Raw genomic sequence first — 56,973 nt, forward strand, 5'->3', positions numbered from 1 at the left:
TCGCCGATTGAAGGCAGCGGCGCGCCGAGCCGCATCACCTGAATGGTGCCGGCAAAGCCGGCGAGCACCGAACAGATCATGAAGCAGGCGACCTTCACCCGGGCCGTCGGGATGCCCATCGATTGCGCGGCGGGCAGAAAGCCGCCGGTGGCGCGCACCCAGTTGCCGAAATTCGTGCGCGACAGAAGCACCGTCACCAGGATTGCCACGGCGAGAAACCAGAAGAACGACATGCGAAAGAGGTCGCCCGGCCCCACATAGATCGTAAACAGCCATTTGGGCAGAGCGTTGGCTGGGATAACAGGAGGGAAGCCACCGGAGATTACCACCGTCAGCGAACGCGCGATGAACAGCATGCCAAGCGTGGTGATGAAGCTTGGTATCGCGAAACGAATCGTTATGAACCCGTTGAAGAAGCCAATCAGGGCGGCGATCGCGAGCCCAGCGGCAAAGGCCGGCGCGAACGGCACACCTGCCGCCAGCATCACCGCCATGGTCATCGGGGTCAGCGCAAATACCGAGCCTACGGAAAGATCAAACTCGCCGCATATCATCAGCAGGGTCACGCCGATCGCGACCAGCCCCATTTCAGGCAGCAGCCCAAGCATTCCGCGCACGTTCTGTGTGTTCAAAAATACGCCGTTCGAGCGAATCTGAAAGACGAGGAGGAGGAGGAGCAGGAACACGACCGCCGCAAGCTCCGGTTTCTCCAGATAAATCTTCATCAAGCGCTTCATCATTCGCTCCGGCTTGGGATTGTTGGCGCTGGCTTGCCGCATCGGCAAGGGGATGGCGGCAGTCTGTCTTCTACCGCCCTTGACAAGGGAGATGCCGCTGGAGGATGGGACGGAGCCGACGCCCAAGGCCTTGCTCCCTGGCCCTCGCCCTTGCCCTCTCCGCGTAAAGAACGAGGAGAGGACGCCGGCTTCGCGCCTACCGCACGCCTTGTGCGGCCAGTTCCTTGAGCTTCGGCACGTCTTCCTTGACGATGATGCCCTTGCCGGTGTCGATGTCTGCCGGCAGCAGACCGATGTTCTTGGAAAGATAGGCTTCCATCACCGGCATGAAGCCCTGCATGTAGGGCTGCTGGTCGACCTGGACCTGGATATAACCCGCTTCCATCTGTTGCAGGACCTCCGAGACGATATCGAAGCCGCCCATCAGCACCTTGCCCGGCTCGATGCCGCGATCGATCAGGACCTGGGCCACGTAGGCATGCCAAAGGCCGGTGTCGAAATACACCGTGGTGTCCGGGTGGGCAGACAGATAGGCGCCAACACGATCGGCGACGACGGCGCCATCTGTGCCGGTGTCGAGCCGTTCAATGACCACTTCGCGTCCGGCATTCGCGGCCTTGTATTCCTCAAGGAACTTCATGACGCCGGCAGCGCGCTGTTCCGACCAGTTCTGACCGGGCGCGGAGACGCCGACGAGCGCCCTGATCTTGCCTTCCTTGGGGAAGAACTCGGACATCTTCTTGCCGAGTTCGTAGCCGGCGGGAATGAAGCCCTGGCCGATGAAAGCCTGGCGGGCATTGCCGGCTGCACCCTCGGTGTCGTCGACGTTGGACGCGATGACCGTGACGCCGGCAGCGCGGGCGTCGGCGATGATCTGGTCGAAGGCATTGTTGTCGACGATCGAGGTGATCAGCGCGTCCGGTTTTGCCGCGAGTGCCGCCTGCATGTTGGCCGATTGTTGCTCGATCGAGCCTTCGGTCTGCGTGAAGACCATCTGGCAATTGGCCTGGATCTTGGCGCAGGCGTCGTCAAACCCCTTCTTCACCGCCTGCCAGAACGGGTTCGACGCCGACGAATGGTGCGTGAAGACGATGTTCATCGGCTCCTGCGCGCGTGAGCCGATTGCCGAGCCTCCAGCCAGTACTGCTCCCAAGGCTGCCGAGATAAGTAGCTTCTTCATGGTTCTCCTCCTCCGTAGAAAGCTGCTTCAGGTTTATTTTCAGAGAGTAGATGCGTCACTCACCCGTCGAAGCGCCGTGAAGGCGCGATCGATCTCCGGGTTCAGTTCCATGCCGAGGCCCGGTCCGGGAGGCACGGTGATCATGCCGTTCTTCACCTGCGGCAAAGCGGTCACAAGGTCGCGGTACCAGGTCCTGTAAAAGGCCCTGACACTCTCCTGGACAAGCGCGTTCGGCGCATTCAGCGACAGGTGGGTCGATGCGCCGAGCACCACTGGACCGGTGCAGTCGTGTGGCGCGACCGGCAGATGCCATGCTTCAGCCATGGCAGCGATCTTGCGCGCCTCCGAGAGCCCGCCGCACCAGCTGATATCAAGCATGATGACACCGGCCGCTCCGGTTTCGAGAAGGTCGCGGAAGGCCCACCGGGAACCGAGCGTTTCAGAAGCCGATATCGGCGCCAGCGAAGCCTCGGCATAGCGTTTCAGGCAGGACAGGCTATCCATCCTGATCGGATCTTCGTGCCAGAAGGTCTTGTAGGGGGCAAGCTCGCGAGCGATCTGCATGGCCGGCAGCAGCTGCCACATTGAATGGAATTCAACCATGATGTCCATCTTGTCGCCGACCGCATTGCGGATTTTCTCGAATGGCGCCAGCGCGGAATTCAAGTCGGGCTGCGATATATACTGGCCGCGCGTTTTCTCGGCGGCCATGTCGAAGGGCCAGATCTTCATGGCCGTGATGCCTTCCTCCAACAACGAATGCGCTAGTTCGTCGGCGCGGTGAAGGAAGCCGTTCAGATCATCATAGGCGTCGCCGGGCTTGTCGAGCCCGTAGTTGGCCGTCGTCTGCCCGGTGGCCTTCTTGATGTATTCGGTTCCGGCACAGGTGTTGTAGGTCCTGATCTCGTGCCTGGTGAACCCGCCGAGGAGTTGTGCGATCGGCTGACCCGTCGCCTTTCCGAACAGATCCCAAAGCGCGATATCGAAAGCGGAGTTGCCCCTGACTTCCGCGCCCGTCGATCGGAAACCGAGATAGCCGACGAGGTCGGCGGCAAGCAGGTCGATCTGCAAGGGGTCGCGCCCGATCACGCACGGCGCGACGTATTCGTGCAGATAGGTCTCGACGGTTTCAGCCATGAAGAACGTCTCGCCGAGTCCGACGAGGCCTTCGTCCGTGTGAACCAGGACCCAGAGAAGGTTCGGCCGCTCCTTGAGCCGCAGCGTTTCCAGTTTCGTGATCTTCATTGCGCCCCTGCTCCTCAGGCGATGCCGGCCGCCAGCAGGGCCTTGACGCTCTCGTCAAAATGCCTCGCCATCAGGTCACGCGCCGACTGGGGATCACCGGTCTCGATTGCTTCGGCGAGGTCGATATGGATCTGGATCATCTCCAACTGCTCGGCATCCGAAGGGCGGGTCCGCCAGCCAATCGGCCAGGTCTGGCGCGATACGCGCTCGAACGCGCCGACGATGAGGCTGAAAACCGGATTCTTCGCAGCCTTGGCGATTTCGAGGTGAAAGGCGAGATCGTGCTCCATGACCTGTTCCGGCCGCTGGAAATTCTCGCGCATGGCGAGCGCGTGCGTCCTGATCCTTTCCACTTCGTCGGCTGTTCTGCGCAAGGCCGCCAGCATGGCGGTGCGGGTCTCAATCGTGCGGCGCACGTCGTAGATTTGCTGCACCGTGATCTGCTCGGTGTGGACGCCATGCTCGATCACCAGTGACATGGCGCCATAATCCAGCTCGGCGACGGTAGCCCGTCTGCCCGCCCTCAGGTCGATAAGCCGCATGGCGGCGAGCGAGCTGAAGGCCTCGCGAACCACGGTACGCGAGACGCTCAATTGTCTCGAAAGCGCGGCCTCGCTGGGCAGCCGGTCGCCGGGCCCGAGCTCATGTGCGCGGATATGGCGCGTGATCTCGCCGATCGTATTGCTGACCAGGCTCGCTGCGTCGGAATGTTTTGCGGATACGGCCGTGCTCACGCAATTTCCAGTTCAGGAGTGGGCAAACCTGTATGGCAGGTTTTCCAGATATGTTGATAGTGCATAGGAAAGCTGTATGTCAATCGAGTCTTCGCCGGGAGATCCTCGGCATCATCGCCGGGGAGATCGATGACCAGAGGCTTGCATGACCGATGCTGTTGACGCGACCGATGCCGGTCGGCCGGGTGCGGGAGCCTGCGTGATCGAACAGCGATCATCGCGCTTGGGTAGGGCAGACATTCTCGTCGTGAACACCGGCGGGCGGCCGACCATGCCGCCCGAAAATATCTCGGCGGACGATTCACTGATATCTCGATCGACGCACCCCATATGAGCGTAAAGAGTGTCACTTGAGGACTTGCCTATGCTGATTTCGCGTTGGGGATGGTTTGCAGTTTTGTTTGCGGGGTTGTTCCTGGCATTTTCCATGGTCGCTGTGGATCACGCCGATGCGCGCCGTGGCGGCAGCTTCGGCAGTCGCGGCATGCGCACTTTCCAGCCGGTCCCGCCGACCAGAGTTGCGCCGCAACCGGCCGCACCGGTCGAGCGCTCGATGACGCCCAATGCGGCAACGAACAATGCGGCCCGTCAGCCGCAGGCATTCCAGCGCCCGGGCTTCTTCAACGGCCTCGGCGGATCGATGATGCGTGGGCTGCTTCTCGGCGGTTTGATCGGCGTTCTACTGGGCCATGGGTTCGGCGGCTTGGCCGGCATGTTGGGTCTTTTGCTTCAAGTACTGGTGATCGGCGGCGCAATCATGCTGGCGATCCGCTTTTTCCGCTCGCAGGCGGCGCAAAACCCGGCACCCGCTATGGCCGGTGCCTCGCGAGGCACCGGGACCTTTGGGCGAAGCGCTGCAGCCCGGCCTGACCCGAGCAACACCACAGCGTTCCCCATTCCAGGCATTGGGTCAGGATATGGCGGAACGAACCAAGACAATGCTTCCGATGAGATCACTCTCACCCAAACCGATCTGGAAACGTTCCAGCACCGGCTGACGGAAGTTCAGGAAGCATTCGGGCGCGAGGACCATGCTGCATTGCGCCGGTTGGTGACACCCGAGATGGTGTCCTATCTGTCCGAGGAACTTGCCGACAATGCCAAAAAGGGCGTCAGGAACGACGTATCGGACGTCAGCCTGCTGGAGGCCGATATTGCGGAAAGTTGGCGGGAGGGTGATCGCGACTACGCGACGGCTGCTTTGCGCTATGAGTCTCGCGACGTGACCCGCGACCGCATCAGCGGCAAGATCGTTCAGGGCCAAGCCGATCGGCCGACGGAGACAACCGAACTGTGGACCTTTACGCGGCAGAACGGCGGTGACTGGAAGCTTGCCGCAACACAGCAGCCTGGCTGATGTGCTTGCCTTCATTGAAATGTCTGCCCAGAGGTTGTTCAGGTTTCGCGCTACCACTCGAAGGCCAGCGCCCTTTTCGCGCCCTTGATCAATCCGTCACGGACTGATGCGGTAGCTCACCAGGGCGCGTCGGCGCTGACTCGGGCTGATCAGTCAATCGGTTCTTCAGCACATCGATGAGGCTGATTGTGATGGCGATCACCGCGGGGCCGAGGACAAGGCCGGATGCTCCGAACAAGACAATGCCGCCGACCGAGCCGATAAAGGCCACCACCGTGTGGAGGCGCAACCGATTCCGGACAAGCATCGGATAGAGCAGATTGTCGATGCTGCCGACAACGACGCCGCCGCAGACCGTCAATATCGCCGCGCTGGCCCAAGCCCCCTGCAGCGCGAGATAGACCGCTGCCGGCACCCAGATCACAAATGCCCCGAGCACAGGCACGATGGCAAGAAGTCCCATGACAAGGCCCCAAAAGACCGGGGTGGGCACGCCGAGCCACCAGAACATCAGGCCGGCCAATGTTCCCTGGACGGCGGCGACAAACACGGTTCCGAGCAGTGTTGCATGGGCGGTCTCAGCCACTCGTGGCCGGAACAGCTACGAAAACAGTTTGAAACGCGCCGGCATCACTGAAGGCGCCGTGTTTCGCGGCCTCGACCGCTGGGGCAATCTCGAAGCGCGCGCCCTGACGCCGCAGGCCGTCAATCTGATCCTGAAGCGGCGCATCGCCGAGGCCGGGCTCGATCCGCAAGCCTTCTCCGCCCACAGCCTGCGCTCCGGCTATCTCACCGAAACCGCACGCCGCAGCAGGCCTCGAAGTACTACAATGACGCGGAACGCACGCTCGGGCGGGTCTGAGTCGCAATTCGATCCGACCCTTGCGGCGTCAGTTCCAGGATAATTGGTTCCGAGGCAGCCGGCGTCCCGGATCGATCACCTTGACCTGGTGCGGGAGCACCTCGCCCCAACTCCATAGCACGAGGTTCTGATCGGATGTGTCGGCACCTGGCGCGAAGCTGGGCACGAGAATGCCGAACTTGCCTTCAGCAACGAGGCGGTCATGGATGCTCCATGAGGGCGGCCGTTTGCCATCGGCGAGAAAATCCATCCAGGCACAAGCCATATCTTCGAACCGGATCCCGGCGTCGGCCTGGCCTTGCGCCATCCTCAGATCGACAATGTCATCGCAATCGATCTCGTATGAGCAGAGCACGCAGGGATCAATGCGATGTGCAAAACCCTGATTGGCCTCCTTCACGGCCGTCATGATGTCGAGCGCCAGATAGAGCGTAGGCACACCTTTCGGGTTGAACCTGGCACCCCGAATAGCCGCTCCGTCGCCTGAGATAGGTTGGAAGGACCACCGCGGATCATGGGCGCGGTAGCAAATTCCGGCAAACCTCAAGCAAAGCCACCAACGGCGACATGATCCAGGTAGTCGCGAACCGCGCTGGCCTTGCCTTCCTTAACCAGAGCTTCCGCCGTCCGCCCGCCGAATGCCGGTATCGGCTGGGCCCGGTACCAGGCCATCGCCTGCTCCTTGCCTCCAGCCCAGTCGATCACCCTGCTGATGATCTCAAGCATTTCACGAAGGCGACCTTGCGTCTTTGCAGCACGGCTACGCTCAGCCCTATAGAGGGTTTCCCGCGCAAGACCCGCCGTTTCGGCAAGCTGACCTTTGGACATACCGAATCCATCCGCAACCTGGGCGACAGCGATCTTCCCAGCCCGATCCATATAGGACAGCACCAACGGTTCGTTCTGAACTGGAACTTTCGACGCTTGGATCATCCCTGTCCCCCTTGCCATATCCAGAAACACATTTCTTGTGCATAAGATATGGCATTAGCGACGGATTACAAGCCTCGGTTGGCTGACGAGGCGTCGTTGAGGCCTCACCAGACGCATTCACACGTTCGTGTTCTGGCACATTCCTTGTGTGTACAAAAGCCCCAAAAAACGGCCCAAAAACCGGCCAAATGCACGCGCAACGTCCAGTTCTCCCGATCGGCCGCCCATTGGCGATCCCCGCGTCTCGACCGAGGATCGGGCGACCGACGCCCAGGTCGACGAGGTCAAGGCGGCTGGCTGCCGCCTCGTCCACCAGGAGCACGGCTCCGGCGCCTCGCCGTCCCGGCCGGTGGTGGCGAAGCTGATGCGCGAGATAGCCGTATGTGGGACACACCGCTATGGCGATATAGCGCCCAGAATCTCCAGGGTCGTCGCCGGCGATAGCCTGCCAAGACGGTCACCCACGCTTGCCCTGGGCACCCGTAATGGAAACGATGGCGGGCGCTACCGTGACGAACAGGATATAATGCTCACCGGCAGCAAGCTGGTTGAGGAAAGCCCCACCGTCATGAAGCCAATGAACGAAGAGCACCTCGCGGTCCTACGCAGGCACATGGTCGAGATGATTGCAATCCATACCGACCTTGCAAGCGAAGAACTCGGCAAGGCGGCGCTCGATGAGCGGGTGATGGCAGCGATGCGGCGAGTGCCGCGGCATCTCTTCGTGCCAGCCTCGGTTGCACCTTATGCCTACCAGGACATGCCGCTGCCGATCGGCTTCGATAAAACCGTCTCGCAGCCATTCATCGTCGCTCTCATGACCGATCTCCTTGCTCCCCAACCGCACGAGGCGGTGCTCGAGATCGGCACTGGCCTGGGCTATCAAACCGCAATCCTCGCGGAACTCGCCGGGCAGGTTTGGAGCGTAGAAATCATCGAGGAATTCGTAAGCCGTGCGGAGGCTCTCCTGCAGGAGCTAGGCCTATCCAATGTCGGCATTCGTGTCGGAGACGGGTCTCGCGGCTGGCCCGAGCATGCCCCATTCGACAAGATCCTGGTCACGGCGGCGGCTGAGCAGACACCGCCGGCTTTTCTGAAGCAACTCAAGCCGGGGGGACGGCTGGTTCTGCCTTTGGGATCTAAAGAAGCACAGTTTCTGACTGTCATCGACAAGGATGCGGAAGGGCAGCTCGAGACCCGGAAACTTATCCCGGTTCGGTTCAGCTGGCTCGAAACCGCCTAGTGAGGTGCGACAACTGGCGCGACCGCGCTTTCGGACCGTCAATCAGATGCCAGCCTTCCGCGTTTCTTCGCCCTTGCAACCTCGGCCGTGGCTTCGGCGCCGATCTGGGGTTCGTAGCGCAGCCGGTTGACTTCACCGGACCTCAGGCTCGAGTCGGGCGGCAGGATTCGATCGGGCAGCGAGAGCGTTCCCGTGCCCGATAACCCGAAACGTTCAGGCTGACGGCGGGATCTTCGGTCGGGAAGTCCAGGTTCAGCAACCGGACCGACACCCACGGGAATGTTGAAATTTCGGTTTTCGAGCGCCTCGGCCTTACCGGTGATATGAATGCCGCCCTCCAGCGCGTTCTGCTTCTGCTCGGCCTCGAGCGAGGCCATGATCTGTTCACCTTGCGCGCCCTCGCCGCTCTTGACGCGAAATACCACGATGCTCTGAGCTGGGCGTCCCAGTTGTCTTTCGTGGCATAGGCCAGCATATCCACCTCTTCCTGCGTAGGGACGCCCTTGCGAACATCCATCTGCAAATGGGGCAGGTGCTTGCCTTGGATCGGCACTGTGCGCCGCCACCAATCTCGCGTAGAAGGGCCCTGGCCGAACCCGGCCCTGCGACGCGAGAACTCCATGCGAATAGTGTTGCCTGTCCTGTTGCTCGGCGCCGCCCTCGCCAGCCTGTCGCCCGCCCGGGCAGCGGCCGGCGATTGCGGCGATGCCGCCGCCCTGGTGCAGCAGGCCTATCCCAAGGCCCGAAAGAGCGCCGACGGCGCCTCGTTCACGCTTGAACCGCATACCAGCATCGTCTCAACGCTCCCGGAGAGCGATGCGCCATTCGGCCTGGTCTGCAAGATTTGGCCCGCCGATGTCGACCTGCTGTTGGTCGCAGTGCCGCTGATTGACAGGGCTAACGGCGACCACCTGCATGTCGGCGCTATCGAGCTTCTGGTCGTCGACAGGAATACGCTGCGTGTGCGCCAGCGCCTGCTCCAGCCCGGTCTGATGACCGATGACGCGATTGTCATCGAGAAGGTGGAATTCGACACCGGCCGCTATGCACTGGCCCCTGAGGTAACCGCCTTCGGCCTGAGCATCGAACTGGCACACCATTCGCTGACCGCTCCCTTCACTGAAACCGACCTGCGGCTCTACGCTCTCACCGGCGATACGTTACGCGTGGTGCTCGACGGCCTCGTGGTGGCCGGCTCTGGCGGCGATAGCGATGGTAGTTGCGCCGGATACTTTCATTCCAGCCAGGTCAGCCTGGCGATAAGCCCGGCGAGCCATCATGGCTATCACGATATCACCGCGATTGAGCGGTCGAATACCGATAATCCCTCCCCCGACCAGAATGGCGAATGCCAGTCCCATCCTGGCAAGCCTGTGAAGCGGACCTACCGGATGCGCTATGACGGCAGCCGCTATGCGGTTCCCGCGGCACTCAAGGTGATGGGGTTGTGACGCGGCCGCACACGTCCCTGCCTTGGTTCGTCAATGTGATCAATTCCAGTTGAAAGGGTATCGACCATTAATTCTCTCGTGGTAGGAGGCGCTCAAGGGGGCTCTTCCCAAAGGAGCTGATGATTTGTGGTGGTCAAGATTCAAAAGGGGTTTTGCCGGAACGTGGGACGACAGACTTGACGGGCTATTCTCCGCAAAGGTCGACTACGCCGGAAAATCCATTCTCGATGTTGGCTGCAATATGGGTGTTGTCGCCTATGAGATATCCAAGCTGAAACCCAGTTCGATCCATGGGATCGACATTGCCAAGCCGCATATCGAGACTGCAAAGATGTTGTTGAGTGGCTCCCCGGTGCATGCCAAGTTCGATCGCCTGAATCTTGGCAGCCGGCGCCTCGGCAATATCCTTCTACCCAAATACGACATCGTCCTGCTGCTGGCCGTCTATCAGCACATGCAGCGCAACATCGGCCCGGGCAAGGCGCGAAGGGTGCTTTCCAATATTGTGAGGCGCACCTCGAACGTTGTTGCCCGCGTTCCGCCTGGAACGGATGGCGAATTCATCGAAACGCTTTCTGACGAGGGGTTCCAGGTCAAGAGCACTCACACATCGCCTCTTGGTAGTCATGTGCTCGTGCTTGAGAAACCTGCCTTCGGAAATCCGCAGCCATGATGACACATTGCTTGTGGTAGTCTGCCTCTTCAACATCCATGTACCAGCAGCGGGCGCAGACCCGCTGCCTGCCTGCAACTCGGCTCGGGCAGCGCCGATTCGCCGGCAGAAAGCATTTTGCGGATGGACTTCGCGCCAATGCCGTTGACATTGAGGGCCGCGGCTGCGGTGTTCTCTGCCACTGCCTTAACAGACTGGATGCGCCCGTTGGCGCAGGTGACGAAGACGAATTTGTCCGCCACGGCGAGAGCACTGGCCGTCCCGCCTGCGGTCAGGCGCCGCGCGTTATCGAAATTCAGCCATGTGCGCTTTCAGCTCGTAGTCGCCCGTCCGGCGCTCTGGCTCAGGGCGCCGGGCGAGTGAACACGGCTCGGAATAGCTGCTCCGCACGCCGCAGTCCTTCATCTGTCAGAACCACTGACTTCGCCTTGTTTGCCGGATTCGCGATCAACCCCTTCTCGTGCAAGCGATCCAGAGCGTTCCAATCCAAACCCTTCAAGGCGCGCCTCTCTTCATGCAGCGTCAGCCAAAGCAGGCCCAGAACCGCTTCGTCGATCTTGTCGGTGTCGATCTCCATGCAAGCAGTCTAACACGCGAAAGCGCCGCTGCCACGATCCACACCGGATAGTTACTCCCTGCCACGAGCGTTCGGCTGAAAACAAGTGCCTCACTCAGGCGTCGCATCCGCGACGGCGTCATTGGGGGGCGACGAGCCGGGACGGGATTGGAGTTCATCATGATGCCTAAGCGGCCGGGGCAGCGTTGCCGCTGGCAATGAAATGCGAATTGGCGAAATCCTCGTCGTCGCTCTGGTTGCGCTTACCGCAGGCGAGCGGCGCGCTATCCAGCGTGCGCGTCATGCCGCCGGCAGCGCGCAGCACCGTCACCCGCCGCAGGGTCCCTTTCCATAGTGCGGCCGAAGCGCGGATACGTTTTGCGGGACGCTTTCTTTTCCGACCCGCTCTACGACCGCAGAAGTCTCAACCTTGCTAGAGGTGAATTTTTGACCCCTGAGCGGTTATCGCGGAGCGCATTCCGGGCCATAACCGACGTTGCGACATCCCTTCACTGATTCACTGTCCGTCAGGCGCCAGAATGCGAAATCCGCTGTGAGGGTCGGGGCTTCGCAACAACCGCTCAAGGTCGGTCCGACGTTGCAGGGCTGATGTGTTTTCATCGAGCCAAGACTGACTCTGGTACCGTGCCGGGAATGAGCTATAGTTCAGATAATAAGACGGCCGGGCGCCTGCACAATGGCTGGACTGGGAGAACAGATTGCGCGTCAGCAGCGCACCATGGGACCGCTCCTGGTGGCGGCAGTGGTCATCGGCCTTATCGGTCTGCCCGTCGCAGCCTGGCTCGACCTCCGAGACCTGTCGGAACGGATGCTGCGCAGGCAAGCCAGCGAAATCAGCCGCATCATCGACGAAATGCGCGGATTCTACGGCAGCGACGTCGTGGGACGCGTGCTGCAAGCTAACGGCGCTGTGACTGCGACGCACAACTACCGGGACGTGCCAGGCGCGATCCCTATTCCAGCAACCCTCTCGATCGAACTCGGCAAGCGCATCAGCGCTCACGACGGCTCGGTCAAATATCGGTTCGTCTCGGATCTGCCTTTCAAAGGTCGCGCGCCCCACCAGCTCGATGCGTTCGAGCGGAATGCAATCTTGGCTTTGCGCGCCAACCCGAAGGAGCCGATCATCGAGGTCTCGGGTTCACTGTTTGACCGGCAGGTCCGCGCCGCGGCCCCTGTTGTAATGGGACAAGTGTGCGTGACTTGCCATAACTCACACCCGGACAGCCCCAAGACGGACTGGAAGGTAGGGGATGTCCGAGGGATCCAGGAGATATCAATCAATCAGCCTATCGCTGCGAACGTGCTGACCTTCAAGTATCTGCTCCTATATTTCGGTTTCGCGGCGGCGGCGGGCCTGACGTTCATTCTCCTGCAGCGTCGGCAGTCCGCGTTGATTCAGGGCATCAACAAGGAGCTTTCGGAGGCAAACGACTTTCTGGCCGCGATTTCATTGAAGATCGCCAAATATCTTTCGCCTCAAATCTACAAAAGCATCTTCAGCGGCCAGAAGGACGTCACCATCGCGACCGAGCGCAAGAAGCTCACGATCTTTTTCTCCGACGTCAAGGATTTCACCGCGATCGTGGAACGGCTCCAGCCCGAGGACCTGACGCTTCTCCTCAACGAGTACTTCACCGAGATGTCGACGATCGCGCTCAAACACGGCGGCACCGTCGACAAGTTCATCGGCGACGCGCTTCTTGTGTTCTTCGGAGACCCCGAGACACAAGGCGTCGAGGAAGACGCGAGAGCCTGCTTGCGCATGGCTGTCGACATGCAGCGTCGGCTGGAGCAGTTGAACAGGGTGTGGCATGACCGCGGAGTTGAACGGCCCTTCCGAGCTCGCATGGGCATCAACACGGGCTATTGCAATGTTGGGAACTTCGGTTCCGATGATCGGATGGACTACACGATCATTGGAGCCGAGGCGAACTTGGCGGCCCGGCTGCAGTCGATTGCCGAGCCCGGCGGCATCTGCCTCAGCTATGAGACTTACGCGCTCGTGCGCGACCTTGTCCGGGCGCGTCCGTTAGCCCCGATTGCCATGAAGGGGATCAGCCGGGAGGTTGTCCCCTACGAAGTCGAGGGCCTCCTGGGTGAACTCGCCCAGCGCCCTCAGGTCATCAGCGAGCATGCGACTGGTCTCGACTTGTTCCTCGATGTTGAGGCAATCGACGACAACGGGGTGGAGCGGGCGAAGAAACGACTTTCGGAGGCGCTCCTGGCCTTAACCATCCGAAGCAAGCCCGCCGCATTTTAGGTTCTTGAACGTGATCCAATCTGGATCGTGGCCAGCCAAGTAAAGTCCGGTTCAACACCGTTCAGCCGCGCCGGGTCCCGGCCAGGAGTTTGCGCGCATCATCCTCGTTGGTCATCAGCGCCGTCAGCGCCGAGGCATCGATGAACATCAGTCATTCTCGTACAGGCTGTCGCGAAACGCCTTGTCGGCGGGCCTGCCGTGTTCAAGGCTTGCCCTGGGCTCGCAAATCACGGCAGAACCTGACGCCGATCTCCACCAGGGACGGTCTAGCCTGTTCGCGTTCAAGCTCATGCTTGAGCGCGGCATGGACGGCCTCGGTCAGACCGGTCCTCTTGAGCGCGGCGACCCGGCGGGCCAGCGCGTCGGTCTTGGGATTCTTGGTGTGGAACGCCATGACTCGCTCGTATAGCCGTTCAAGTGTATCGGGATATAGCACACCGTGTGAAGGTCCGGGGAGCGTCGACCGGAAGGGTCACCAACGGAATCGGCCACGCCAACCGACCGAGTTGGCGGCTGCGCCTCGCTTGCCGCAGGCTGGATGGGGACCGTAACCCTGTTGTTTACAGACCCCGAGCATATCTGATCGGTAAACGGCGTTTCCGGATACCTTTCGGGAGTGGCCGCGATCTGTGAGGTTGCCGATCCTGTATTGGGATTGGAGATCGGCTTGGACTTGACCGGTGCTCGACGAGCCGCTGGCTGAGATCGCCGGTCTGCTCGATATCACGGTCGATGCCATGACGGGGCGAATCTCCTGCTGCTCGGCTGACTCGACGTTATATCAGGGGGCGCTAATTATCGGCCCTCGGGTCAAAAACCTTAGAAGGCCGACATGCCGAAACCATCTTGGAACAACGCTCGGGGAAGCCGACTTCTATCTCTTTTTCGCAGCTATGCTGATCGTATCACAACGCGGCGGGTCACACGCAAACTTGATTCGAACGGAGATTGGCTGAGAGCCCTCACCCTGACACTCCTCCCGACGAGGAAGGCTCATCACTGCAATGCCTGCGATCGCGGTGTGGCGGCTTTTTACCGTTTCGGGCGATACACGCTTATTTGCCCGCTTTGTCATGCCCTGGATCGTGAGCGGTTTTTGATTTGTGCTCTAGACCGTAAGCTTCTCGCGCTTCCGGCGGGACCGCTTAGAATTCTCCAGATTGCGCCGAGCGAGAAGGGGCTTTCAAAGAGACTATCTCAGGCGGGCAACCTCATTAAAGGCGATATCGAGCCCGGACGGTACGGCCCCGATACCGTGCAGGTTGACCTAATGAACATGAACGGCACCAGCGATCTCGATATTGTCGTCTTGTGTCATGTCATGGAGCACGTACCTGACGATCGGCATGTTTTTCGGCAAGTTTGGTCATCCCTTAAGCCTCGAGGACAGGTCTGGATCCAAGTACCGCTTATCTATCGTCAAACGCTCGAAGCGACGCCATCCATGTCACGGAGCGAGCGCGACGAGCGCTTCGGCGGATCAGATCACGTGCGAGCCTACGGACCCGATATCAAGGAGCGTATCGAGGACGTGGGTTTTACGGTCGCTCGAATAAATTCAGACCGTATACCTGCCGCCGATCTCGAGCGTCTTGGGCTTCTCCCCGATACTCTCTTTATCGCCGAACGGCCCGAGCAACACAATTCGGATTGAGAGCGCGAAGTTCCCGACGCCATCCATGGTGGCGATCATCGCTACTGTGGGCAAGCGCATCGCGGATCGCGTCACGCTGCACATTCCGACAGCCAATTTCCCTATTCGATCGTCGATCCGAGAAGCTCTGATCGCGGCCAGCAGTTAATGTCACACCTGCGCTTTCAGACCGGTCTGGAACTGCGCTTACCGGAGGGATAGGTCGTGCATCCGAAGAACGCCGGTCAGGTCTGACGCGGTCCTTTGGTTTGCCCAACCAAGGTCTATGGGGATTGAGCAGCCTTGCCGCTGGCGATAAAATGCGGATTCGCGAAATCCTCGTCATCGCTCTGGTTGCGCTTGCCGTAAGCGAGCGGCTCGCCATCCAGCGTGCGCGTCATGCCGCCGGCAGCGCGTAGCACTGCGTCACCCGCGGCAGTGTCCCATTCCATGGTGCGGCCGAAGCGCGGATAGACGTCCGCCTCGGCGCCGGCGACAAGGCAGAATTTCAGCGACGAGCCGACCGAGACGATCTCGGCGGCGCCAAGCGCGCGGATATAGGCGTCGGTTTCCGGCGTGTTGTGGGAGCGGCTGGCAACGACGGTCAGCGGCACAATACCGGCCCTTGCCGAAATCGACTGGCGATCGACGATCTCGTAGTCGTCATTGATCTCGATCGTTTCCGCTTTGCCCGGCCGGCCGGAAAAGAAGCGGCCGGTGCAAGGCGCGAAGACGACGCCGATCTCAGGCACGCCATGGCGAACCAGCGCGATATTGACAGTGAAATCGGTGCGGCGGTTGACGAATTCCTTGGTGCCGTCGAGCGGATCGATCAGGAAAAAGGCGTCGCCGAGATCCGGTGCCATGATGCCGGCCGAAGCTTCTTCCTCGGCCACGCACGGAATCTCCGGAAATGCGGCGCGCAGCCCGGCAAGGATGATCTTTTCGCTCTCGCGATCCGCCTCCGTCACTGGCGAACTGTCCGACTTGCTGTCGACCGCACAGCCGGCACGAAAGACGCGCATCACCTCGCGCCCCGCCGCCAAGGCAAGGTGCTCGAAGACGGCGAGCATCGCTTCGTCGTCAGATACCGCCGCCGCTGTCATATTGGTCTTCGGCAATGTCCCGCTCGTTCAGCCAGTGTTCCAGGGCGTCCACCATCTCCTCGGCCGATCTGCCGAGTGTCTTGAGATGGATTTCGGGCTTTACCGGCACCTCATACGGTGAATCGACGCCGGTGAAATTCTTGATCTCGCCGTTCAACGCCCGCGCATAAAGGCCCTTCGGATCGCGCCTGGCGCATTCCTCGAAGGGGGTGTCGACAAACACCTCGACGAATTCGCCGTCGGCCATCAATTCGCGCGCCATGCGCCGCTCGGCGCTGAACGGCGAGATGAACGACACGATGACGATCAGCCCGGCGTCGGCCATCAGGCGTGCCACTTCGGCGACGCGGCGAATGTTTTCGACACGATCGGCGTCGGTGAAACCGAGATCGCGGTTGAGGCCGTGACGGACGTTGTCGCCATCCAGAATGTACGTATGGCGCCCACTGGCGAATAGCTTCTTTTCGAACAGATTTGCGATCGTCGACTTGCCCGAGCCCGAAAGCCCGGTGAACCAGAACACGGCCGGCCGCTGGTTCTTCATATCGGCGCGGGCGCGCTTGCCGACATCGAGCGACTGCCAGTGGATGTTTTCGGCGCGGCGCAGCGAATGCAAGATCATGCCGGCGCCGACCGTGGCGTTGGTGATGCGGTCGATCAGGATGAAGGCGCCGGTGGTGCGGTTTTCGGCAAACGGATCGAAGGCGATCGGCGATCGCGTCGAGATATTGCAGATGCCGACTTCGTTCATTTCAAGCGACTTGGCCGCCTCATGGGCAAAGTCGTTGACGTTGACGCGGTATTTCAGGTCGGTGACGGTGGCGCTGGTCTGGTCGGTCTCGGTGCGCAGGATGTAGGAGCGGCCGGGCAGCAGAGCGTGTTCGTCGAACCAGACGATGTTGGCGGCGAACTGGTCGGCGACCTGCGGCCGCGCTGCCGGCGACACCAGCATATTGCCGCGCGAGACTTCGACCTCGTCGTCGAGGACAAGGGTGATGGCCTGGCCGGCGATAGCCTGCTGAAGATCGCCGCCATGCGAGACGATGCGCCTGACACGGGAGGATTTGCCGGATTTGGCGACGACCACCTCGTCGCCCGGCGCAACCGACCCGGAGGCTATGGTGCCGGCGAAACCGCGGAAATCGAGATTGGGGCGGTTCACATATTGGACGGGAAACCGGAACGGCAGTTCGACCGCGGCCTCGTCCACCGAGACCGTTTCGAGATGTTCGATCAGCGTCGGGCCGGAATACCAGTCCGTCCTATCGGAACGGCCGGTAACATTGTCGCCATAACGGGCCGACATCGGAATTGGCACGATCGACTGGAAACCAAGATCGCGTGAGAATTGCCCGTAATCCGCGACGATCCGTTTAAAAACCGCCTCGTCGAAACCGACAAGATCGATCTTGTTTACAGCGAGCACAATGTGGCGGATGCCAAGCAGCGAGGCAATGATCGAATGCCGCCTGGTCTGACGCAGCACGCCCTGGCGGGCATCGATCAGCACGATGGCGAGATCCGCCGTCGATGCACCCGTCGCCATGTTACGTGTGTATTGTTCGTGGCCGGGCGTGTCGGCGACGATGAACTTGCGCTTTGGCGTGGCGAAGAAGCGATAGGCGACGTCGATGGTAATGCCTTGCTCGCGCTCGGCCTCGAGGCCGTCGACCAGCAGCGCGAAGTCGACGTCATCGCCGGTGGTGCCGTGCTTGCGCGAATCGCGCTCGAGCGTGGCCAGCTGGTCCTCGAAAATCTGCTTGGTGTCGGAAAGCAGGCGCCCGATCAGCGTCGACTTGCCGTCGTCGACCGAGCCGCAGGTCAGGAAGCGCAGCAGCGACTTTCGTTCCTGCGCCGCCAGATAGTCGCGGACGCCGTCCGTTGGGGCGAGGCTCTTGGCCATAATATGGCGCATGCTCAGAAATACCCCTCGCGCTTCTTCTTTTCCATCGATCCGGCTTCATCACGGTCGATCAGGCGACCTTGCCGCTCGGAGGTGCGCGCCGTGAGCATTTCTCCGACTATCGCCTCCAGAGTATCGGCTTCCGAGTCGATCGCGCCCGTCAGCGGATAGCAGCCGAGCGTGCGGAACCGCACCATCCGGTTCTCCACCGTCTCGCCGGGCCGCAATTGCATGCGCTCGTCGTCCCTCAGGATGAGCATGCCGTCGCGCTCGACGACGGGCCGCTCCTTGGCCAGATACAGTGGCACGATCGGGATGTCTTCCTGGAGAATGTACTGCCAGATGTCGAGCTCGGTCCAGTTCGACAACGGGAACACCCTGATCGATTCACCGGCAGCGATGCGGGTGTTGAAAATCTTCCACATCTCCGGCCGCTGGTTCTTCGGATCCCAGACATGCTGGGCGTTGCGGAACGAGAAGATGCGCTCCTTGGCGCGCGACTTCTCCTCGTCGCGACGGGCGCCGCCGAAGGCTGCGTCAAACCCGTATTTGTCGAGCGCCTGCCGCAGCGCCACCGTCTTCATCACATGCGTATGGGTGTTGGAGCCATGCTCGAACGGATTGATGTTGTCACGCACGCCGTCTTCATTGACATGCACCAGGAGGTCGAAACCGAGCTTTTGCTGCATCTGGTCGCGAAAGGCGATCATCTCGCGGAATTTCCAGGTCGTGTCGACATGGAGAAAGGGAAAGGGCGGCTTGGCCGGATAGAATGCCTTCATGGCAAGGTGCATGAGCACGGACGAATCCTTGCCGACCGAATAGAGCATCACCGGCTTGGCAAATGCCGCGGCCACCTCGCGAAAAATATGGATGGATTCGGCCTCAAGCCGCTGAAGGTGCGTAAGTGCGATGTTCATGGACTGCGAGCGTTCTTTCGTACCGATCCACGGAAGGGCCTGCATCGGAGGCGACCTTCAGCCGCCCGATTCAAACTGCACTTCCGGACAATCTATTCTCGTGCGGGCGTTCTAGCAGATCGTTCCGGTCCAGAACAATGCAAGACAGGCTTGCGGCCGAATGGTTCGGGAATGAATTTTCCATGCAGATGGGTAAACTGGGAAATTTCTGCTCAGCGACCGATTGCACGTGGTAGGGGCAGGAAAATGTTGCCTGAGCCTCGGAACCCGAGAGCCAGGAGCCGGCTCGCCTCACGGCGGTCCGCCATGTTCTGGCGACGCCAGCCGTGGCGACGAGGTCGCTAGGACGAAGTTCCGATGGGAACAAACAGCTTGTCACCGTTGTGATCGATCTCGATCATCTCGCTCTTGCGGCTCAAGCGTTCGGCAAATCCTTTGTGGAAGATGATGGCGTTCATATAGGCAAAGGTCATCGCCAGCGCCCCGGTTCGCAGCGGATAATCGACCAGCGAATGAATGAGAAGAAAAGACACCGACAGGAATGCCGCCTTCTGAAAGGGGTCACGGCGAACCCTGGCAAGTGCAGCAAAAAGCAGCACGAAATAGCCTACCATAAGCAGGATAGCAGGAATTCCCCCTTCGAAGGTAATTTCAAGGTATTCATTGTGAGCATGATTCACATACTCCCTGAAAATCATGCCTGCTCTTTCGTATATCTGATAGGCCTTCTGGAAATTCCCGAATCCAATACCTGTCGCCCAATTGTCTTTGATGCCCTCGATTGTGGTTCGCGCAAATTCTCCTCGCCCGAACGCCGGATCAAGCGCCTGTGCATCCAATTTGGTCCAGGCGCTTATCGTGTAGATCGAAAGTGCGATAAAGATCAGGAGAACGCCGAACCCACTCGCCCTCGAACGAGCTGAGAGAAAGACCACAGACAATACCGTGATCGCCAAACCGATCAGAACGCCGGCGCGAGAACCGGCGGCCAAAAGAAGCAGCAAAAGCCCGATCAAGCCGAAGGATCCGGACAAGAGATGTCCGCGGAACAGACCGTAATAGACGACGAAGGGAATAGATACAAAAAGCAACGCCGAAAAATGATTTACGTTGGCAAAAAGGCCGGCATTGATCGTAAAAGGCAACAGCCCGACAATAGCGACGTCGTCGGAGAGCGAATATTGAATCGCTCCCGCCAAACCATTGCAGATAACACCCATGAAGAAAAACGGAAGGAGCGCGCTGACCTGTTCCGCACGCAAACGCAATACGGCCAAAAAAAACGCTGCGGCGGCCAAAAGGTAAAGCAGACATTCGACCGTGCGGCCGAGCCCAACGCTGATGAAGCGAAAACGGCTTTCTCCAACCCAGGCATCTCCAAGCAACAGCTCCGGCCGCAACCCGTTGAATATGGCTGCCGGCAATGGGACGATTTGCAAAACGATCAACGCCACGGCGAAGATCAGCAGCCACAGAACAGAATGGGGGCTTCTCTGGCCAGGAGCTTGCGAAAAGACGGCCGCCGCCGAGGCAATTGCCGCGACTTCGATCAGCGTGTCGGTAAGGAGGCCGCTTGCCGTGCCGCCGCCGATCAGCAGCGATACGAACAAGACCGAGCCGAGGAAATATTTATCCCATTCCGACGAACGGTCATTCAAGATGGAAGTCTCTCGATGCTCAATTTGTGCATTACCAAGGTGCCGACATATCGAAATCGCCAGCTCTCGGCAATGGCGGCCGTCTGCAGTGTCAACAGTTGCATGGGGCAGTCAGTCGGCCCGACCGAAAAAACCTGACTCAGACTTTGTCGGTTGAATGTGCCCTCAGGAATGTTGAACCGTGCGATCTCACCGGCCGGCCCCAGACATCTGATCGACCAGAACAACTCCTTTGGAAGCTTCAGGTTGCGTGCAGAGGCGACCAGCGAAATCCTATAGGAGCCTGGGGGCAGCGCGACGTACTGCTGAAGGGCTGTGTTCTTGACCGGTGTGTTCAAAAACCGGACCGTCGCGCCACTCTCGCCTTCCACCGCATCCTGGGATTTCGCAAATGTAATTTCCAGGCCCGATTGATCGCGAGTCTGCCAATCGAACGGTTTGCCGCCGGCGACCGGCTCAAACGTGCCGTTGAAAATATATCCAACCAGCTTCCGCTCTTGATCGGACAGGCTGAAAAGAAATAGCCGATATGCCGGTCCATATTCCCTCTGGCGAAAATAGCCGTTGATGACGGCACTGAGTTCGCCCGAATTTGGTGGCGCGTTTGATCCGGTCAAGTCGAGCAGCAGCCGATTTGCGAAATCGAGCCCCTCGGAGGTTTTGCTAAGGGCGTAGATCAGACTGACCCTCCAGGGCGCCTCCGCCTTGATGGCCGTCAGCACGGCTTGGTATCCGTCGGGATCTGAGAGGATTTTCGGTAGGCCATCGGAGATCGCCGGAAATTGGTCTGGCCATCGCCGCAGCAATGTGTCGATCTCGCCGACAGCCCTTGACAGATCACCTGTCTCGGTCGAGTGGCCGATAGACCTCTGGAGCGCATGGATTTCCGTCTTGGACAATCCTAGGGCCTGATCGAAAAGCTTATAGGCTTCGTCTTTCTCGCCTTGCCGATATTTGATCTCACCGATCAGGCTGTAGAGACGTGCGTCGGCCAGATTGAAACGAAGCGCATCCTTGGCCCTGGCAAGCAAGGCCTCAAGGTCCGGAGCGTTATTCGTGTCGTTCAGATCGCTGGTGATTTCGCTTATCAGCGCATCGACGTTCAGCGGATCCAGCGCAAGAGAAACGGCTGGCGTTTCCGTCTCAAGTAACCGACTTAGCCCGATCGACGAAGCCGCCAATACTAGAACGGATGCGACGAACCAAACGCTTGAACGCCGGAGATTTTGCATAAGCGGGCTGGTTTGCTCCATGATCCACGTTGCCCTCAATCTTCGCTGTATTCGCGCCGTAGTTGTAATATTGGTAGTTCATGTACTTGTAGGCGTAGTTGTAGTCGAACTTGTTCACCGCAAATTTGGACATCGCGGCCCCAACCACATTGGCACCGGCGGCTCGCATGCGCTTCAACGCCGCTTTGGCCGACTTGCGCGTCACCTGATTTGTAGAGATGACCATCAATGTGCCCTCAGCGAGCCGGCTGAGAATAGGAGCATCCGAAAGGCCAACGATCGGCGGCGCGTCGATGATGACAAGATCGAAGCGCTTGCCGAGATTGGTTATGATAAGAGCCATCTTCGGTGACGAGAGCAGATCCGCTGGGTTTGGCGGGATCGTGCCAGAGGTCAGAACGGTGACGTTGGGATATTTCGTCGCCCTGAAAATGCTCGCCAGATCCTCCTTGCGAACGGTGTTTGTCAGCAGATTGCTTAGTCCGATCGTATTGTCGAGACCAAACAGGCGATGGAGGTTCGGTTTGCGGAGATCGCCGTCGACAATGAGAACCCTTGCGCCGAGCGCGGCAAAATCCTGGCCGAGTTTGAACGATGTGGTCGACTTGCCTTCCGAAGGCTCCGAACTCGTGACGACCAGCGATCGTGGCGCGCCTTCCGCACCGGAAAACTGCAGCGATGTTCGAAGCGAACGATAGGCCTCCGACAGGCCGGATTTCTGATCGGCAATAGCGGCCACGAGTTCCCGGTCATCGACGAGCGGCAAGATGCCGAGCATCGCCAAGCCGAGCTCCTTTTCAACCTGCTCGGGATTGGTGAAGGTGTTGTTCAGGAGTTCGATGACATAAATGACAGACGCGCTCAGAGCCAGGAAAAGCGCCAGCGCTATGGCGACGTTGATGCCTAGGCGCGGCGAATATGGGCGATTCGGCTGGGCGGCAAAATCTACGATTGCGGCGGTTTGCGTCTTGAGTTCGGAGCTGACACCAACCTCGTTCAGCTTGGCGATGAGGCTATCATATTGCGAACGATTTGAATCCACTTCGCGCTTGAGGATCGTGTATTTGATGTTCTTGTCGTTGAAGATAACCTGCTGCTTTTCCATCTCGACAAGTTTGGCCTTCAAATCGGCCTCCTTGTTCTGTGCCTCCTGGTATTTCAACCGCAGCGAATCCGTTATAGCAAGCACGCCGTTGTTATAGAGCCGCTGCAACTCTTTGATCTGCGACTGGAGCTGCTGCATTTCCGGAAAACCAGGCTTTAAAATACCCAGTTTCTGCTGGTACTGGCTGGTCAAATCAGCCAGCTTTTCACTGAGCTTCTGCAGACCTTCGCTTTCCAGGACGGGGGCCAAGCTCGAACCGCGGCCTTTATCTATCTGGTCTACCACCCGCCCTGCATCGAGACGATCCTGAATCGCTGTCGCAAGGGCGGTGTTCAGCGCCTCGATATTCGACCCTATCAGAGACTTGTCGTCACCGGTTGTCGTGATGCCGGCATCCTTCGCATACGCAACCAGTTCTTCTTCCGATTTCTGAAGCTTCTGCTTCACCTGCAGGACCTGTTCCTGGATGAACTGTCGTGCGAGATCGGATGTTTCGCTTGTCTGGTCGAGGCGCTGGTCAATAAAGCTTTGCGCGACCTGGTTGGCTACATCGGTTGCATATTTCGGTTTCTGATCGACAAACGTGATCGACAGCAGGCTCGTGTTGGGAACAACGTTGACGGTGAGATCACTTAGAATGCGCCCGATCGCAATCGCCTCGCGTTGCTCCGGCGTTTTCTCCTCAATGGAGGCCGATTTGGAAATTCCAAACGCGCGATAGAAGATGTTTCCGAGGGAAAAATCCGGCGTGGGGAACAGGAAATCCGGTTTTTCACTAAGTCCTAACTGGAAGACAACGCGCTGGGCCAATGCACGGCTTTTGAGCTTTTCACGAGCCGTCAGGAAGGCCCGGACGTCCGCGTTTTCAGAAACCACCTCGATGTCCTGGAAGACCTTGGCCGAAGGAACAAGCACCTCCAATTGCGTGGTCGCCTGATATTTTGGCGTCTGCATCATGGTAACGATGACGCCGGCGACAAGTCCAGCCGCCGCCATCATGACGATCAGCCAGCGGTACTGGACAGCGTAAAAGAGCAGCTTTAACGGGCTGAAACCCTCATCCTGCTCCGAGTGGTCGCGACCATAGGGGTTATAGTTTTGCGCACCGTCATAATAGAGGTCCGGGGACAACGCTTGGCTATGTCCTGGGCCTGCAATTTGATGCTGTCTGTTACGATCGAGCATTGTGCGAGGTAATCCTAGGTTTCGTCTGTATTCCGAAATACGACCGCGATTTATAGTCCTGGGATCACGGCAATTCGGGCAGCACTTGAGGCAACACCGAGGGCGTCCTTGAGATTGTTCATCGCGATTTTCGACTTCGAGGCGAAGACGACAATCTTGTCGCCACCATAGATCCGTGGATTGCCGCTCTTGCCACCACGAATCTCCTCGACGTTGTAATTGGCGACCAATGTGGTTGGGCCGATAGTGCGATAGACAAAGACTTTTTTTGCATCCCCAACGGTATTGAACCCTCCAGCAAGGGCGATCGCGTCGATGAGAGAAGAATTGCTCGACACAGGATAAATACCGGCCTTGCTGACTTCGCCATCGACGGTTACGCGCTGTCCGATCGACTCCCTGATGAAAATCGTCACATCAGGAGATTGCAGGTATTTGGCGCCGTAGCTCGTCTCGATCTCCTGCTCCAACTGGCGAACGGTTTTCCCTGCCGCGGTAATGGTGCCGATAAGCGGAAGCGAAATTTGGCCGCCAGAGTCGACTTGAACCGTTCTGTTCAAGTTATCGACCTGAAACACATTTACATCTAGCACATCGTTCGGAGACAGAGGCTGCTCGCTGCCGTTCTGTGTATTTTGCGGCGCAGGCAGTTCCTTCACTACCTTCAGCGCACCGCCGCCGGAAAGTGGCGTCGATGACGACGTCAGTTGCAGCGCATCCACCGCACTCGAGGAAGTAGCTGTCGTCGACGAGGTGCTCGTGCATGCCGACGTTGCAAGCGAAGCTAGCAAGACGAGTGCTGTGCCTATGTGGCTTTTTGCCAAATGAAAAATGCCCATCACGCTGTCCCGCCCTTGAATAGGCGGCCCAATCCTCCGAAACGGCCAGCGTTGCCGGCGCTTGGTTTTCTCGGACGTGCTTTTCCGACCGGCTCGATGGGCCGGTTCGCCAATATTTCGCCTGGACGTCTCAACACCATGTTGCGGGCCTCGTCTTCCCCACATCGCTTGGCAGCAGCAGCAACCGCCTGTGAAAGACCGGGACGCCGGCGTGTGGCGCTATGAGTGTCCGATGCGATGATATCCACCCTGCCCTCGTCAATCAGCTTTTCCGAATAATAAAGCGCCGTGCGTCCAAAAGCACCAACAATCGAGTCTGCGGTAAGCTGGATAAGACAACCCACTGCATTCAACCTCTCGATAACGTCGTAATTCGTTTTGATCCAGGTCAAACGCTCAGGATGAGTAAGAATCGGGATAAAGCCGGCATTTATCAGGCGTAGAGCAAGATCCTCCATTCGTGGAGGTAGAACATGATGCGGCGGTTCGAACAGAAAATAGCGCGACCTATTTAAGGTTGGCACGCTGCCCGCCGCCAACCGGTCGGGAAGATCCGGCGCTATGTGAACATCGGCGCCAACATAAAGAGCTAGTGGTATGGCCGCACGGCGCAGCGCCTGGTCCAACTCTTGCACTGCTCGGACGATGTTCGACGTTCCGTTTTCGTATACGCCGGGTGTCACGTGCGGCGTGCACGCCATGTGGGTCGTTCCGTCGGCCACCGCCAGTCGAGCCATTTCCAGCGATTCGGCAAGACTAGGCGAGCCGTCGTCGAGGCCGGGCAAGATATGGGAATGCAGATCGATCATGGGCGTTTGTGACTGCAACGAAGCAACGTAGCATTCCAAAAAAACATAAATGCGTCACCCGCAGGAGAGCGAATGACGCATTTGTCAAGTTCATACGATACGATGGATGCCAGATTCCGGCTACTGGCGGACAGAGTTGTCGTCATCATGCAGGCCGATGATCAGCGCCGCACCGGCGACAACAGCTGCGCCTCATGTTTCGAGCGCTACACACATGCCGCCCTCCACAGGATTCACTTTGATCGTCGCGTTTGCGGGACGTCGTATCCGAAACTTGCACCAACACGCAGCAACGAAAATTGAGATTCGACCATTTTGCCCAGATCGACCGGCACTTCGCCCTTCATCCCGGCATGTTCGCCAGCCTCAGACATCCGCATGTCGCCTTGGCTAACCGATCCTACTGATACCGCGGCCACGATACCAGCATACACGCCAGCGCCGCTCTGTCGCCAACAACAGACACAGCAGAAGCGCCACACGCCTCTGCTGCCGTTGCCCTATTTACCGGCCGACTTAGTCGCTAACGGCGTGGCCGTGATCTTTGTCCGCCGTTGCAGCCAGAACACCGGCCCCAAGAGCCATGCCGCCAAAAATGAAGAGCGGCGTGTTGTTGTTTGTGTTAGGATTGCCCGTCTGGGCGGTCTTCTCAGAACCTAGGACATTGAGGCAAATCTTGTTCTCGACCCGAGAGATATCAAGCGTCGAATTCGCCGGAACGCTCAGATTGCAGCCGCCGACCTGAACCGAAGCCGAGCCCTTGGCGCCAACCACGACACGACTGCCGAAATCCAGCGCGCCGCCCGCTTGCGCCGGGCCGTAGCCAGCCACCTGCGAGACCATTACGTCGCCATTGACGCGGCCGAGCGATCCAATCGGATTTACGCCGTTATAGGCGGTTGCACAGGTGCACGACCCGTCCTGCGCGAAAGACGACACCGGGGCGAAGCCGGTCAACACAACAACTCCGGCCAACGCACTTTTCAAAACTAGGTTCATCCGCATCAATCCTTCTGTCCCACGTTACCTGAGGCCCACCCAACCGCTACGGTACTCAAAAGCGCGTAACAGCTTTCTGCGCCAATTCCAACCCATTTCGCATATGCGAGATAATTTTTGGTTTCGGTGTGGTTGATAGAACACACCGTCAGAATATCGTAACGAGCCATCTTTACAGCCGGCTAATAGCGGGCTACCGGCGGACCGATTTGCCGCCACAGTCGCTCAGACACACTACACAAACCCTTGCAATCGACAATGTCGTGACATCGTCCGTCCAGCCTTCTTCCATTCGAGGCAAGAATTACGAGCCTGGCGCGCAAGACTTGTAAGTCGAGCCCGCCTGCGCGGGCTGCCCGCACAGAATGCCTGCCTCGACGAGCTTTGCAGCCAGATCCGTACCGTCGGAGGTGACGCACTGCACGACGACGGCGTCACGGAATTTCGGCGCGACATTGCCGTCGCACGGTGTCCCCAAGCCTACGGGTTTGCATGTCAATGCGAGTCCTTGATAGTCCCGGCGCATGGACTCGGTGACCATGACTCGCATTGACTGGGGCTTGGCAAATGCGACGCCGCACAGCACGATCTTGCGGCCGGCGACCCGCAGATCGTCGATTGATTGGACGTCAAGCTTGCCATCGAACGATGTGAGGACTTCCACCGGCTTCGGCGCCGGTGCGCGAATATTTGTTCCCTTGTTGATGACGATGAAAAGAAAGCCGCCAGCAAACGCCAACGCTATGAACGCAAGTACGGCCATCTTCCCGATCGACAATTCCTCACTCCCGATTCAACAATCAACGCGCGGCGGATTTGGTCTTTTCAAACAAGGCAAGCAGTGCCGCCGCATAACCCCGTCGGCGGAGCTGTTGCCGGCCTTGCAGCACGGCGATGCTGTCGCGGACAAAGCGTGGGCGCTGCCCGATTTCGAGCAGACGCTGCGCCAGAGCTTCCGCATCGTCAGGCGGGAAGAAGAGCGCGTCCGGAGCCTGCTCGCGATGCAGCCGGATGTCGGACAGCAACATGGGCGCGCCCAGCGATTTCGCCTCTTCAACGGTGGTCGACCATCCCTCGAAGTGGGAAGGGTTCAAAAGACAGTCTGTCGCACCGATCAGAGCAACGACATCCTCATAGGGGATCAATCCGAGGTGTCGAAAATGGCCTTCGAGCCGATGTGCTTGCGCAAGGCCCATCAGATGCTTGAACAAGGTCGGATCGCGTGGATCCGTGGTGCGCCCCGTCATAATTATTGGCGGCAAGGCGTCCAACGCTCCGAGCCGGGCTATATGCTGCAACGCCTCGACGACCACTTTGTGGTTCTTGTGGATCCAAAACTGGTTGGGCAGGAAAAAGAAGCGCTCGGGCAGATCGTGCGCCCGGCGCGCGGCTTCGGTGCGCGCCATGACGGTGCCTGGATCGAGATCGATGGCGAAGCGCACGACGGCGGTCTTGCCGCGCGAGGCCGGGTAGAATGTTTCGCAATCGGCGAGCGCATCCTCGCTAGAGAGCATTATGGTGCGGTTGCCGGACGTCTGCAGACGGAACCCTAGATCTCTGCGCCACCAGGCGCGACGCGGAAACAGATGCGGCAGGCGACGGTGCTGAAAATCCGGAATCCAGGAAATGACCGGTAGCGGAAATCGGTTGCCGAACCACTGAGCGACTTCAAACACAAGATCGATGCCGTGCGCGGCGACAAGATTCGCAAAAGCCCGATCGCTTCCGCTAGCGAGTGCGATCAGCCCTCGCTTGCCAAGCCCGGCGCCCGTGACCCGGTCGTCGACGATGGCAGGCGCGGCCAACATGTGATCAAAGGACGTGCCAACGCTCGCATGCTGCTCGGGCGTCAAAAACAGCTTCGCCTGAACCTTGCCGCCCAACTCCGAGGCGATGACGCTCAGCATATTACGCAGATAGGACTCGCCGCCGGACCACGTCCCGCGGCCAATGAGCGTGAAGCCGACGGTGGTCAAGGCGCGAAGCGTCGCAAATCGCCGACCGGCTCGCCGAGAACCTCGGCGCGATACCAATCGACATATCCCGCAATGCCCTTGCCGAGCGGCATCTGCAACCGAAGTCCCTCCGGGACGCCGGAGGGATCCGAGATCAGATTGACAGGGTCGCCCGGCCGGGATTCTCCCGAAAACGCGAGGCGATGCTTCCCGCCCCAGGCTTCCAAGACCATCCCGGCAATCGTGCTGACGGACGCGGCGGCGCCGGCACCGCCATTATGGACCGCGAAGCTTGCTGCATTGGCGGGCAAGACGCGATGGATCAATCGCACGACATCCGAGACATGGTGCCAATCCCGCATTTCCGCTCCGGTGCCACCAAGCACAATGTCGGTTTCGCCTGCCGCGAGCCTGCCGCAGAGGTCCCAGAGAAGTTGCTTGCGCAGCCCCTCGCCGTAGACAGAGAAAAGCCGTGCCACCGAGACCGGCTGCCCGTATGCCGCGCAGTATGACCGGCCGAGTTCCTCCACCATGCGCTTGTGATAGCCGTAAGGGGAATAGGGATCGAGCGGTGCATCGACACCGATCGGGCCGAAATGGCTACCGCCATAGACGGCGGCGGACGATGCCAGAACGACGGAGGTATCCGGTGCATGACGACGCAAGAAATCGAGGATGCAAGCCGTGGAACCGACGCTTTGTTCAAAGTCCTTCAGCGGCTCGGCAATCGACCGGCCTACCGTAGAGCCGCCTGCCAGATGATATACGGCTGCCGGCCGGCCATATGCGGCCAGAGCAGCGCCCATTGTTTCCGCGGTCACTCCGCCGGAAAAAAAAGCGCCGCCAGTTGCGATGGCGAACCCAGGCGCTTCGCTTCGGCCGAAGCCAAGGACAACGTGGCCTTGCTGGGCAAGAAATCGCGACAGGTGCAGGCCAATGAAGCCACCGGCTCCAGTCACCCAGACAGGCTTCACCTCGTTCAGCTGCGTCACCAAATCAGCCCTTCCCTTGCTTACGGCAAAGGAAAGAAACCAGGCGCCCGGGCCGGCGGTCAAGCAGTGCTGCTACCGCGGCGACGGCGCCGAAGGGCACAGGAGACAAGGTCAAGCGCGCGAGCCCCGACAGCGGCCCGAAGAGGGAGGCGAGTCGCTCGCGAATTTCGGATGCTGTCATCGGGTCATAATTCACAACCGATTGAAAAGAGCTCATTTCGCGATCGATCGTCAGTCCTGCCCCCTGCAGCGCAGCGCGGTAGTCTGCCAGCGTGAAGGCATTCTCCCCGCCGTAGAGATGATGCAACGGATGAGCGCGCAGAAACGGTTCCAGCTGTTTCGGTCCGGAAATCACATGATCGCGCAACGACAGGAACGTCGCGCCATCGCGAGAGAGCCGCGCAACTTCGCGGCAGAATGCCGGCAGGTCATGCGCATGATGAAGCACTTGCCTGGCAACGACCAGATCATATCCAGCGGCGCTCAATGGGATAGCCTCGCCGAACGCTTCGAGCACATCGATATTCGTGCCTGTCTTCTCGGCAAGTGTCCGGATTGCGGCAGCACCGACAAGCGCGCTGGGATCGGGCTCGACCGCGGTGACCGACCAACCCTCGCGCGCCAGCGCATAAGAGAGGATGCCGTTTCCGGCGCCGAGATCGAGAGCACGCCCGGCCTTGCGCGGGATCATGCCGCGGACCGCCTGAAACTCCGCACTTTCGTGGTAACGCTGCGCCGCGGCGACCGGATCATCGAAATAGGCGGCGCGGGCGAGATCCTTCATCGAAGGCTCGCTCATGCACCAGCGGACGGCATCTTCCCAAGTCATGGCCGCTTCAGGCATGAGAAAAACCCGTCCGCCGGTTCTCCTGGGCGGGATTTCCAGCAACAAATGCGCAGGCTGGATTCTTGGTCAAGACGATCTCGATCTCCCCGTCAGATTTGTCAGATGCGCCGACAATAGGCGTCGCCAAGGCAGCTTGACGAGCTCGACAGCGTCTTTGGTCATAGGCCTGCATGCTTCGCCCGTCCACACTCCAAAGCGATATTCCGGCCTGCTTGAGAAGCACGGCTCCCGCGTCTACCTTGAGCGGCGCTTGAATCACGCTTCCGTCAGGACGTTGTCCGGAGCGTCCAGCTACGCTACCGTTTCTCGACTCGTCAAGTTCAGGTTATGAGGAATTCAAACCATGCGAATTTCGGCCGCGCAAAATTTCGCCAGTTGCCGACGCCAGATACCAAACATCACGATTTTCAAGACGGCATTGTGCGTAATGTGCCTGCTAACCGGTTCGTTGTCCGCCACGGCGCAGCCGCACGCTTCGTTTAAGCTCTTTGCGGCACTGACATTGCTCGGCGGGCCCGATTTCCGCGCCTTCGGTTTCGAGCGCCTCACGATCGCAGACCCTCATGTTCTCGGGTTTGACGTTCCCAACGCCGGCCAAGTGCAGCAAGCCCTGAAGCTGCCGAGAGGCAACCAGTATCTCGTCGTCGACATCGAGACCTGGCCCGTGGAGGGCCCGGAACAAGCATCATCCATCGCGAAATATCAGAAGACGCTCGGCGCTTTCAGAAAGGCAGACCCGAGCGTGAAGCTCGGGCTTTATAGTGTGTTGCCGATCAGGGATCATTGGAGAGCAATCGGCCATGAAGGTCCCGCTGCGCTGGACGAATGGAAACAGCAAAACACCGAGATTGCGTCCTCCCTGGTCCCTTATGTCGACGTGCTGTTTCCATCGCTCTATACATTTTACGGCGACAAGGACGCATGGGTGGCCTATGCCCAATCCAACATTGATGAAGCACGAAGAATCTCACAAGGAAAGCCGGTGTACTGCTTTCTTTGGCCGCAGTTTCACAAGACGCTCGCCTTTCTGCCGGGCGATTTCTGGTATCTCCAGCTAGCCACTTGCAGGAAATTGGCGGACGGCATCGTAGTCTGGGGCTCGATGCGTGGCGGTCCACGCGATGGACCTGCAAAATGGGACGAAAAAGCGGAATGGTGGCAGGCCACTCTGAAATTCCTTCGAGAAGAAGGTAAGATACCTTAAATCAGACTTGTATGGCTACAAAGCTCGGTGAGCGCATTCGATCAGACAGAAAGCCTGATCTGACAGTTTGTTATACCAATTCGAGAAACCGCTCAAACTGGCGTTTCTTGCTGTATTCCTCACGAATGGCGTGATTGCCGGCCCAACCGATGCTGTCCCAGCTTGCGTCGTCCAGCCGACGTTCGATAGTTTTCAATGCGTCCTGCGGGTGCTCGTAGACCACCATGGTTTCCCCGTCGCGCATCGGTGCGGGATAGTTGCCGGAGTCGGACACCAGCAAAGCGCCAGCGCCCATCGTCTCGAAACAGCGCATGTTACCTCGGTCCGGACCCGCCATATCGATCGAGGCGTTGACTACGATCTTGGCTCTTCCGAGTTCGGCATACATGGCGCGACCGAATACCGGAGGCGCGCTGACACTGCGGATTGTGCGCGGGCGGCGCACCGCACGCAGAGGACCGAACCAGCCAAGCGGCGTTTCCGCGAGCGGCGTATAGCGCGACAGATCGAGGTGGAAGACGACGCGGCGGCGGCTGGATAGACTTGCGACCGCTTCCAAAATCTGCCTGCGGCGCTGGTGATGGCGACTGTAGCCGCCGAAAAAGAGGACATCAATATCCCTGTTCCGATTTGCGGCCACGGTATCGAGCTCCGGATCGTGAGCGGGAGAAAAGTGAGCGGTCCTGGCGCCCTGTTCTTCCCAAAGCTTTCGCATCGACGGGAAATTGCATACGACGAGATCATAACCGGAAAAATCAATCTTGCCTGGCGCAGCACGCCACGCAATCTTTCGCTTCACATGCCCTGGCAGCCGTCGCACGAAAGATGCGTCGTAACGAAATGGATCAAGATTGTAGAAGATGTCCGTCTTGTGGTGCTCGATCTGGGCAAGAAGGACATCGGCCAGCGATGCATCTTCGCCCAGCCCGTTTTCGAGCGCCCATGCCCGCTGCAAGGATTCGTCGTCTCCGTTCGTAAAAAAGGCTTCAGGGCTGCCGGCGTGCACCGGCGATAGGATATGCGCCGCCCCGTAGCGGTCGTTCAAAAACACCTTTTTCTGCGGCTCGAACCCACGAACTCCCGCCGCAAGTCCAGCGAGTCTGGCCCGGTAACTTGGCGAGATCCCGGAATTTTGAAAAATACGCATGGTTGGTTCCCGTTGGAGTTTGGTCTCGGAGTCCTGGAGCGCTGATAGCGATCCCTATTGGCCGATCAGGCGGCGACCCGCGGGCACAGCGCGAGTGCCTGCAACCAATCGCGCGAAGCTCGACCACATGGAGGACGAACCCAGCGCTAGTGCCGATCAAAATAGGACTTCAGTCCACTGTCGTCAGCTTACTCATCGCGACGGGACGCTCAACGCTAACAAGCCCGACTCCTAATAAGCCCCAATCTCCGGATTGCGGTTTTTGGCAAGAAATCCCTGGTATCCATACCAAAACGATATCGTCAGAGCGGAGGTGACCCAGAAAAGCGAATTTCCCCACAGGCTGCCGCTTGCCATGCCGGCGATCACTTCCCTGATAAATAGCACTGCAGCCAGCACGGCAGCTAGCGGGAATTTGCCGGATCGAATGATACCAACCGTCGATCTGAGCGCCAAAACTATGTGAGCCGCAAACGGCAATGATCCCAGCGCCCCCATCGCCATCAGCGATTCAAGATAAATGTTGTGGGGATAGAAATTGAACCGCATCTCGACCACATAACGCCCGAACACCGGGTTTTCTAGAAACTGCCTCCAGGCTCCAGCGTACAATTGGCTGCGTACCATTGTGGATTGATCGGCATCCACGTTGATCGTTTGAAGCCTCGCAATGACAACGTCGATGAGATCCACGCCGCTGGTTGCCAAAATTGCCATGGCGACAACCAATGCTCCCAACACGGCGAACACTCTTTTTGAGCCTTTAAGCAACAGTATGTAGACTAATAGAGCCCCCGCGCCAGCAATGTATGCACCGCGAGACCTGGAAAATACGACCGCCAACAATAGCATCGGACCAAGTATCACAGACTGGATAGTTAATTTCTTTGTCTTTCCCAACACAAGGAAAAAGTATATCAAAAATGCGAAACCCGTATGCCCCATTGCTATCGGGTTGATTTTGTCGAGGGACATCCTTTCGTCCTGACTCATGAACAGCATGTCCCTGTTTAGATACAGTCCAACTAGAAAAATAACGCAAAGAATATTCATAACGAAAATCAGATCTGAATTTCTTATCGCCCTGTCCATCGACGCGATAAGAAGTGTAGAGCCGACACCGGTTACCAGGAAGACGCTAAACACCATCATAGGGCCAGGCGAAATGTTTATCGAAGATAGATAAACATTCTCAACAAGCCTACACAGATACAGTACGAAAAATAACTTCATTGGAATAAGTGCGGCCGTTGACGACTTCAACTTTGCTGGAAGAAGTACATAGGAGCCGATAGTTATCAGAGCAATGGCCAACCTTACCAGGATCGACCCAGTACTGCCTTCTGGATCAAACTTGTTTACCAAACCAGCGAAAGCATACACGCCACCGATCGCGAGCGCGAAGGCTGCTGCTGGAGAAAACAAAATTCGCCGGTCAACGTAACCCCTCAAGTGCGCAAGTCGATGACCAATGCCTCCTCGAGTGAAACCGGCGGATGCGCCGTAGCGAAGGTTGGCTCTCTGAATCATGAGACTGGTCGGACCTCAGCAATCACACAGTGAAGTGTGCCACGCCGTGGACACCGCGGGCTATGTTCCCTTTGGAAAAAAAGGATAGAAATTTGATGCCGAAGAGATCGGCCCAAAGCCGCAATATCTGTTTTTCGCCAAGGCGATGGATATCGTCGAGAAACACGGCGTAATCTGGCGCGAGTTGCGCTTGGAGTGCCGGAAGTGCGGGGTAGCGCGCCAGTTCATATCCAGTCTTGTAGGCAGGCGGACCATCGACAAGCACACAATCGACCGACAGATCCTGCACAGCCGCTGCAACGGCCGCTTGATCATACCAGTCCAGGCCATTCTTGCTCAAGGTGCAAGGTCCTAATGGCGCGTGAACGACCGAGGCGAATTCGGACAGATTCAGTGCTGCGAGCCGATCTTCAACGAATGTTGCCCATTCCGCGTCGCTCTCGAAGCTGACGATCCGGCCACCAAGCCGTGACAGGATTTGGGCAATGTAGATCGTCGAAATACCACTTCCGAATTCAACGATCGTCTTCCGGGAATTTATTTCAATTTCGTTAAGCACGACCTGCAGGGCTGAAGGAAGCAGGGACGCGTCGGACCACGGCAAGTATGGTAGACCTAGCCGGGATAACTCTACCGCCGCTCGTGTGTCGTTGGAAAGGTGCGCAAAGCGGTTCCACTTTGTCGCGATCCTGTTAAGCACCGTCATGCGCTAATTACTCCGCTTCGCTTCGGTAACTGATATTGTGGCCAAGGACGCCCGCCGCACTGGCCGCAACTGAAGGCCAGATGACCTTGCACTGAGAATAGCCCAGTCAGGCATAGGCGGTTCGTCTTACATACTTCAAAAACTCTTTGGGGGCGCGCCACGGCATCAAGGCGGAACGCGACATCATTACGAAAATCGGCCTCGTTCGGCGTGGGATGGCCAAAGTGAGGTAGGAGGCCGTCGCATATGACGCGAGCGTGGCAAAAGCGGCACCAATACTCCCATAGTGAGGAATGAGAACGAAATTAAGTGCCACATTCGTAAGCGCACCGAGGCCTTCGGTTAAAAGGAAGAATGTGGCACCACCTCCGATGATCGTCCACCTCGTGAATGCGATTCGCATGAACAAGAAGGGCGCAGACAGAACATGAACCAGCAACACCGGAACCGATGGATCGTACTCAGCTCCAAAAAGAAGCCGGATAATTGGCCCACCAAGCAAGAACATCATTGCGATCATGCCAAGCCCCGCTAGCCACAAGACATCGAAAACGGTCTGAAGCCGCCTGCCAAACAAATCTTGATCGGTTTTCGCCGACTCGATCAGTTTGGGGAACACACTGGCAACCAACGCGGCCGGCACGAAATATGCCGCCTCGGAAAGGGTTGCTGCCACCGCATAGGTACCAACCTCTGCCGGGCTCGCCAGCCAGCGGAGCATGATCATGTCGACCTTTAGATAAATGATCGCAAAGATGGACCCAACGAAAAGCATCCAGCTTTCAGCGAGCAGCACCCTTGCTAATGCCGGAGAGAAGCGCCATGCCGACAAAAGCGGACCTTTCTGCTGCTTATAAAAGCGGAACGAGAGCATCGCCGCGATCAACACCTGGACCACATTTGCAGCGGCGAACACCATCACGCCAGCCCCGATCCATACCAGCCCGAGTTTTCCCAGGCCGACCACTAACGAGGATACGCTGGAGGAAATGGCACTGTACCGGGCCTGAACGCGCGAGTGAAACCAGAGTCCGAAGAACCCTGACAGCGACGCTAGCGGTATGAACGCTGCAGCCAAAAACAACATTGCACGCTCGGTCGAATTCACACCGATAGACAGCGCATAGACGACCAAACCCGCGGCTCCTAGCAAATGCCCGGCGAACTTCAGCACGAACACTGTGCCGAGTACGCGTGGCACATCGTCAGGGCGGTTGATGATTTCTCGAATGACCAGCCCGTCGAGCCCAAGTTGTCCGACAACCGCGAACAGGAGCGCCGTAGAGAACGTATACGATAGCAATCCAAACTCACTCGGGCCGAGGTGGCGAGCCACTACGGCCACCACTAAAAGCCCTATCAGATTCGCCACCAGCCTCTCAGAAATTAACCAGAGAGAGTTTGAAATATACCTCCAGTATACTTTAACAAGGACTAAAAACGTCCGGAATCCCATGAGAATCTTATCCACGACAAGGTTCGCTCATATTTCTCATTTCTGACAATCTCCTCGGCTTATGTTTTGACGAAGCCGATGTCGGGAGTCTCGGATGCTTTCGTTGCAGAAAGCGGCACTGCCCGTACCGCTGTTCTTTCAAGCGATGGGTTGATGCGCCTGTGTTGCATTCACGCGTCGGATTGGCCGAGCTGGTACACCTGCCGCTAATATATCCGATTCGATGTCAGTTCTATACGACGTGTCATGATCAAGCTCGTTGCGCAGGATGGTCACCATCGATAGACCCAAGTCGGCGAAGACTCCGACAAACGCAGTAGCAGCTTGAGCAAACGCGTCATCAGCGCCATGTAGCCGAATTGTGTGAGAAGATCAAAGCCTGGGCGCAGAGGGCTATGATCCCTCCAGATGCCGTGCGCTGCCCGAGATCGCGCGTCGAATGCTCACTGCTCAGCACCGGACCTTTTGATGTATCGGAACGACCGGACAGAGCTTTCGTCACAATAGCATTAGCATTCCACTGCGCCCTTGTCGGCTGGTCGCAGGGCCACGCGCGTAGCTATATGGCATCTGCCGCAATCTGCGGCGTCCGCCCTTTTTAGCGGCATCAAATGCTATGATCATGCTGGACCTTATCCCCAACCAGTGTCGGCCATCATCCACGCGCTGTTGAGGAAATAGCTCTTCATTCAATCGACCCGGCATGCGCCAAGGGCCGTATGACCCTGCAGGGCACGCCGCCGGCCAGGCAATCCGGCGGGATGTCGGAAGTGACGACGCTCCCCGCCGCGATGACGGAGCGCGCGCCAATCCTCACCCCTTTCAGGACGGTCACGTTGGCACAGAGCCAGACATCGTCCTCAATCACGATTGGCGCGGAAAGAGTGCCACGCCCTTGCCGCCGGTCCAGATAATCAACGGCATGAAAGTCGGTGTCGAAAATATTGCAGTTCACTCCGACCAGAACATTATTTCCAATCGCAATGCTCTCGACACAAAAGATCGACGCTCCTGAAATCCCGACATTATCTCCTATGGAGATTTTTCCGGACGACCCGACGACCAGTTGAGTTGGATGATTTATACCGGCTCGATTGAACCTGGACTTACTGACGATGGTTACGTGATCTCCAATCTCGAGGATGCCTGCCCCGCCCAGCCCAACTGGCCCGAGGACTGACAAGCGACGAGGCCGCTTTCTGCGCCTCACCGCAAACTGAAGCGTTGCGAGCGCGTTCCAGAAAAGGCGCTCGCTTCGATCAAGCAACTTGAAGGGGAACATCAACGCCTTGATTCTGACAGATCGCGATAAAGCTTTTGAATTGCCGCGACATTTTGATCTATGTGGAACCTGGTCATTGCGAACTGGCGTGCGCCCAGTCCCATATCGAGCCGGGTATCGCGCCGGCAGAGTTTTTCGATCGCTTCGAGAAGACTGCCGGAAGAGGACATTTCGAAGCTCAACCCGGTTTTGCCTTCTTCAATCACCTCAAGCAAATTCGGCAGGCGGGTGACCAAGCCCGGGCGTCCTGCCGACGCTCCTTCAAAAATGCACCGAGCACTGTGACTTGTCAGAAAGGGTGCAATTACGACGTCACTGGCCGTGAGAACGGGAACGATGTCATCTATGAATGGCATGGCGCTGCACCGGCGGCTTGCGTTTATCGCCTCCAATGCTGCTTTTCCGTAGGCTCCTTCGTTTTTTCCAAAGCCTGCAAATACAAATCTAGCGCAGTCGGGAAGGCGCGCCTCAAGTGAGTTGACCGCATGTACGAAAGGCAGAATGCCGTTCGACTCCGCAATTCGTGACAATGACAGAAATACGACATCGCCGTCCATCCATCCAAATTGCTGCCTCAATTCAGCAACGCCTCGATCGGGCGTACGGAAGAGACTGCTGTCGACACTATTGTAAACAACCGATGCCGGAACCGCGGTGGTGCCAATGCTATCCAGACCGGCTTTGTCGATAGCAACGAAATGATCAACATGCTTTTTATTCAAACTGCGAAGAATATTGCCCCACCGGTTGTGCAGGATCGGTTCACGAACGTGAGCAATGACCGGGATCGAGGGATCGGCGTGATGCGCGCCCTTGGCGGCGGCTACCATACACGTGGAATTCAGGTGAACAATGTCCGGCCGTATGTCACGGACTAGCTTCCTAGAACATCTAACGAGAAGCGGAAAGGACAGTATCGCGTGTATCTTCGATTTCACGTCCTTGCACGGCGCGACTGTCGATCCATGGAAAGGTCGAATGTCCCGTTCCTCAATTACCTCCGCGCCGGCACCTTCGAATAACTCGCGCACGCCGGAATTGCCGGGGCGAAGCGGCATTGCCACTATTGGAGAGAATTCCTTGCGATCCAGCGATTGTATCAACAATGCCAAACTCTTCGGCGCACCTCCCAGCGCGGTCGCATGATGAAAGTATAATACTTTCTTCACCATTTATGCGCAGCCACAATGCCCTGATCCGGCTTATAAATTAAGGCATCAGGCTTGGTCATGTCGCTCCCTCGAAGAATTCGGCGTCGGTATGCGTGACCCGTCCAAGGCACGCATTGTGGAGGAGATGAAATCATTGCGCCACGACTCTATCTTTTGCTCACGTTCTTTTGTTGCCGCCGTGCCCCGGTCTGCTTTGGCAATCTTGCTTAGCTCAGTTGCCGCCGCGTCACAGTCGCCAAAATCGATTGCATGGACCGGAGCGTCGAACTTCCGAGCTGCCGTCTCGATCAACGAGCCACGGCGCACAATCGCGGGAACGCCAAATTGCAGCGCCCGGCCAAAAACTCCCGACGCCTGATCGTATCTCGGATCGTAGCAGGCCCACACTGCGTCGGCGACACCATACAGGCTTTCCCACTCGGCATCGGTGAGCCGCCGGTCAATATGCATTCCTCCCATTGATTTGAACCGGGAAGCCAATGCCTGCTCCGATTTCGCCGTACCAGCACTTATAAAATACACCCGTTTGGCGATATCCGGATTGGCCTCGAGAATTTCCACCATGAAGGCAAAGCCTTTGTGCACCGAGGCAGAACCAAGCCAGCAGACGATCGGCCGACCGCCAGCCAGGCGGTGGACTTCAGTCGCCACTGGCGTATGGCCGGGCTGCCTCAAGACGTGACCGTCGTGCATGTCCCACCACTGCGGATCGTGAAGGCCGACATCGACAACGCTGCCATATTCCGGAGCCAGACTGAGAGGTATGATACTCGCGACCGTGACCTTTGGCACAAGCCTCAGAACAACAAAAATGCTTTTCTTAAGAAATCGCTTGAAGTTGAAGGGTCCGAAGCAGGACTGCGGCCCTAGAAACAATGCAACAGTCGCCCTTCCAAGAGCCGCCCGCCGGAGAGCTATCGAGGCAAAAGAAACCAGGTCGTCATCGAGGGTCGCAAAAAAGAGACGATCGGCCGCCAGCAGTCTTTTTTTAAGAGCCCGTGACATTGGCCCCATTACAGGAGACAGGCCCAAAACCGGTCCCAACAGGTCAGCATAAGACTGCCTGTGTCCCGAACCCGATTTCACATATATGATTCCCATGCTTTGGTGACGAGGCTCTGCTGCACTTCCGATATCTGCATTGGACGGCTTGCTGTCGTTCACGGCGTACCGTCCCGCATCACTGCGCCCGATGAAACGCCGCCCTATCGAGCACCGCCAGGTCTCTATCCCTTCGACTTGAGAGGTTGTTTGGACAAGAATTGTCCCAACTTCCGTGCCGGCTTTGCGATAAGCGCGTAGTCGACCGGACCTGATCCGAGCCACCGGCGTCGGGAACGCAGCGCTTCCAGATTATGCCCAAGGTGCGAACGGAAGCTCCTTGTGCTGGCTCCCCCGATCATCATGTCGACGAGGACCTGATCGATTGTCGCTATCCTGAATCCGTGGAGCTCGACGGCTCTCAGCATCCAGTCGTAGTCGGAGGAGACTTTGAGTGACAGGTCGAACGGCCCGATTTGTTCCGCGACGGCGCGCCGGACATAGAAGGTCGGGTGGGCAGGCATCCAGCCCGAACGGAACCCATCACGGGGTCTTGGCTCTGCCCGCCAGCGCCGGACCACCCGCTTGCTTTCATGGTTTTCAACGAAGTCGAGGTGGCCGTGGACAATATCGCTTTCAGCAAGCGCCTCGCTGATCTTGCCGAGCACGGAAGCGTCATGAAATACATCGTCCGCGTTAAGGGCTCCGATCGCCTCACCCGTGCAAAGTGCCAGCCCTTTGTTCAACGCGTCATACATGCCGCGGTCGGGCTCGCTGATGACCTGCAATCCTTGCCCAGCATAGGAGCGGACAATCGCGAGCGTTTCGTCGGTCGATGCACCGTCGACGACGATCAATTCCTTGCCCTGGTGATCTTGGGCAAAGAAACTGTCGAGCGTATGACGAATTGTTGCCGCCGAATTCCAGCAGACCGTTAGAACGGAAATCTTCATGTTCGCGGGGGCTCGTCGCGGCTACCGGGCCGCCTTGCGGTTGTGCTCTTCGTCAAGCCGGCGATGCTCGAATTCGCGCGCCACCACCTTGAGGTCGGATTGAACCATCTCGCGCACCATCTCATCTAGCGACGTCGTCGCCTTCCAGCCAAGGATCCGTTCGGCCTTCGAAGGGTCACCGAGCAGCAGGTCGACCTCGGTCGGCCGGAAATAGCGCGGATCGACCTCGACCAATATCCTGCCGGTTTTCGTGTCGACACCCTTTTCGTCAACCCCGGAACCGTTCCACTGAATGCGGACCCCAACTTCGGCGAAGGCGAGTTCGACAAATTTCCGAACGGAGTTCTTGATCCCTGTGGCCAGCACATAGTCGTCCGGGGTTTCCTGCTGAAGGATCCTCCACATGCCTTCGACATAGTCGCGCGCATGTCCCCAATCGCGCTCGGCAGACAGATTGCCAAGATAAAGCTTGTCCTGAAGGCCGAGGCTGATAGCCGCAGCGGCTCGCGTGATCTTGCGGGTCACGAACGTTTCGCCCCGCATTGGGCTCTCGTGGTTGAACAGAATTCCGTTGGAAGCGTGAATGCCATAGGCTTCGCGGTAGTTCACCGTGATCCAGTAGCCATAGATCTTTGCGGCCGCATAGGGCGAGCGGGGATAAAAAGGCGTCGTTTCCTTCTGTGGGACTTCCTGCACCTTGCCATAGAGCTCTGAAGTCGATGCCTGATAGAACCGCGTCTTTTTTGTCAGGCCAAGCAGCCGGATGGCTTCCAGAAGGCGCAACGTGCCTATCGCGTCGGCATTCGCCGTATATTCCGCGGTCTCGAAGCTCACCTGGACATGCGATTGCGCCGCGAGATTGTAGATCTCGTCCGGCTGCACTTCCTGGATTATGCGGATCAGGTTCGTCGCATCGGTCATGTCGCCATAGTGCAGTGAAAAATTGACGCCGGTTTCATGCGGGTCTTGGTAGAGATGATCGATACGGCCCGTATTGAAAGACGACGAACGCCGCTTGATGCCGTGGACTGCGTAGCCCTTGGCGAGCAGGAGGTCGGCGAGATAAGCACCATCCTGGCCGGTGATGCCTGTAATTAGCGCGGTTTTTCGGCTCATTTCATACCCTTCGGCAGCTTAAGAAACATTATCGCCAAGCATTATCCTGGCGCAGTGTTCGACAGATAAATTCGATGGAGGCAAAATTCAGCACGGTCTTTATCGAGATCCGAACCCACTTAGCAGAGTTTTCAACGTTCTCAACACGATGACGAAATCAAGCCACGGCGAGAAATTCTTGATGTAATAGAAGTCATAGTGCAGCTTCTCGGTCTCGTCGTCGTCCTCCGAGACGTATCCTTGATTCACTTGAGCCCACCCTGAAATTCCGGGACGGACGATATTTCGGTAGCGGTAGAATGGCAACGCCACCGAATAGTGGGATGACAAAACTGTCGCCTCAGGGCGAGGCCCGATCCAGCTCATTTCCGAACGAACGATATTTATCAGCTGCGGCAGTTCGTCAATTCTGCTTCTGCGAAGGAAGCGGCCGAGCCGGGTAACCCTGCTGTCACCCGGCTTGGTGACCGCGAGACTGCGAACGTTTGCCGCCTCAGGTTCACTGACGGTCATCGTCCGGAACTTGTAGACCGTAAATGACTTTCCGCCGAAGCCGAGGCGCTCCTGACGAAATATGGCGGGTCCGGGAGATTCCAGCCTGATCAACAGCGCGATCAACAAGAGGAAAGGCGTCAGCACGATCAGCGCCAACAGCGCACAGACCCAGTCGATCGCCTGTTTGATCTTGATATAGGCCTGGTTGGGATTAATTGAGCCCAGCGTGTTTTCGGATAAATGCTCGATTTCGACGCGGCCAGTCAGCGATTCGGTGATTTGCTTGACATGGTAGACCGGAACTCCCGCAAGTGCCCGGTCGGCTATGTAGCGCTCCCAATCGTCGGACAGATCGGCGCGCAGATCGGCAACGACGCCGTTGACACGTTCAATGATCATGTCAGGGGAAACAAGCCAATGCCAGTTCACCCCGCCTATCTCCTCTAGGCGACCAACGGCACCGCCTGGAACCACAGCAAGACTGTAAGGGTCAAGGCGCCGGCTTATGATGGTCAAGACAAAGTACCAGAGAATTGACAACGTCAAGCTGCTGGCCGCCTGGAAGCCGCTATATTCAATTCTGGCTAAGAAAATGACTAAATAAACAATCCCGTAAGAAAAAGCAAATGTCGGAAATATGTAGCCCGAGGCCGCGATGCCCGGGAAATTACCTATACGTCGAAAAGCAAAATAACCTATTGTATGCGCGATAAGGCCTGCCAAGATGGTAATCTGCAGGTTTGAATAATATAGAATTGATGGATCAAATAAAATCCTGACAAGAACAGGGAGCATGATTGCAAAAGCCAAACCGCCCAGGAGTTGAAACCTGACCCTGTGCACGAGGTGGCGCTGTCTTGGCCGATTCATCATCACTATATTCAAGTTCAAAATCTCTGTTGCGAGTTACTGAATTCTTAGTCTCTTCAAATGCTTTTTGCCTGCTTACCTTGTTCTCTGCAGGAACGTTTAACCCCGAAGATTCGAATTCCAGTAGGCTCTTGCTGGACGCTCACTAGACAGGATGCCGCTCTCGGCCAACGCTCGAATAGGCTATTCCTTCCTTCACGACGTCCTCGCCGCGATAGACGTTTCGCAGGTCGACCATCACCGGCGTCGCCATGACTGCACGAAGCCGCTTCAGATCCAGTGACCGAAACGCGTTCCACTCGGTGACGATGACGATCGCGTGCGCGCCGTCGGCCACCGCGTAGGCGCTTTCCCCGAATTCAATGCCCTCTATCATCTTGCGCGCCTGCTCCATGCCGACCGGATCATAGGCCTTGATCGAAGCGCCTGCATCCTGGAGTGCCTGAATGATGGCCAATGAGGGGGCATCGCGCATGTCGTCGGTGTTTGGCTTGAAGGTAAGGCCAAGGATACCGACAGTCTTGCCGCGCACAGAGCCGCCGCAGGCCTCAACCACCTTGCGCGCCATCGCCCGCTTGCGCTGGTCGTTTATCGAGACCGTCGTTTCAATAAGCCGCACGGGGCTTGCCGCGTCCTGCGCGGTCTTGACCAGCGCCAGCGTATCTTTCGGGAAACAGGAGCCACCGTAGCCCGGCCCAGCGTGAAGAAACTTTGCACCGATGCGGTTGTCCATGCCGATGCCGCGCGCGACGTCCTGCACATCGGCCCCCAACCGCTCGCAGAGATCGGCAATTTCGTTGATGAAGGTGATCTTCATGGCCAGAAATGCGTTGCCAGCATATTTGGTAAGCTCAGCCGTACGCCGGCTCGTATAGAATATCGGCGCGACATTCAACGAGAGTGGACGGTAGATCTCGCCCATGACGGCTTTGGCCCGTTCTGCATCGGTCCCGACAATAATGCGGTCGGGCCGCTTGAAATCCTCGATGGCCGATCCTTCGCGAAGAAATTCCGGATTGGAGACCACCGCAAAATCGGCGGCGGAATTTTGCTCGCGGATGATCCGTTCCACCTCATCGCCGGTACCGACAGGGACGGTCGATTTCGTCACCACGACCGTAAATCCTTTGAGCGCGCGGCCAACTTCGGCGGCCGCATCGTAAACGAAGGACAGATCGGCGTGCCCATCGCCACGCCGTGACGGCGTGCCGACGGCTATGAAGACGACATCCGATTGAGAAACGGCATCGGCCAGATTGTCGTCGAAACGCAAGCGACCTTGCGCGGTATTCGTGGTGACGAGGTCATCGAGCCCTGGCTCATAGATCGGTATCTTGCCAAGTTTGAGCATGGCAAGCTTTTCCGCATCCCGGTCGACGCAGCAGACCTGATGGCCAAAGTCGGCGAAGCAGGCGCCCGAGACGAGGCCTACATAGCCGGCACCAATCATTGTTATTCGCATAGCGCGTACTCTCATCAGCGCCGACGAGACGATCTCGTCAGACAGCGCCTAGTCCCACCGAAGAACGGCTACCGCACTCCCGGGTGAAAACCCGAGAGCCGATCCTACACAATTTGCATCGCCTCGCCGCACCTCGATGCTTACGACTATGCGATGGCGACGAGATCCCTGGTATCAAGGTCGACAGGTATCTCGCCATTCATGATCGCAACCAGAACCCGAGCCCTTCCGGCTGGATCGAGCCGGTCAAGGCGACCGATCATTTCCGCGAACGGGCCGGAAAGGATCCGAACCGAAGCACCGGCTGCGAGGCCGCCACTGAAGTCGAGCAGGCCGTGCCTGCCGGTCAACGCAATGAAGCGCTCTACCAGACCGGAGGGGACAGGCAAAGGCCGGTCCCCTTGCATGACGAGGGAGCGCACACCGAACGTTCCGTTGATCGAGCGCCAACGTTGCAGCGCGACGTCAAGGGCGATGAACATATAACCCGGGAAATACGCTGCGGACCGTGTTTCGAGCCGCCGGGCATGACGCACGGTTTTCTCGCAGCGAGGCACAAAGGGCTCGAATCCCTGGATCCGGAGATGCCGCTCTGCGACATGCTCCTTCCCGGGAAAGACGCTGGCCGCATACCAGCGCGTTGCCGGCGCGGCGGTCGGCTCAGGCGACAGGGCTGTTGCCTTGCTCGTTATTTTTTCCGCGCTACTCACGTGTCTTCCTTCGGCGGTCGGCGGCATGATCTCAGGTCAACGGTTACGACAGTGTGTGGATACCAGCAAGCAACCAAGCCACTAGAGTCAAGGCGGTTGGGTTAAGAATTTCCTACACATTGTCCAGAAATTTAGCTGTGCCTAAATAATCATCGAGCCGCTTTCTTTTTCAGCTGGCTGAGATGCTATGTCGAGCAATTTATTTCCATGCGTAGGTGCTTGGTTACGCTGGTCGTGACGAATCGCCCGTTGGTTCTGGTACTTAGTCCGTCGACTTGAAGCTAATGTGACGGATGGCGTCGCGCACAAGCCTGCCGCCAGCGACAAAGATCCTGCACGGCCACACCAACTACGGTGAAAAATCACTGTCGCGCAGAACAGGTTATCACCGCTCGACCGGCTTCACGAACGCTTCAACAGCGACCAGACAGCCGGCACCAAGCTCGCGGCCAGCGCAACCTTGATCAGATCACCGACGATAAAGGGCAACACCCCGAACTGCCAGGATTTTTCCGGGCCGATCAACAGCGCCAGCCAGGCAAAGCCCATTACCATCATGACGATCTCGGCCACCAGCATGGCATTGAAGAGCTTGATAGGATGGCGATCCCAGCCACGGTCGGCAGCCCAGCCGACGATCGCCGCCATGACGACGAAGCCGGCTAGATAACCGCCGGTCGAACCGAGCATGTAAGCGATACCGATGCCCTTTTCGGGCGTGCTCTGGAAGACCGGAAGGCCCAACGCGCCCTCGGCCATGTAGAGAAGCAGCGTTGCGACGCCAAGGCGCATGCCGAAGGAGGCAGCGATCAGGAAGACGGCGAGCGTCTGCATCGAGATGTCTACCGGTCCGAGCATGACCTTGGTCTTGGCAGACAAGATCAGCAGCAACGTTCCGGCGATCGCCAGCAAAAGCTGTCCTGCCAGCCGGGCCGCGCCCTTTTCAGGCAAAGCGAGAGAAATGAGCGGACGCATCGTCGTTGCAATTGCCATAGTCTTCCCCGTTCCGGATTGCCGCCGAACGCGGCCTTGCGTTTTCCTATATTGGCTTCCGTGCTATGCGGCAATCGGTTTTGCCCTCGCCCCAAAAAAGGTCGCGACGTTCGCATGGCGCTGAAATTCGATACACGCTTCGATCCGGCCTATGGCCACGGCGTAGCCGTTGCGCCTGGTATTCAACGCGTCACCGCCAAGAACTCCAGCCCGTTCACCTTTCACGGAACCAACAGCTATATCGTCGGGCGCGAGACGCTGGCAGTGATCGATCCCGGACCGGATGACGAGGCACATCTTCGAACACTGCTCGAAGCGATCGGGACCAGGCCGGTCAGCCATATCTTCATCAGCCACACGCATCGCGACCATTCGCCGCTGGCGGCGCGGCTAAAGCAGCATACGGGTGCGGTGGTTCTGGCGGAGGGCCGGCATCGCCCGGCGCGGCCGTTGCGCACCGGCGAGGTCAGTCCGCTCGATGCCAGCGCCGACACCGACTTTGTTCCTGATATCGCGCTGCCGGACGATATGGTGATCGACGGCGACGGCTGGGCGATCCGGACGGTGCTGACGCCCGGCCATACCGCCAATCACGCGGCCTTCGCGCTGGAGGGAACCGGCATCCTTTTCTCGGCCGATCACGTCATGGCGTGGGCAACCACGATCGTCGCACCGCCGGATGGCGCGATGGCCGAGTACATGACATCGCTCGATCGGCTGATCGAACGTGACGACCGGCTGCTGCTGCCCGGTCATGGTGGGCCGGTGACCGAGCCGCACAGCTTCATGCGCGAGTTGAAAGCGCATCGCAAAATGCGCGAACGCGCAATTCTGGAGCGGATCAACAGCGGCGACCGGACGATCAGGACCATGGTGAAGGCGATCTATCGCGATACCGACCCGCGCCTGCATGGCGCGGCCGGCCTGTCGGTGCTTGCCCATCTGGAAGACCTGGTGGCGCGCGGCCTGGTTCACACCGATGGCGCGCCGGCTATCGACGGCATCTATTCGCCGGCAACGTAGCACACTTCGGATATCATTCCGCCGGCGCCACGCCCACCTGGCCGGCGACTTCCTGGTCGAGTTCGGAAAGGAAATCGGTGATGCGCGCTGCATTGTCGCCAAGGTCGTAGCGGCCGTAACGCGAGGCCGAGCGCATATCGACGATGACCGCATCGCCGTCGTCGGTCACGCGGATGGCGACATCGGCGGGAAGACCAAGCAGCAAGCTCTTGGCCAGCGCATCGACCGTCACGTCGCTTTGCCCTGCTGCGTCTGGAAACGGCGCCGTGAGCTGCCAGCCGCGCCGATCGAGCACCGTTTTGACCGCCTCCAGAACGCGATCGAAAGGCAAGGTGTAGCTGCGTCCGGTAACAAGCGGATAAGCTTCGATTTGCAGGCGCTGCTCGCCGGGTGTCGGCGGCAAAAGCTCGTTCATATCCTTTGTCCGCGTAGAAATATCGAGCGCCGGCGGGTCGTCGAAATCCGTCGAGATGTCGCGCAGCGGCGGATAGGTCGCCGCCCAATAGGCCGCGACAGCGTAAGGGATGAGCACCAGAAACGCCAGCAAGGCGCCGGCGGTCAGGTCTTGGCCGCCACGATCACCGAAGTTCCACAATCGCGCGAAGGCAAACCCGGCAAACAAAAGCGCAAACGCGGCCAGCAAGGCGACAATGCCAAGCACCCATAGGAAAGCTTGGGTCTCGACGAGGTCATAGCGATGGCCGATGAGAGCGGTCAGCAGCAGGACTGCCGAAAACGCGCCGGCGCGCCGCGACCAACCGGCAGCCCTCGACGTTTGTCGCTCGGGAATTCCCGTCATTGGTTTCCGCGCTGCCCCAACCCGAACACAGGCATAGTGCCTTTCAGCGGCGGCTTGAAGACGCAAAGACGCCGCATCTCCGGTCAATCCGTCGGCAGGTGATAATCCCGGAACTGCTGGCGCAAGGTAATCTTCTGGATCTTGCCGGCAGCGGTGTGTGGGATTTCGCCGACAAAAGCGACGTCGTCCGGCATCCACCACTTCGCCACCTTGCCGTCCATGAAAGCGAGAATATCCGTCTTGGTCGGCTCCCTGCCCGGCTTGCGCACGACCACGAGCAAAGGCCGCTCGCCCCATTTCGAATGCGGAATGCCGATGGCGGCGGCCTCCGCCACATCGGGATGGCCGACCGCGAGGTTCTCGAGCTCGATGGTCGAGATCCATTCGCCGCCCGACTTGATCACGTCCTTGGCGCGGTCGGTGATCTGCATATAGCCTCCGGGGTCGATATGCGCGACGTCACCGGTATCGAACCAGCCGTCTTGATCGAACTGTTCGGATCCGATGCCGCCATAATAGGCGCGCGCGATGGCCGGCCCGCGGACCTTGAGCCGGCCGAAGGTCTTGCCGTCCCATGGCAGTTCGTTGCCGGCGTCGTCCGTCACCTTCATTTCGATGCCGAACGGTGTAAAGCCTTGTTTCTGCTGGACGCCGAGGCGGGCCTCGCCCTTCAGCCCGGCGTAATCCGGCTTTAGGGTGCACAGCGTGCCGAGCGGCGACATCTCGGTCATGCCCCAGGCGTGGACGACTTGGACATCGTAACTGTCCTGGAACTTCGTCGTGAGCGCGCGTGGACAGGACGAGCCGCCGATGACGACTTTCTGCAGATAGGGCAGTTTCTTGCCGGTCTCTTCCAGATACTGGAGGAGCATCATCCACACCGTCGGCACTGCGGCGCTGAAGGTCACCTGCTCGGTGTCGAGCAGCTCGTAGAGCGAAGCGCCATCCATTTTGCAACCGGGCATGACCAGCTTGGCGCCGACCATCGGCGCGCTCTGGGCAAGGCCCCAGGCATTGGCGTGAAACATCGGCACGACCGGCAATATGGTATCGCGCGACGACAGGCCCATGGCGTCGGGCATCGCGGCGATCATGGCGTGCAGCACGTTCGAACGATGGCTGTAGAGGACGCCTTTCGGATCGCCCGTCGTGCCCGAGGTGTAGCACATACCGGCGGCGGTGTTTTCGTCGAATGTCTTCCAGGCGAAGTTGCCGTCGGCTTCAGCAAGCCATTCTTCGTACGCAACCACATTGGGCAGCGCAGTCTCCGGCATATGCGCGTTGTCGGTCAGCACGATAACCTGCTTCAACGACTTGACCGCGCCGGCGATCTTTTCGAGCAGCGGCAGGAAGGTCAGGTCGACGAAGATCGCCTTGTCCTCGGCATTGTTCATGATCCAGGTGATCTGCTCGGGAAAGAGCCGCGGGTTGAGCGTGTGATAGATGGCGCCGACACCCATGATGCCGTACCAGGCCTCGATGTGGCGCGCGGTGTTCCAGGCCAGGGTCGCGATGCGGTCGCCAAGCCCGAAACCGTCACGCTCGAGCCGCTCGGCGACCTTCAGGGCACGATCATGGATTTCGGCATATGTGCTGCGCACGATCGGCCCCTCGATCGAACGCGACACGATTTCGCGGCTGCCGTGCTGCCGCTCGGCATTGTCGATCAGCTTGTGGCAAAGCAGCGGCCATTCCTGCATCAGCCCGAGCATCTTGTTCCTCCCGTTATTTTTTCGCCATTGTGGGACGAACCGGCGGATTGTCCAGCCAGGATCGGGCTGGAGCGGGGCATGGAGCCAATTGAGGCCGAATTCGCCACAATCCGGCCATGCTCGGCGTTAACGTTGATTAACGGCGGGGCGCGATTGGCGAATGAAAGAGGTTCGCATGGACGCGCAGCTCGACGACAAAGCCCTCGAAAATACGCTTGCCGAAAGCCTGGCCGATCTGGTGGCGGCCGACGTGGCGCCGGCCGATCTGGTTCCCGGCGCCAAAACCGTTTCCGAAGATGAATTCGTCGAGGTCGTTGGCGGCGCTCTCGAGGCGGTCGGCGGCACACTCTTGTTCAAGATGTGCGTCGAGAACGAGGGCGAAGCCCAGCACGTCGCCGCCGCATCGGTCGGCGATGCCGGCAATCGCCAATTCCTGCTGCTCACCTTGCCGACCAGCGGTGGTGCGCTGAAGGTCGAGACCACCTCGAAAAGCACCAATCCGGTGGCCGGGATTGCCGCCGCCTATGCCGGGCTGATGGACGCATTCCAGGCCGCCGCCTAATTCTAGGCGAGGTATCGGAGGAAAGCGCGAGACTTGCCCCCGTGGGGCGATGCCCGCCTGGTGGCAGGCAGCTATTGCGCAAGGCTCTTGCCAGACACATCTTGGGGTAGAGGCAAGGAGATCCGATATGGACCAGATCGCAAACCCGTCACCCGGCTTTCAGCGCAATCCGGGCAAGGTCATCACAGTCGAGCCTTACAAGGGCACCGTGACGGTGCGCGCCGGCGATGTCGTCATCGCTTCGTCCAACAAGGTCAAAGTGCTGACCGAATCGCCCTACCCCCCGGTTTGCTACGTTCCGTTCGGCGACATCGACTTCAAACAGCTTGGCAAGACCGAACACTCGACCCATTGCCCCTATAAGGGCGATGCCAGCTATTGGAGCGTGCTGCCCGCCGGCGATGCAGGCAAGGATGCGATGTGGGCCTATGAGCGGCCGTTCGACGAGATGGCCGATATCCGCGACCACGGCGCGTTCTATCCGAACAAGGTGACCATCGAGGCCACGCCCGACTGATCAGTCGGTGGTGCCTTCATCGCCGACGCCGTCGGCATCGTCGAGACGCACGAAGGTGAGGCCCTTGGCCTTCAGCGCCAGAAGTCCCTGCACCACGCCTTCGCCGGCCGCATGGGTCGGCTGGTTGATGTGAGCGATGATGACGTCGCCGTCGTTCGCCGCGGCAATGCGCCGGGCGGTCTCTTTTGCGCCGAGCAATGAGCCGCCATCGCCGTTGATTGAGAATCCGGCGATCTTGAAACCAAGCTTGCGTATCATCGCGATTGCCGACGGGCTGTATTCGGCGGTTGCGCCGCGAAACCATTTCGGCGCCGGTTCGCCGGTCACGGCAAGGGCGGCAGCACCCGATTCGACCTCCGCCAGCACGGCCTCCGGGCTGCCGGCACTGCGAATGCCGTAGATCTTTTGCGGCGTGTCGACAGCGGGGACATGGCGGCCGCCATGGTTTTCCAATTCAAACAGTTCGGGATGCGCCCGCATGATCTCGATGGCGGCGGCGTTGTGCTTCAGCCAGATGCCGGTGACGAAAATGGTGGCAGGAATCTTGTTTTCCACCAGCGCCGAGAGAATCCGTGTGTCGGTCCTTCCGCCGCACGCATCGAGCGTCAGCGCGACGCGGCCGCCGCCCGCCTCGGCCTTGATGTGCAGCGTCGGTGCGACGAGCAACTGGGCGTCGCCAGGAGAAACAGCCCACAGCGATATCGCAATGGCGCAAAAATACTTTTGGAACGGGCGCATCGATTATTTCCAGGTCGGCCGGATCAAAGTTGAAGCGGCGACCCCAAGACCGCCATCAAGGCGGAAATCGGGACGATGCCCCTGCAAAAGCGTCGGCAGCGGCAATTTGACCGCCGGCCTGACCTTTGGCAAGCGCGAGGTCACAATGCGTGCTCCACGTCCTTAACCTTACGTGAAAGGATCGCGAGCACCGCGTCGACCACCGCTTTGACCTCAAGTCGCCAGACGCAGCAAGCCTTGCTCGGATCGGGTCGGCGGCACAGGCCCCTGGCTATGCACTCGCAAGGCATGGAGGGCCGCGGCGTAACATTGGCCACGCCGACAGGCCCCCAGACGGCCGGGTCGGTCAGGCCGAACAGGCCGACAACCGGCGTTCCGGCGGCGGCGGCCATGTGCATCGGGCCACTCTCGTTTCCCAGAAACAGGCGTGCCTGGCCGAGGACCGCCAGCAGCGTTGCCAGCGACAGCGCCCCGACCACGTTGACGAGCGGCGAAGCGGCCTTGGCGACGATGCGCTCGGCAGATGCCCGTTCATCGGGGCCGCCGACAAGCAGGAAGTCCAACCCGGTCTGCCGCGAGATCTCGTCGATCGCCAGCGCAAAACGTTCCGGCTGCCATTGCCGCCCCCGGAAGCTCGCTCCTGCATGAACGGCTATGAAGGCGTTACGCCGGAGTTGATGCCGGTCGAGAAGCGCCAATGCCCTGGCGGTCTCCAGCGGCAGCGGCTCAATCGTTGGGACCGGCGCACGCAACTCCACGCCAAGCGCCTCAAGCGGCGAAAGATAGCGGTAGAGATAATGCTGGCCACCAAAGCCAAACGGCTTGGCTAGGACGTTGGCGGGCTGGCGTTCCAGCCAGCGCAACGGTTTTTCGGGAGGATCATATCCGACGCGGGTCTTGGCGTTGACGAGCCTGACGATGATGCGTGAGGTTTTGGAATCGGCCAGGTCGATGGTCAGGTCAAACCGGAACCGGCGCAGAGCGCGCACCATCGCGTAAAGCTCGCGACCACGCTGCACAGGGGTGCCACGCATCCGTACGCGCCGGAACGCCACCACGTCCGAGGTGATGCCATGAGCCAACAGGAAACTGGCAAAGTTCGCCTCGCAAAGGAACACTATCCTGGCCTTTGGATATTGGAGGCACAGGTTTCTGGCGAGCGCGGAAGCGAGGACAAGATCGCCGATGAATTTCGTCTGGAGGATGAGAATCGAGCGGACGTGCGTGGGCGGGTTCTGCAACATCTGTTTCTGGCACCGGGGCGGGTTCGGGGGCCGGAAACTGGGCAGAAACGATGTCGGGATTTGGAGCCGACAGACGCACGTTCGCGTGAATTCGGTTACAAATCGGTAAGGTCAGATGCCGGTGGACTCCAACTCCTATCCGCGGCCGTTCTTTGCAGCCTGCACCGCCGCTTGCGCGGCGGCCAGCCTGGCGATCGGCACCCGGTATGGCGAGCACGAGACGTAGTCGAGGCCGACCTTTTCGCAGAAATGGATCGAGGCCGGGTCGCCGCCGTGCTCGCCGCAAATACCGAGCTTGATGTCGGGCCGCGTCGCCCTGCCCTTTTCGGCCGCCATCCGCACCAGCTCGCCGACACCCTCTATGTCGAGCGACACGAAGGGATCCTGCTCGATGATGCCTTTTTTCCGGTAGGTCTCGAGGAACGAGGCGGCATCGTCGCGCGAGATGCCGAAGGTGGTCTGGGTCAGATCGTTGGTGCCGAAAGAGAAGAATTCGGCCGCCTCGGCAATGACATGAGCGCGGATCGCGGCGCGCGGCAGTTCGATCATCGTGCCTGTCAGATAGTCGATCCTGACACCGGTCTCCTCCATCACGCTTTTGGCGACCGCATCGATACGTGCCTTGACGAAGTCGAGCTCCTTCACCAGCCCGACCAGCGGCACCATGATTTCGGGGACCACCAGCGCGCCGGCCTTCCTGCCGGCCTCCACGGCCGCCTCGAAGATGGCTCGTGCCTGCATCTCGGCGATTTCGGGATATGAGACGGCAAGCCGGCAGCCGCGATGGCCGAGCATCGGATTAAACTCATGCAACGCTTCGGTGCGCCGCCGGAGCTTGTCCGGCGACACATTCATGGCGGCGGCGACCTCGGCCACCTCCTCCTCGGTCTTGGGCAGGAATTCGTGCAGCGGCGGATCGAGCAGGCGGATCGTCACCGGCAGCCCGGCCATGATCTCGAACAGTTCGAGGAAATCCGAGCGCTGCATCGGCAACAGCTTGGCCAGCGCCGTTCGCCGATCCTTTTCCGTATCGGCCAGGATCATCTCGCGCATGGCAACGATGCGGTCGCCGTCGAAGAACATGTGTTCGGTGCGGCAAAGACCGATGCCTTCGGCGCCGAAGGAGCGCGCCATGCGCGCATCGAGCGGCGTCTCGGCATTGGTGCGCACCTTCATGCGGCGCGCGCCGTCGGCCCATTCCATGATGGCGGCGAAATCGCCCGAGAGTTCCGGCTGCAGCATCGGTACCGCGCCTTTCAGCACCTGGCCGTTGCCGCCGTCGATGGTGATGATATCGCCCTTGCGGAACGTCGATCCCATCGCCATCAGCGTGCCGGCCTTGTAGTCGACGCGCAGCGAGCCGGCGCCCGAAACGCAAGGCTTGCCCATGCCACGCGCCACAACAGCGGCGTGGCTGGTCATGCCGCCGCGCGTCGTCAGGATGCCTTCGGCCGCATGCATGCCATGGATGTCTTCGGGGCTGGTCTCGATGCGCACCAGGATCGCCTTGCGGCCTTGTGTCTTGGCCTCCTCGGCGTCGTTCGAGGAAAACACGATTTCGCCGGTGGCAGCACCTGGCGATGCCGGCAGGCCGACGCCGATGATATCGAGCGCCGCTTTTGGATCGATTGTCGGATGCAGCAACTGGTCGAGCGAGGCCGGATCAATGCGGGCGACGGCCTCTTCCTTCGAAATCAGCCCGTCCCTGGCCATGTCGACGGCAATCTTCAGTGCCGCCTTGGCGGTGCGTTTGCCTGACCTGGTCTGCAGCATCCACAATTTGCCGCGCTCGATGGTGAATTCGAGATCCTGCATGTCGCGGTAATGCTTTTCCAGGCGGTCGGAGATGCTGACGAAAGCCTGGAAGGCGTCAGGCATCAGCTTCTGCAGCGACGGCTTGTCGGAGCCGGCGGCAATGCGCGCCGCCTCGGTGATGTTCTGCGGCGTACGGATGCCGGCAACGACATCCTCGCCCTGGGCGTTGACCAGGAACTCGCCATAAAGCTGCTTTTCGCCGGTCGACGGATTGCGGGTGAAGGCAACGCCGGTGGCCGAGGTGTCGCCCATATTGCCGAAGACCATGGCCTGGACATTGACCGCCGTGCCCCAGCTTTCGGGAATGTCGTGCAGGCGCCGATAGGTGATCGCGCGGTTGTTCATCCAGCTGGAAAACACCGCACCGATGGCGCCCCAGAGCTGCTCGTTCGGATCCTGCGGAAACGGCTTGCCGAGCTCCTCCTCGACCTTGGCCTTGTAGAGCGCGATTACGCCTTGCCATTCGATGGCTGTCAGCTCGGTGTCGAGCTCATGGCCGAGCCCACCCTTCTGGTCTTCGAGGATCTCCTCGAAGGCCTCATGGTCGAGGCCCATGACGACGTCGGAATACATCTGGATGAAACGGCGATAGCTGTCATAGGCAAAGCGCGGATCGCCTGAATCGGCGGCCAAGGCTTCGACCGTCTCGTCGTTGAGGCCGAGATTGAGCACGGTGTCCATCATGCCGGGCATGGAAGCGCGGGCACCGGAGCGCACGGACACCAAAAGCAGTTTCGACGGATCGCCGAAACGGCGCCCGGTCAGCCGACCGATGTGATCGAGGGCGACCGCCACATCCGCCTCCAGCGAGGCCGGATAGGCGTGGCCGTTGGCGTAATAAGCGTTGCAGACCTCGGTGGTGATGGTGAAGCCTGGCGGCACCGGAAGGCCCAGGCTACACATTTCGGCAAGGTTGGCGCCCTTGCCGCCGAGCAGATTGCGGTCGCCGGCACGGCCTTCCGCGGCGCCGTCGCCAAAGGTGTACACCCATTTGGTCATGCTTGCTCCCCGGTTGCAGGAGATTGGAAATATTGGCAAATCGAGCGATATGATGCTGCAGTGCGAAAGGCAAGGCATCGACCAAGCCGGCTGGCCTCTACAATCGATTAAGGAAAAGCGGCGCCGAAAAGACTTGCTTTTTGGAAAGCTTTGTTGTAGAACATAACGAGAACAAAAGGTAGAGGGATGAGAATGACCGGAAAGCTCGATTATCTGGAAATGCCGGCGACGGGCGGAACGCTGGACAGCGTGAAGGCTTTCTACAGCGCGGCCTTCTCATGGTCGTTCACCGATTACGGGCCGACCTATTCAGCTTTTGCCGAAGGGCTGGACGGCGGTTTTAGGCGGATGGCCAAGATGCGCCGGCCAACCCGCTGCCCGTGCTCTATTCCGAAAGGCTGGAGGAAACATTGAGCGCCGTCGAAAATGCCGGCGGCACCATCGTCAAGCCGATCTTTTCATTCCCCGGCGGCAGGCGGTTCCATTTCGTCGATCCGGCCGGCAATGAAATGGCGGTGTGGGGTGAATAGGTCCGTTCAAAGTGACGATTGCAAAACTGGTGGATCGGTCGCGCATAGTCGGCATTGAGCTTTCTCCCGGCTCGTCCTATAAGGCCGCGCGCACAGCGGGCACGCTCCGGCTGTTGGGGCGTCGCCAAGTGGTAAGGCATCGGTTTTTGGTACCGACATTCCCAGGTTCGAATCCTGGCGCCCCAGCCAGTTCTCCAATTCTGACGATCCCCCGAGTCGTAATCTCAGTTGCAGACACCTTGGTCGCGGACTGGTATCTGCGGTATCTGTCCACAACAAATTGGTGTCTTCGGCAGAGAGCGCGATCCGGCTGGCATCTTAGTTTAATGTCGGCTCAATTGGCCGGCAGTCAAATGCATCTTGTGGAGAAAAGCAATTTTTTCTGCCACGGCTTGGGCGTTCTACCTTATAGTTTGAGACTTTTATAATCCAAAACATCGGATTTTTTGTCGCTGTTCT

General features: G+C 59.0%; 55 protein-coding genes, 1 tRNA gene and 2 pseudogenes (1 of these 58 cut by a window edge). 15 read left to right on the forward strand and 43 right to left on the reverse strand.

All coding sequences use genetic code 11. The features are described from left to right. The 4 genes from NKI29_RS08445 to NKI29_RS08460 all read right to left on the reverse strand — a co-directional run. Positions 1 to 737, reverse strand: the 5' portion of a protein-coding gene (locus tag NKI29_RS08445) for an ABC transporter permease (RefSeq protein WP_352684039.1). It extends 244 nt beyond the left edge of the window; the window shows 737 of its 981 coding nt (coding positions 1–737); it begins with the start codon at positions 735 to 737; its stop codon lies off the left edge, out of view. A 196-nt stretch (positions 738 to 933) separates the two neighbouring features. Further along, entirely contained in the window at positions 934 to 1,917 is a 984-nt protein-coding gene (locus NKI29_RS08450; RefSeq protein ID WP_352795861.1) for a sugar ABC transporter substrate-binding protein, read from the reverse strand. Between the two features lie 39 nt (positions 1,918 to 1,956). Next, positions 1,957 to 3,162: a mandelate racemase/muconate lactonizing enzyme family protein gene (locus NKI29_RS08455; RefSeq protein ID WP_352795863.1), complete on the reverse strand. Its 1,206-nt coding sequence runs from the start codon at positions 3,160 to 3,162 to the stop codon at positions 1,957 to 1,959. Between the two features lie 14 nt (positions 3,163 to 3,176). Next, positions 3,177 to 3,896 (reverse strand): FadR/GntR family transcriptional regulator, encoded by a 720-nt coding sequence (locus NKI29_RS08460; protein ID WP_352795865.1) that lies wholly within the window; start codon positions 3,894 to 3,896, stop codon positions 3,177 to 3,179. 364 nt (positions 3,897 to 4,260) lie between these two features. Between NKI29_RS08460 and NKI29_RS08465 the strand changes: the two genes are divergently transcribed. After that, entirely contained in the window at positions 4,261 to 5,253 is a 993-nt protein-coding gene (locus NKI29_RS08465) for a Tim44 domain-containing protein (RefSeq protein ID WP_502896651.1), read from the forward strand. A gap of 88 nt (positions 5,254 to 5,341) precedes the next feature. Here NKI29_RS08465 and NKI29_RS08470 read toward each other — a convergent pair whose 3' ends face one another. Then, positions 5,342 to 5,803, reverse strand: a complete 462-nt coding sequence (locus tag NKI29_RS08470) for an AI-2E family transporter (RefSeq protein WP_502896652.1) — start codon at positions 5,801 to 5,803, stop codon at positions 5,342 to 5,344. 64 nt (positions 5,804 to 5,867) lie between these two features. Between NKI29_RS08470 and NKI29_RS08475 the strand changes: the two genes are divergently transcribed. Then, complete coding sequence (locus tag NKI29_RS08475) at positions 5,868 to 6,158, forward strand: site-specific integrase (RefSeq protein ID WP_502896653.1); 291 nt, start codon at positions 5,868 to 5,870, stop codon at positions 6,156 to 6,158. Here NKI29_RS08475 and NKI29_RS08480 read toward each other — a convergent pair. Next, entirely contained in the window at positions 6,144 to 6,662 is a 519-nt protein-coding gene (locus NKI29_RS08480; protein WP_352795868.1) for an RES family NAD+ phosphorylase, read from the reverse strand. The two genes, NKI29_RS08475 and NKI29_RS08480, sit on opposite strands and share 15 nt — an antisense overlap. Beyond that, a complete protein-coding gene (locus NKI29_RS08485) occupies positions 6,659 to 7,048 on the reverse strand; it encodes an antitoxin Xre/MbcA/ParS toxin-binding domain-containing protein (protein ID WP_352795870.1) in 390 nt (129 codons plus the stop codon). The genes NKI29_RS08480 and NKI29_RS08485 overlap by 4 nt, the downstream gene beginning before the upstream one ends. Before the next feature lie 568 nt (positions 7,049 to 7,616). On the opposite strand from NKI29_RS08485, the gene NKI29_RS08490 reads away from it, so the two are divergent. Continuing rightward, positions 7,617 to 8,291: a protein-L-isoaspartate(D-aspartate) O-methyltransferase gene (locus tag NKI29_RS08490; RefSeq protein WP_352795984.1), complete on the forward strand. Its 675-nt coding sequence runs from the start codon at positions 7,617 to 7,619 to the stop codon at positions 8,289 to 8,291. 38 nt (positions 8,292 to 8,329) lie between these two features. Here the strand turns inward: NKI29_RS08490 and NKI29_RS08495 are convergent, their stop codons facing one another. After that, positions 8,330 to 8,668 carry a hypothetical protein gene (locus tag NKI29_RS08495; RefSeq protein ID WP_352795871.1) on the reverse strand — a complete coding sequence of 113 codons (339 nt, stop codon included), beginning with the start codon at positions 8,666 to 8,668 and terminating at the stop codon, positions 8,330 to 8,332. 267 nt (positions 8,669 to 8,935) lie between these two features. On the opposite strand from NKI29_RS08495, the gene NKI29_RS08500 reads away from it, so the two are divergent. Continuing rightward, positions 8,936 to 9,742 (forward strand): PA3715 family protein, encoded by an 807-nt coding sequence (locus NKI29_RS08500; RefSeq protein ID WP_352795872.1) that lies wholly within the window; start codon positions 8,936 to 8,938, stop codon positions 9,740 to 9,742. Between the two features lie 124 nt (positions 9,743 to 9,866). After that, complete coding sequence (locus NKI29_RS08505; RefSeq protein ID WP_352795873.1) at positions 9,867 to 10,415, forward strand: class I SAM-dependent methyltransferase; 549 nt, start codon at positions 9,867 to 9,869, stop codon at positions 10,413 to 10,415. 29 nt (positions 10,416 to 10,444) lie between these two features. Here NKI29_RS08505 and NKI29_RS08510 read toward each other — a convergent pair whose 3' ends face one another. The 3 genes and pseudogenes from NKI29_RS08510 to NKI29_RS08520 all read right to left on the reverse strand — a co-directional run. Then, positions 10,445 to 10,657, reverse strand: a complete 213-nt coding sequence (locus tag NKI29_RS08510; protein ID WP_352795874.1) for a hypothetical protein — start codon at positions 10,655 to 10,657, stop codon at positions 10,445 to 10,447. Positions 10,658 to 10,758: 101 nt separating this feature from the next. Next, positions 10,759 to 10,992 (reverse strand): DUF6429 family protein, encoded by a 234-nt coding sequence (locus NKI29_RS08515; protein ID WP_352795875.1) that lies wholly within the window; start codon positions 10,990 to 10,992, stop codon positions 10,759 to 10,761. 166 nt (positions 10,993 to 11,158) lie between these two features. Continuing rightward, a pseudogene (locus NKI29_RS08520) lies at positions 11,159 to 11,360 on the reverse strand (3'(2'),5'-bisphosphate nucleotidase CysQ); the annotation flags it as partial. Positions 11,361 to 11,668: 308 nt separating this feature from the next. Here NKI29_RS08520 and NKI29_RS08525 point away from each other — a divergent pair. Continuing rightward, entirely contained in the window at positions 11,669 to 13,255 is a 1,587-nt protein-coding gene (locus NKI29_RS08525; protein ID WP_352795877.1) for an adenylate/guanylate cyclase domain-containing protein, read from the forward strand. A gap of 202 nt (positions 13,256 to 13,457) precedes the next feature. Here the strand turns inward: NKI29_RS08525 and NKI29_RS08530 are convergent, their stop codons facing one another. Continuing rightward, complete coding sequence (locus NKI29_RS08530) at positions 13,458 to 13,649, reverse strand: type II toxin-antitoxin system VapB family antitoxin (RefSeq protein ID WP_352795879.1); 192 nt, start codon at positions 13,647 to 13,649, stop codon at positions 13,458 to 13,460. A 627-nt stretch (positions 13,650 to 14,276) separates the two neighbouring features. Between NKI29_RS08530 and NKI29_RS08535 the strand changes: the two genes are divergently transcribed. Together NKI29_RS08535 and NKI29_RS08540 are read left to right on the forward strand one after the other, a co-directional pair. Further along, a complete protein-coding gene (locus NKI29_RS08535) occupies positions 14,277 to 14,909 on the forward strand; it encodes a class I SAM-dependent methyltransferase (RefSeq protein WP_352795881.1) in 633 nt (210 codons plus the stop codon). A gap of 25 nt (positions 14,910 to 14,934) precedes the next feature. Further along, positions 14,935 to 15,057, forward strand: a complete 123-nt coding sequence (locus NKI29_RS08540) for a hypothetical protein (RefSeq protein WP_352795883.1) — start codon at positions 14,935 to 14,937, stop codon at positions 15,055 to 15,057. A 115-nt stretch (positions 15,058 to 15,172) separates the two neighbouring features. Here the strand turns inward: NKI29_RS08540 and cysQ are convergent, their stop codons facing one another. The 8 genes from cysQ to NKI29_RS08580 all read right to left on the reverse strand — a co-directional run bounded on the left by cysQ (position 15,173) and on the right by NKI29_RS08580 (position 25,645). After that, the gene (gene cysQ / locus NKI29_RS08545) at positions 15,173 to 15,961 is read right to left on the reverse strand and encodes a 3'(2'),5'-bisphosphate nucleotidase CysQ (RefSeq protein ID WP_352795986.1); all 789 of its coding nucleotides are present in this window, start codon (positions 15,959 to 15,961) and stop codon (positions 15,173 to 15,175) included. A 10-nt stretch (positions 15,962 to 15,971) separates the two neighbouring features. After that, the gene (gene cysN, locus NKI29_RS08550) at positions 15,972 to 17,909 is read right to left on the reverse strand and encodes a sulfate adenylyltransferase subunit CysN (RefSeq protein WP_352795884.1); all 1,938 of its coding nucleotides are present in this window, start codon (positions 17,907 to 17,909) and stop codon (positions 15,972 to 15,974) included. A 2-nt stretch (positions 17,910 to 17,911) separates the two neighbouring features. Beyond that, entirely contained in the window at positions 17,912 to 18,817 is a 906-nt protein-coding gene (cysD, locus tag NKI29_RS08555) for a sulfate adenylyltransferase subunit CysD (RefSeq protein ID WP_352451750.1), read from the reverse strand. 341 nt (positions 18,818 to 19,158) lie between these two features. Beyond that, positions 19,159 to 20,475 (reverse strand): O-antigen ligase family protein, encoded by a 1,317-nt coding sequence (locus tag NKI29_RS08560; protein WP_352795885.1) that lies wholly within the window; start codon positions 20,473 to 20,475, stop codon positions 19,159 to 19,161. Beyond that, on the reverse strand, positions 20,472 to 21,656 hold the full coding sequence (locus NKI29_RS08565) for a tetratricopeptide repeat protein (RefSeq protein WP_352795886.1): 1,185 nt from the start codon (positions 21,654 to 21,656) through the stop codon (positions 20,472 to 20,474). The genes NKI29_RS08560 and NKI29_RS08565 overlap by 4 nt, the downstream gene beginning before the upstream one ends. Continuing rightward, positions 21,619 to 23,997: a GumC family protein gene (locus NKI29_RS08570; protein ID WP_352795888.1), complete on the reverse strand. Its 2,379-nt coding sequence runs from the start codon at positions 23,995 to 23,997 to the stop codon at positions 21,619 to 21,621. Before NKI29_RS08570 ends, NKI29_RS08565 begins: the two co-directional genes overlap by 38 nt. Positions 23,998 to 24,047: 50 nt before the next feature. Then, the gene (locus NKI29_RS08575) at positions 24,048 to 24,836 is read right to left on the reverse strand and encodes a polysaccharide biosynthesis/export family protein (protein WP_352795890.1); all 789 of its coding nucleotides are present in this window, start codon (positions 24,834 to 24,836) and stop codon (positions 24,048 to 24,050) included. Then, positions 24,836 to 25,645 (reverse strand): tyrosine-protein phosphatase, encoded by an 810-nt coding sequence (locus NKI29_RS08580; RefSeq protein WP_352795891.1) that lies wholly within the window; start codon positions 25,643 to 25,645, stop codon positions 24,836 to 24,838. The genes NKI29_RS08575 and NKI29_RS08580 overlap by 1 nt, the downstream gene beginning before the upstream one ends. A 72-nt stretch (positions 25,646 to 25,717) precedes the next feature. Here NKI29_RS08580 and NKI29_RS08585 point away from each other — a divergent pair, with 72 nt between their 5' ends. Next, entirely contained in the window at positions 25,718 to 25,948 is a 231-nt protein-coding gene (locus NKI29_RS08585) for a hypothetical protein (protein WP_352795893.1), read from the forward strand. Between the two features lie 213 nt (positions 25,949 to 26,161). Here the strand turns inward: NKI29_RS08585 and NKI29_RS08590 are convergent, their stop codons facing one another. From NKI29_RS08590 to NKI29_RS08610, 5 genes are all read right to left on the reverse strand, one after another. Next, positions 26,162 to 26,650: a hypothetical protein gene (locus NKI29_RS08590; protein WP_352795987.1), complete on the reverse strand. Its 489-nt coding sequence runs from the start codon at positions 26,648 to 26,650 to the stop codon at positions 26,162 to 26,164. A 298-nt stretch (positions 26,651 to 26,948) separates the two neighbouring features. Further along, on the reverse strand, positions 26,949 to 27,422 hold the full coding sequence (locus tag NKI29_RS08595; protein WP_352795894.1) for a hypothetical protein: 474 nt from the start codon (positions 27,420 to 27,422) through the stop codon (positions 26,949 to 26,951). Between the two features lie 22 nt (positions 27,423 to 27,444). Beyond that, positions 27,445 to 28,620: a glycosyltransferase family 4 protein gene (locus NKI29_RS08600; protein WP_352795896.1), complete on the reverse strand. Its 1,176-nt coding sequence runs from the start codon at positions 28,618 to 28,620 to the stop codon at positions 27,445 to 27,447. Further along, positions 28,617 to 29,591: an NAD-dependent epimerase/dehydratase family protein gene (locus NKI29_RS08605; RefSeq protein ID WP_352795898.1), complete on the reverse strand. Its 975-nt coding sequence runs from the start codon at positions 29,589 to 29,591 to the stop codon at positions 28,617 to 28,619. Before NKI29_RS08605 ends, NKI29_RS08600 begins: the two co-directional genes overlap by 4 nt. A gap of 4 nt (positions 29,592 to 29,595) precedes the next feature. Continuing rightward, on the reverse strand, positions 29,596 to 30,420 hold the full coding sequence (locus tag NKI29_RS08610) for a class I SAM-dependent methyltransferase (RefSeq protein ID WP_352795900.1): 825 nt from the start codon (positions 30,418 to 30,420) through the stop codon (positions 29,596 to 29,598). Positions 30,421 to 30,781: 361 nt separating this feature from the next. On the opposite strand from NKI29_RS08610, the gene NKI29_RS08615 reads away from it, so the two are divergent. Further along, entirely contained in the window at positions 30,782 to 31,642 is an 861-nt protein-coding gene (locus NKI29_RS08615) for a hypothetical protein (protein WP_352795902.1), read from the forward strand. A 70-nt stretch (positions 31,643 to 31,712) separates the two neighbouring features. Here the strand turns inward: NKI29_RS08615 and NKI29_RS08620 are convergent, their stop codons facing one another. From NKI29_RS08620 to NKI29_RS08680, 13 genes are all read right to left on the reverse strand, one after another. Next, entirely contained in the window at positions 31,713 to 32,789 is a 1,077-nt protein-coding gene (locus tag NKI29_RS08620) for a glycosyltransferase family protein (RefSeq protein ID WP_352795904.1), read from the reverse strand. 231 nt (positions 32,790 to 33,020) lie between these two features. Further along, positions 33,021 to 34,319 carry an O-antigen ligase family protein gene (locus NKI29_RS08625; protein WP_352795905.1) on the reverse strand — a complete coding sequence of 433 codons (1,299 nt, stop codon included), beginning with the start codon at positions 34,317 to 34,319 and terminating at the stop codon, positions 33,021 to 33,023. Positions 34,320 to 34,341: 22 nt separating this feature from the next. Then, positions 34,342 to 35,025, reverse strand: a complete 684-nt coding sequence (locus NKI29_RS08630) for a class I SAM-dependent methyltransferase (protein WP_352795907.1) — start codon at positions 35,023 to 35,025, stop codon at positions 34,342 to 34,344. Between the two features lie 106 nt (positions 35,026 to 35,131). Beyond that, a complete protein-coding gene (locus NKI29_RS08635; protein ID WP_352795909.1) occupies positions 35,132 to 36,496 on the reverse strand; it encodes a flippase in 1,365 nt (454 codons plus the stop codon). Between the two features lie 670 nt (positions 36,497 to 37,166). Further along, positions 37,167 to 37,763 carry an acyltransferase gene (locus tag NKI29_RS08640; protein WP_352795911.1) on the reverse strand — a complete coding sequence of 199 codons (597 nt, stop codon included), beginning with the start codon at positions 37,761 to 37,763 and terminating at the stop codon, positions 37,167 to 37,169. Next, a complete protein-coding gene (locus NKI29_RS08645) occupies positions 37,763 to 38,935 on the reverse strand; it encodes a glycosyltransferase family 4 protein (RefSeq protein ID WP_352795912.1) in 1,173 nt (390 codons plus the stop codon). The genes NKI29_RS08640 and NKI29_RS08645 overlap by 1 nt, the downstream gene beginning before the upstream one ends. 45 nt (positions 38,936 to 38,980) lie before the next feature. Then, positions 38,981 to 40,099 (reverse strand): glycosyltransferase family protein, encoded by a 1,119-nt coding sequence (locus NKI29_RS08650; RefSeq protein WP_352795914.1) that lies wholly within the window; start codon positions 40,097 to 40,099, stop codon positions 38,981 to 38,983. Positions 40,100 to 40,161: 62 nt separating this feature from the next. Then, positions 40,162 to 40,929, reverse strand: coding sequence for a glycosyltransferase family 2 protein (locus NKI29_RS08655; RefSeq protein ID WP_352795915.1), 768 nt, complete (start codon positions 40,927 to 40,929; stop codon positions 40,162 to 40,164). 21 nt (positions 40,930 to 40,950) lie between these two features. Beyond that, complete coding sequence (gmd, locus tag NKI29_RS08660) at positions 40,951 to 42,045, reverse strand: GDP-mannose 4,6-dehydratase (RefSeq protein WP_352795917.1); 1,095 nt, start codon at positions 42,043 to 42,045, stop codon at positions 40,951 to 40,953. Between the two features lie 99 nt (positions 42,046 to 42,144). After that, complete coding sequence (locus NKI29_RS08665; RefSeq protein ID WP_352795918.1) at positions 42,145 to 43,335, reverse strand: sugar transferase; 1,191 nt, start codon at positions 43,333 to 43,335, stop codon at positions 42,145 to 42,147. Positions 43,336 to 43,555: 220 nt separating this feature from the next. Next, positions 43,556 to 44,872 carry a UDP-glucose dehydrogenase family protein gene (locus NKI29_RS08670; protein WP_352795919.1) on the reverse strand — a complete coding sequence of 439 codons (1,317 nt, stop codon included), beginning with the start codon at positions 44,870 to 44,872 and terminating at the stop codon, positions 43,556 to 43,558. Positions 44,873 to 45,018: 146 nt separating this feature from the next. Continuing rightward, positions 45,019 to 45,609 (reverse strand): transcription termination/antitermination protein NusG, encoded by a 591-nt coding sequence (gene nusG, locus NKI29_RS08675; protein WP_352795921.1) that lies wholly within the window; start codon positions 45,607 to 45,609, stop codon positions 45,019 to 45,021. Positions 45,610 to 45,984: 375 nt separating this feature from the next. Then, entirely contained in the window at positions 45,985 to 46,575 is a 591-nt protein-coding gene (locus tag NKI29_RS08680; RefSeq protein ID WP_352795922.1) for a biotin transporter BioY, read from the reverse strand. A gap of 114 nt (positions 46,576 to 46,689) precedes the next feature. On the opposite strand from NKI29_RS08680, the gene NKI29_RS08685 reads away from it, so the two are divergent. After that, the gene (locus NKI29_RS08685; protein ID WP_352795923.1) at positions 46,690 to 47,598 is read left to right on the forward strand and encodes an MBL fold metallo-hydrolase; all 909 of its coding nucleotides are present in this window, start codon (positions 46,690 to 46,692) and stop codon (positions 47,596 to 47,598) included. A gap of 13 nt (positions 47,599 to 47,611) precedes the next feature. On the opposite strand, the gene NKI29_RS08690 is transcribed toward NKI29_RS08685, so the two are convergent. Both NKI29_RS08690 and NKI29_RS08695 read right to left on the reverse strand, forming a co-directional pair. Then, the gene (locus NKI29_RS08690; protein ID WP_352692389.1) at positions 47,612 to 48,397 is read right to left on the reverse strand and encodes a DUF1499 domain-containing protein; all 786 of its coding nucleotides are present in this window, start codon (positions 48,395 to 48,397) and stop codon (positions 47,612 to 47,614) included. An 83-nt stretch (positions 48,398 to 48,480) separates the two neighbouring features. Beyond that, positions 48,481 to 50,109 carry a fatty-acid--CoA ligase gene (locus NKI29_RS08695; protein ID WP_352795925.1) on the reverse strand — a complete coding sequence of 543 codons (1,629 nt, stop codon included), beginning with the start codon at positions 50,107 to 50,109 and terminating at the stop codon, positions 48,481 to 48,483. A gap of 175 nt (positions 50,110 to 50,284) precedes the next feature. Here NKI29_RS08695 and NKI29_RS08700 point away from each other — a divergent pair, with 175 nt between their 5' ends. Both NKI29_RS08700 and NKI29_RS08705 read left to right on the forward strand, forming a co-directional pair. Then, positions 50,285 to 50,671 (forward strand): hypothetical protein, encoded by a 387-nt coding sequence (locus NKI29_RS08700; protein WP_352724196.1) that lies wholly within the window; start codon positions 50,285 to 50,287, stop codon positions 50,669 to 50,671. Between the two features lie 127 nt (positions 50,672 to 50,798). Next, positions 50,799 to 51,188, forward strand: coding sequence for a DUF427 domain-containing protein (locus tag NKI29_RS08705; protein ID WP_352795927.1), 390 nt, complete (start codon positions 50,799 to 50,801; stop codon positions 51,186 to 51,188). On the opposite strand, the gene NKI29_RS08710 is transcribed toward NKI29_RS08705, so the two are convergent. The 3 genes from NKI29_RS08710 to ppdK all read right to left on the reverse strand — a co-directional run bounded on the left by NKI29_RS08710 (position 51,189) and on the right by ppdK (position 55,984). Beyond that, complete coding sequence (locus NKI29_RS08710; protein ID WP_352795929.1) at positions 51,189 to 51,926, reverse strand: polysaccharide deacetylase family protein; 738 nt, start codon at positions 51,924 to 51,926, stop codon at positions 51,189 to 51,191. 140 nt (positions 51,927 to 52,066) lie between these two features. After that, positions 52,067 to 53,170: a glycosyltransferase family 9 protein gene (locus tag NKI29_RS08715; RefSeq protein WP_352795931.1), complete on the reverse strand. Its 1,104-nt coding sequence runs from the start codon at positions 53,168 to 53,170 to the stop codon at positions 52,067 to 52,069. A gap of 135 nt (positions 53,171 to 53,305) precedes the next feature. Beyond that, entirely contained in the window at positions 53,306 to 55,984 is a 2,679-nt protein-coding gene (gene ppdK, locus NKI29_RS08720; protein WP_352795933.1) for a pyruvate, phosphate dikinase, read from the reverse strand. A 186-nt stretch (positions 55,985 to 56,170) separates the two neighbouring features. On the opposite strand from ppdK, the pseudogene NKI29_RS08725 reads away from it, so the two are divergent. Further along, a pseudogene (locus NKI29_RS08725) lies at positions 56,171 to 56,514 on the forward strand (VOC family protein). A 114-nt stretch (positions 56,515 to 56,628) separates the two neighbouring features. Then, positions 56,629 to 56,703 (forward strand) — tRNA-Gln (locus tag NKI29_RS08730). Positions 56,704 to 56,973: the final 270 nt, after the last annotated feature.

It is taken from the genome of Mesorhizobium sp. M0678, assembly GCF_040320505.1.
Lineage (GTDB): Bacteria > Pseudomonadota > Alphaproteobacteria > Rhizobiales > Rhizobiaceae > Mesorhizobium.

Excerpts from the sequence above, each read along its gene's own strand:
- NKI29_RS08680 (WP_352795922.1), bottom strand. The coding sequence starts at position 46,575 with ATGGCAATTGCAACGACGATGCGTCCGCTCATTTCTCTCGCTTTGCCT.
- gmd (WP_352795917.1), bottom strand. The coding sequence starts at position 42,045 with ATGAGCCGAAAAACCGCGCTAATTACAGGCATCACCGGCCAGGATGGT.
- ppdK (WP_352795933.1), bottom strand. The coding sequence starts at position 55,984 with ATGACCAAATGGGTGTACACCTTTGGCGACGGCGCCGCGGAAGGCCGT.
- NKI29_RS08585 (WP_352795893.1), top strand. The coding sequence starts at position 25,718 with ATGACGCATTTGTCAAGTTCATACGATACGATGGATGCCAGATTCCGG.
- NKI29_RS08580 (WP_352795891.1), bottom strand. The coding sequence starts at position 25,645 with ATGATCGATCTGCATTCCCATATCTTGCCCGGCCTCGACGACGGCTCG.
- NKI29_RS08450 (WP_352795861.1), bottom strand. The coding sequence starts at position 1,917 with ATGAAGAAGCTACTTATCTCGGCAGCCTTGGGAGCAGTACTGGCTGGA.
- NKI29_RS08690 (WP_352692389.1), bottom strand. The coding sequence starts at position 48,397 with ATGACGGGAATTCCCGAGCGACAAACGTCGAGGGCTGCCGGTTGGTCG.
- NKI29_RS08570 (WP_352795888.1), bottom strand. The coding sequence starts at position 23,997 with ATGCTCGATCGTAACAGACAGCATCAAATTGCAGGCCCAGGACATAGC.
- NKI29_RS08710 (WP_352795929.1), bottom strand. The coding sequence starts at position 51,926 with ATGCGCCCGTTCCAAAAGTATTTTTGCGCCATTGCGATATCGCTGTGG.
- NKI29_RS08575 (WP_352795890.1), bottom strand. The coding sequence starts at position 24,836 with ATGGGCATTTTTCATTTGGCAAAAAGCCACATAGGCACAGCACTCGTC.
- NKI29_RS08695 (WP_352795925.1), bottom strand. The coding sequence starts at position 50,109 with ATGCTCGGGCTGATGCAGGAATGGCCGCTGCTTTGCCACAAGCTGATC.
- NKI29_RS08530 (WP_352795879.1), bottom strand. The coding sequence starts at position 13,649 with ATGGCGTTCCACACCAAGAATCCCAAGACCGACGCGCTGGCCCGCCGG.
- NKI29_RS08665 (WP_352795918.1), bottom strand. The coding sequence starts at position 43,335 with ATGCTCCCTGTTCTTGTCAGGATTTTATTTGATCCATCAATTCTATAT.
- NKI29_RS08540 (WP_352795883.1), top strand. The coding sequence starts at position 14,935 with ATGGTGGCGATCATCGCTACTGTGGGCAAGCGCATCGCGGATCGCGTC.
- cysN (WP_352795884.1), bottom strand. The coding sequence starts at position 17,909 with ATGCGCCATATTATGGCCAAGAGCCTCGCCCCAACGGACGGCGTCCGC.
- NKI29_RS08615 (WP_352795902.1), top strand. The coding sequence starts at position 30,782 with ATGCGAATTTCGGCCGCGCAAAATTTCGCCAGTTGCCGACGCCAGATA.
- NKI29_RS08525 (WP_352795877.1), top strand. The coding sequence starts at position 11,669 with ATGGCTGGACTGGGAGAACAGATTGCGCGTCAGCAGCGCACCATGGGA.
- NKI29_RS08455 (WP_352795863.1), bottom strand. The coding sequence starts at position 3,162 with ATGAAGATCACGAAACTGGAAACGCTGCGGCTCAAGGAGCGGCCGAAC.
- NKI29_RS08465 (WP_502896651.1), top strand. The coding sequence starts at position 4,261 with ATGCTGATTTCGCGTTGGGGATGGTTTGCAGTTTTGTTTGCGGGGTTG.
- NKI29_RS08700 (WP_352724196.1), top strand. The coding sequence starts at position 50,285 with ATGGACGCGCAGCTCGACGACAAAGCCCTCGAAAATACGCTTGCCGAA.
- nusG (WP_352795921.1), bottom strand. The coding sequence starts at position 45,609 with ATGCCGCCGACCGCCGAAGGAAGACACGTGAGTAGCGCGGAAAAAATA.
- NKI29_RS08685 (WP_352795923.1), top strand. The coding sequence starts at position 46,690 with ATGGCGCTGAAATTCGATACACGCTTCGATCCGGCCTATGGCCACGGC.
- NKI29_RS08515 (WP_352795875.1), bottom strand. The coding sequence starts at position 10,992 with ATGGAGATCGACACCGACAAGATCGACGAAGCGGTTCTGGGCCTGCTT.
- cysD (WP_352451750.1), bottom strand. The coding sequence starts at position 18,817 with ATGAACATCGCACTTACGCACCTTCAGCGGCTTGAGGCCGAATCCATC.
- NKI29_RS08620 (WP_352795904.1), bottom strand. The coding sequence starts at position 32,789 with ATGCGTATTTTTCAAAATTCCGGGATCTCGCCAAGTTACCGGGCCAGA.
- NKI29_RS08705 (WP_352795927.1), top strand. The coding sequence starts at position 50,799 with ATGGACCAGATCGCAAACCCGTCACCCGGCTTTCAGCGCAATCCGGGC.
- NKI29_RS08630 (WP_352795907.1), bottom strand. The coding sequence starts at position 35,025 with ATGACGGTGCTTAACAGGATCGCGACAAAGTGGAACCGCTTTGCGCAC.
- NKI29_RS08655 (WP_352795915.1), bottom strand. The coding sequence starts at position 40,929 with ATGAAGATTTCCGTTCTAACGGTCTGCTGGAATTCGGCGGCAACAATT.
- NKI29_RS08495 (WP_352795871.1), bottom strand. The coding sequence starts at position 8,668 with ATGGCCTCGCTCGAGGCCGAGCAGAAGCAGAACGCGCTGGAGGGCGGC.
- cysQ (WP_352795986.1), bottom strand. The coding sequence starts at position 15,961 with ATGCTCGCCGTCTTCGAGCACCTTGCCTTGGCGGCGGGGCGCGAGGTG.
- NKI29_RS08645 (WP_352795912.1), bottom strand. The coding sequence starts at position 38,935 with ATGGTGAAGAAAGTATTATACTTTCATCATGCGACCGCGCTGGGAGGT.
- NKI29_RS08640 (WP_352795911.1), bottom strand. The coding sequence starts at position 37,763 with ATGTTCCCCTTCAAGTTGCTTGATCGAAGCGAGCGCCTTTTCTGGAAC.
- NKI29_RS08610 (WP_352795900.1), bottom strand. The coding sequence starts at position 30,420 with ATGACTTGGGAAGATGCCGTCCGCTGGTGCATGAGCGAGCCTTCGATG.
- NKI29_RS08490 (WP_352795984.1), top strand. The coding sequence starts at position 7,617 with ATGAAGCCAATGAACGAAGAGCACCTCGCGGTCCTACGCAGGCACATG.
- NKI29_RS08590 (WP_352795987.1), bottom strand. The coding sequence starts at position 26,650 with ATGCGGATGAACCTAGTTTTGAAAAGTGCGTTGGCCGGAGTTGTTGTG.
- NKI29_RS08625 (WP_352795905.1), bottom strand. The coding sequence starts at position 34,319 with ATGATTCAGAGAGCCAACCTTCGCTACGGCGCATCCGCCGGTTTCACT.
- NKI29_RS08485 (WP_352795870.1), bottom strand. The coding sequence starts at position 7,048 with ATGATCCAAGCGTCGAAAGTTCCAGTTCAGAACGAACCGTTGGTGCTG.
- NKI29_RS08715 (WP_352795931.1), bottom strand. The coding sequence starts at position 53,170 with ATGTTGCAGAACCCGCCCACGCACGTCCGCTCGATTCTCATCCTCCAG.
- NKI29_RS08670 (WP_352795919.1), bottom strand. The coding sequence starts at position 44,872 with ATGCGAATAACAATGATTGGTGCCGGCTATGTAGGCCTCGTCTCGGGC.